41 protein-coding genes and 2 pseudogenes (2 of these 43 running past the window's edge) are annotated in these 57,671 nt (G+C 49.0%); 35 read left to right on the top strand and 8 right to left on the bottom strand.

From position 1 onward, the window contains the following. Positions 1 to 286, top strand: partial view of an alpha/beta hydrolase gene (locus KP806_RS12520; protein WP_224724005.1) — the final stretch only. 641 nt of this gene lie to the left of the window's left edge; only the last 286 of its 927 coding nucleotides appear in the window; its start codon lies beyond the left edge, outside the window; it ends in the stop codon at positions 284 to 286. Between the two features lie 1,339 nt (positions 287 to 1,625). Here KP806_RS12520 and KP806_RS12515 read toward each other — a convergent pair. Beyond that, positions 1,626 to 3,059, bottom strand: coding sequence for an alpha-L-fucosidase (locus tag KP806_RS12515; RefSeq protein WP_224724004.1), 1,434 nt, complete (start codon positions 3,057 to 3,059; stop codon positions 1,626 to 1,628). Between the two features lie 25 nt (positions 3,060 to 3,084). Then, positions 3,085 to 5,100 (bottom strand): beta-galactosidase, encoded by a 2,016-nt coding sequence (locus KP806_RS12510; protein ID WP_224724003.1) that lies wholly within the window; start codon positions 5,098 to 5,100, stop codon positions 3,085 to 3,087. 215 nt (positions 5,101 to 5,315) lie between these two features. Here KP806_RS12510 and KP806_RS12505 point away from each other — a divergent pair, with 215 nt between their 5' ends. Genes KP806_RS12505 through KP806_RS12485 form a run of 5 tightly spaced genes read left to right on the top strand, consistent with a single transcriptional unit; the run spans position 5,316 to position 12,102 of the window. Further along, positions 5,316 to 6,950, top strand: a complete 1,635-nt coding sequence (locus KP806_RS12505; protein ID WP_224724002.1) for an extracellular solute-binding protein — start codon at positions 5,316 to 5,318, stop codon at positions 6,948 to 6,950. Positions 6,951 to 6,957: 7 nt separating this feature from the next. Beyond that, on the top strand, positions 6,958 to 7,869 hold the full coding sequence (locus tag KP806_RS12500; RefSeq protein WP_224724001.1) for an ABC transporter permease: 912 nt from the start codon (positions 6,958 to 6,960) through the stop codon (positions 7,867 to 7,869). 18 nt (positions 7,870 to 7,887) lie between these two features. Next, positions 7,888 to 8,757 carry a carbohydrate ABC transporter permease gene (locus KP806_RS12495; RefSeq protein WP_224724000.1) on the top strand — a complete coding sequence of 290 codons (870 nt, stop codon included), beginning with the start codon at positions 7,888 to 7,890 and terminating at the stop codon, positions 8,755 to 8,757. A gap of 29 nt (positions 8,758 to 8,786) precedes the next feature. Further along, positions 8,787 to 10,541, top strand: coding sequence for a sensor histidine kinase (locus KP806_RS12490; protein WP_224723999.1), 1,755 nt, complete (start codon positions 8,787 to 8,789; stop codon positions 10,539 to 10,541). Then, complete coding sequence (locus tag KP806_RS12485) at positions 10,519 to 12,102, top strand: response regulator (protein WP_224723998.1); 1,584 nt, start codon at positions 10,519 to 10,521, stop codon at positions 12,100 to 12,102. The genes KP806_RS12490 and KP806_RS12485 overlap by 23 nt, the downstream gene beginning before the upstream one ends. Here the strand turns inward: KP806_RS12485 and KP806_RS12480 are convergent. Next, positions 12,099 to 12,914, bottom strand: coding sequence for an AraC family transcriptional regulator (locus tag KP806_RS12480; RefSeq protein ID WP_224723997.1), 816 nt, complete (start codon positions 12,912 to 12,914; stop codon positions 12,099 to 12,101). The genes KP806_RS12485 and KP806_RS12480 overlap by 4 nt on opposite strands. A gap of 391 nt (positions 12,915 to 13,305) precedes the next feature. On the opposite strand from KP806_RS12480, the gene KP806_RS12475 reads away from it, so the two are divergent. From KP806_RS12475 to KP806_RS12410, 14 genes and pseudogenes are all read left to right on the top strand, one after another. Then, the gene (locus KP806_RS12475) at positions 13,306 to 14,991 is read left to right on the top strand and encodes a type 2 periplasmic-binding domain-containing protein (RefSeq protein ID WP_224723996.1); all 1,686 of its coding nucleotides are present in this window, start codon (positions 13,306 to 13,308) and stop codon (positions 14,989 to 14,991) included. Positions 14,992 to 15,067: 76 nt separating this feature from the next. After that, positions 15,068 to 15,985, top strand: coding sequence for an ABC transporter permease (locus KP806_RS12470; RefSeq protein WP_224723995.1), 918 nt, complete (start codon positions 15,068 to 15,070; stop codon positions 15,983 to 15,985). An 18-nt stretch (positions 15,986 to 16,003) separates the two neighbouring features. Further along, positions 16,004 to 16,912, top strand: coding sequence for a carbohydrate ABC transporter permease (locus KP806_RS12465; RefSeq protein ID WP_224723994.1), 909 nt, complete (start codon positions 16,004 to 16,006; stop codon positions 16,910 to 16,912). A gap of 42 nt (positions 16,913 to 16,954) precedes the next feature. Then, positions 16,955 to 17,320 carry a beta-galactosidase gene (locus tag KP806_RS12460; protein ID WP_224723993.1) on the top strand — a complete coding sequence of 122 codons (366 nt, stop codon included), beginning with the start codon at positions 16,955 to 16,957 and terminating at the stop codon, positions 17,318 to 17,320. A gap of 20 nt (positions 17,321 to 17,340) precedes the next feature. Then, positions 17,341 to 17,616, top strand: a pseudogene (locus KP806_RS27590) (beta-galactosidase trimerization domain-containing protein); the annotation flags it as partial. Then, a complete protein-coding gene (locus tag KP806_RS12450) occupies positions 17,617 to 17,883 on the top strand; it encodes a Beta-galactosidase C-terminal domain (protein WP_318153599.1) in 267 nt (88 codons plus the stop codon). It begins immediately after the preceding pseudogene. 345 nt (positions 17,884 to 18,228) lie between these two features. After that, on the top strand, positions 18,229 to 19,167 hold the full coding sequence (locus KP806_RS12445) for a carbohydrate ABC transporter permease (protein WP_224723992.1): 939 nt from the start codon (positions 18,229 to 18,231) through the stop codon (positions 19,165 to 19,167). Positions 19,168 to 19,212: 45 nt separating this feature from the next. Further along, positions 19,213 to 20,013 (top strand): carbohydrate ABC transporter permease, encoded by an 801-nt coding sequence (locus tag KP806_RS12440; RefSeq protein ID WP_224724034.1) that lies wholly within the window; start codon positions 19,213 to 19,215, stop codon positions 20,011 to 20,013. Positions 20,014 to 20,041: 28 nt separating this feature from the next. After that, a complete protein-coding gene (locus KP806_RS27805) occupies positions 20,042 to 21,781 on the top strand; it encodes a sensor histidine kinase (RefSeq protein ID WP_224723991.1) in 1,740 nt (579 codons plus the stop codon). Between the two features lie 24 nt (positions 21,782 to 21,805). Further along, positions 21,806 to 23,398 carry a response regulator transcription factor gene (locus KP806_RS12430; protein ID WP_224723990.1) on the top strand — a complete coding sequence of 531 codons (1,593 nt, stop codon included), beginning with the start codon at positions 21,806 to 21,808 and terminating at the stop codon, positions 23,396 to 23,398. A gap of 96 nt (positions 23,399 to 23,494) precedes the next feature. Then, complete coding sequence (locus tag KP806_RS12425) at positions 23,495 to 24,796, top strand: ABC transporter substrate-binding protein (protein ID WP_224723989.1); 1,302 nt, start codon at positions 23,495 to 23,497, stop codon at positions 24,794 to 24,796. A 707-nt stretch (positions 24,797 to 25,503) separates the two neighbouring features. After that, the gene (ltrA, locus tag KP806_RS12420) at positions 25,504 to 26,820 is read left to right on the top strand and encodes a group II intron reverse transcriptase/maturase (RefSeq protein WP_224723988.1); all 1,317 of its coding nucleotides are present in this window, start codon (positions 25,504 to 25,506) and stop codon (positions 26,818 to 26,820) included. Positions 26,821 to 27,415: 595 nt separating this feature from the next. Next, a complete protein-coding gene (ltrA, locus tag KP806_RS12415; RefSeq protein ID WP_224723988.1) occupies positions 27,416 to 28,732 on the top strand; it encodes a group II intron reverse transcriptase/maturase in 1,317 nt (438 codons plus the stop codon). Between the two features lie 151 nt (positions 28,733 to 28,883). Next, a pseudogene (locus tag KP806_RS12410) lies at positions 28,884 to 29,694 on the top strand (IS256 family transposase). Positions 29,695 to 29,988: 294 nt separating this feature from the next. Here KP806_RS12410 and KP806_RS12405 read toward each other — a convergent pair. Both KP806_RS12405 and KP806_RS12400 read right to left on the bottom strand, forming a co-directional pair. Continuing rightward, positions 29,989 to 32,847: a glycoside hydrolase family 35 protein gene (locus tag KP806_RS12405; protein ID WP_224723987.1), complete on the bottom strand. Its 2,859-nt coding sequence runs from the start codon at positions 32,845 to 32,847 to the stop codon at positions 29,989 to 29,991. Positions 32,848 to 32,995: 148 nt separating this feature from the next. Further along, positions 32,996 to 33,832 carry a helix-turn-helix domain-containing protein gene (locus tag KP806_RS12400; protein WP_224723986.1) on the bottom strand — a complete coding sequence of 279 codons (837 nt, stop codon included), beginning with the start codon at positions 33,830 to 33,832 and terminating at the stop codon, positions 32,996 to 32,998. 122 nt (positions 33,833 to 33,954) lie between these two features. Between KP806_RS12400 and KP806_RS12395 the strand changes: the two genes are divergently transcribed. Both KP806_RS12395 and KP806_RS12390 read left to right on the top strand, forming a co-directional pair. Next, positions 33,955 to 35,028 carry a Gfo/Idh/MocA family protein gene (locus KP806_RS12395; RefSeq protein ID WP_224723985.1) on the top strand — a complete coding sequence of 358 codons (1,074 nt, stop codon included), beginning with the start codon at positions 33,955 to 33,957 and terminating at the stop codon, positions 35,026 to 35,028. Positions 35,029 to 35,041: 13 nt separating this feature from the next. Beyond that, positions 35,042 to 36,196: a Gfo/Idh/MocA family protein gene (locus KP806_RS12390; protein WP_224723984.1), complete on the top strand. Its 1,155-nt coding sequence runs from the start codon at positions 35,042 to 35,044 to the stop codon at positions 36,194 to 36,196. 109 nt (positions 36,197 to 36,305) lie between these two features. Here the strand turns inward: KP806_RS12390 and KP806_RS12385 are convergent, their stop codons facing one another. The 3 genes from KP806_RS12385 to KP806_RS12375 form a co-directional block, all read right to left on the bottom strand. Then, positions 36,306 to 37,505, bottom strand: coding sequence for an MFS transporter (locus tag KP806_RS12385; RefSeq protein ID WP_224724033.1), 1,200 nt, complete (start codon positions 37,503 to 37,505; stop codon positions 36,306 to 36,308). Between the two features lie 59 nt (positions 37,506 to 37,564). Then, positions 37,565 to 38,593: an ROK family protein gene (locus KP806_RS12380; RefSeq protein ID WP_224723976.1), complete on the bottom strand. Its 1,029-nt coding sequence runs from the start codon at positions 38,591 to 38,593 to the stop codon at positions 37,565 to 37,567. Between the two features lie 202 nt (positions 38,594 to 38,795). Next, positions 38,796 to 40,853 (bottom strand): PKD domain-containing protein, encoded by a 2,058-nt coding sequence (locus KP806_RS12375; protein WP_224723974.1) that lies wholly within the window; start codon positions 40,851 to 40,853, stop codon positions 38,796 to 38,798. Between the two features lie 272 nt (positions 40,854 to 41,125). On the opposite strand from KP806_RS12375, the gene KP806_RS12370 reads away from it, so the two are divergent. The 13 genes from KP806_RS12370 to ppdK all read left to right on the top strand — a co-directional run. Further along, positions 41,126 to 41,473, top strand: coding sequence for a hypothetical protein (locus tag KP806_RS12370; protein ID WP_224723972.1), 348 nt, complete (start codon positions 41,126 to 41,128; stop codon positions 41,471 to 41,473). 229 nt (positions 41,474 to 41,702) lie between these two features. Continuing rightward, positions 41,703 to 41,915, top strand: coding sequence for a fumarylacetoacetate hydrolase family protein (locus KP806_RS12365; protein WP_318153594.1), 213 nt, complete (start codon positions 41,703 to 41,705; stop codon positions 41,913 to 41,915). 29 nt (positions 41,916 to 41,944) lie between these two features. After that, a complete protein-coding gene (locus KP806_RS12360) occupies positions 41,945 to 42,790 on the top strand; it encodes an SDR family NAD(P)-dependent oxidoreductase (protein ID WP_263575670.1) in 846 nt (281 codons plus the stop codon). A 123-nt stretch (positions 42,791 to 42,913) separates the two neighbouring features. After that, positions 42,914 to 44,221 carry an ABC transporter substrate-binding protein gene (locus KP806_RS12355; protein WP_224723970.1) on the top strand — a complete coding sequence of 436 codons (1,308 nt, stop codon included), beginning with the start codon at positions 42,914 to 42,916 and terminating at the stop codon, positions 44,219 to 44,221. An 85-nt stretch (positions 44,222 to 44,306) separates the two neighbouring features. Further along, positions 44,307 to 45,248, top strand: a complete 942-nt coding sequence (locus tag KP806_RS12350) for a carbohydrate ABC transporter permease (protein ID WP_224723968.1) — start codon at positions 44,307 to 44,309, stop codon at positions 45,246 to 45,248. Then, positions 45,238 to 46,074 carry a carbohydrate ABC transporter permease gene (locus tag KP806_RS12345; RefSeq protein ID WP_224723961.1) on the top strand — a complete coding sequence of 279 codons (837 nt, stop codon included), beginning with the start codon at positions 45,238 to 45,240 and terminating at the stop codon, positions 46,072 to 46,074. Before KP806_RS12350 ends, KP806_RS12345 begins: the two co-directional genes overlap by 11 nt. 78 nt (positions 46,075 to 46,152) lie before the next feature. Further along, a complete protein-coding gene (locus tag KP806_RS12340) occupies positions 46,153 to 47,859 on the top strand; it encodes a sensor histidine kinase (protein WP_224723959.1) in 1,707 nt (568 codons plus the stop codon). Between the two features lie 20 nt (positions 47,860 to 47,879). Continuing rightward, a complete protein-coding gene (locus KP806_RS12335; RefSeq protein ID WP_224723957.1) occupies positions 47,880 to 49,454 on the top strand; it encodes a response regulator transcription factor in 1,575 nt (524 codons plus the stop codon). A gap of 166 nt (positions 49,455 to 49,620) precedes the next feature. Continuing rightward, positions 49,621 to 51,345 (top strand): DUF5060 domain-containing protein, encoded by a 1,725-nt coding sequence (locus KP806_RS12330; RefSeq protein ID WP_224723954.1) that lies wholly within the window; start codon positions 49,621 to 49,623, stop codon positions 51,343 to 51,345. Positions 51,346 to 51,391: 46 nt separating this feature from the next. After that, a complete protein-coding gene (locus tag KP806_RS12325) occupies positions 51,392 to 52,288 on the top strand; it encodes a nucleoside hydrolase (RefSeq protein ID WP_224723953.1) in 897 nt (298 codons plus the stop codon). An 89-nt stretch (positions 52,289 to 52,377) separates the two neighbouring features. Beyond that, positions 52,378 to 53,898 (top strand): DUF5060 domain-containing protein, encoded by a 1,521-nt coding sequence (locus tag KP806_RS12320; protein ID WP_224723951.1) that lies wholly within the window; start codon positions 52,378 to 52,380, stop codon positions 53,896 to 53,898. Between the two features lie 274 nt (positions 53,899 to 54,172). Next, positions 54,173 to 55,225: a type I glyceraldehyde-3-phosphate dehydrogenase gene (gene gap / locus KP806_RS12315; RefSeq protein WP_224723949.1), complete on the top strand. Its 1,053-nt coding sequence runs from the start codon at positions 54,173 to 54,175 to the stop codon at positions 55,223 to 55,225. A 57-nt stretch (positions 55,226 to 55,282) separates the two neighbouring features. Next, positions 55,283 to 57,671, top strand: the 5' portion of a protein-coding gene (gene ppdK / locus KP806_RS12310; RefSeq protein ID WP_224723947.1) for a pyruvate, phosphate dikinase. Its footprint extends 272 nt past the window's final position; only the first 2,389 of its 2,661 coding nucleotides appear in the window; its start codon is at positions 55,283 to 55,285; the stop codon falls past the right edge of the window.

Genomic DNA, 57,671 nt, shown 5'->3' with positions numbered 1-57,671 from the left:
ATGGCGGGCCGGCATTACAAGGAAGCAGTTCCGGGCGGCGAATATCCCGGAGGTGCTCGGAAGGCGCGCCGGCTCGGCCCGGGACGGACGCACCCCGGTGCTGATGATCCATTCGGACGGGGACGACTATATCCCCGCGGCGGATTTGCATCGGCTGAAGGAGCAGCTTCCGGCGAAATCGGTCACGACGCTGTTCGTATCGACGCCCGGACACAGCTCCTCCGAGCGCGATCCGGCCTTTTGGGACCGGGTTCTGCCTTTTTTGGAGAAGACTCTTCGCGTTTAGATAGTAAGACATTTAGTGTTAGTAATGAATGCCGGTTCCATGTATGGGGCCGGTTTTTTTATATTTAAGATTCGAATATGAGAAGAACTTAACATTGGATGATAAATGGGATGCCTTCCTATAGGAGGGCGGGGTTCAGCCGACTGTTATTGGTGGCGCGGGGCATCATAATCAGGATGAAGGGTTAGAATAAATGGATTCTATGAATATAAAATCGACTAATTTCCGAATTTTTTTAGAAATAACTGGAATTTATACACTTATTTCATGGGAAAAAATAAATTCATACCAGAATGGTCGATTTATCGACATCAAATCCAGTTATATTTCAGGAAAATGTTAGTTCCTCGAAAATAAATTCATAAAATCCAGTTAATGGACTTTTAACAAAGTTGGTATTAAAGCAATCGCTTCTCGCCGCTATGGCTTGGACAAAAAAAGGGCCCGCGAAGCAAGCCGCGGGCTAATAAGAGAGAATATATAATAAAGGGGGGTCATGGGACTATTATATAAGCGCAAGATGAAATTTAGCTTAGGGGTTTATTACAGTTTGATTACAAGGATGCAAATGGGTGATCAGGCACACCATCTTCTGGTGAGGGAAAAGAAAGTTCTTTAATCTAGATAGATAAAATTGGGGCTCGGAGAAAATAAAGTTGTTTAATGATTGAATTAGACGTGTTCTCAAAAAACTTTAACTGAATTGGAGGGCCTTTCCTTCATACTGATACACTAGTTTCATTAATGTTATCTGAATATTCGTGATTTACTGTTTTGTCGTAACTTGCGCATAAAAAAATCATTTGCAATAGATAAGTTAGGTAGCCCTGTCCATAATCCATTGAAAGGATCATCGTATGGACAAGCATACTCTATATGTACGAGAACGTTGACAGATTGGGTCTCTTAATCCCAGCAAAATAAGTACACGAAAAAGTTAACGACTTCTGCGTGCCTAAAGCTGTTCCTACACGCGCAACTGCAAGGCAGAAGGACTTTGGCATATCGAAGGGCGATGTGCTCAGCATGGCATTTCAACTGGAGCTTGGACTCACATCGATCTCGGCAATAGGGTGACTCAAATTCCGTTTAGCGTATTTGTTTTATACAGTTTTATCGGAACTGTGCCAAAAGAGCTGGACGAGGCGGGCGTCATTGATGGTTGGAATCAGGTTAGCGCGGATATCGTATTGACGATTCTGCGGGTTGTCATTATTTATTTGCTAGGACAACGTTACGTTATTACGGGTATGACGAACGGATCTGTAAAGGGCTGGGCAGGTAGTGAAAAAAAGTCGGGCAGCGCAAGGATAATATCCTTGGCTGCCCGTTTCGTACATTATCCGATATTCTGAGGACTAAGATACATTTCAAACGCGGAAAGCGTAGGACACCATCTGGATTCTGCGATCGTCAAGCGAACCTGCTTCGCCTTCACCGTAGGGAAGCTGCAAATTCGTTTGTATCCCACAACGGTGCATTCATACAGCTTGTTCCAGGAGCCATCCGCTAAATATTCGATGTACAGTCTCTCGATTCTTTGGCCGGATGCGATATGCTCCTGAAGCACGATTGTGTCGAAGGTGTTTTCTTCCTGAAGCTCGATTTCGATGCTGGCTCGCTCCGTCCCCTCCTTGGGGCACCAATACGTGTTTTTGTCGCCATCCAGGACTCGCTCGGCCTTGTGCTGCCCGTCAAGGGATTCCGAGGCCGATACACGTCCTCCGGAAGCGAGATTATCCTTGAACGTAGCCCTTAGTCTGCTGCCAAGCTCCTCCATTCGCCGGGCATCGTTCTCATGAATCAATCCGCGCTTGTCGGGGGGCAGATTAAGCAGGAATGTCGAGTTGCCGCCAACCGATTTATAGTAAATATCCAGAAGTTTCTCCAGACTTCTTACCTGATCGTCTTCGGAGGCATGATAGAACCATCCGGGACGGATGGACGTGTTGACTTCAGCCGGATACCATATCAGGCTCGGCTTGTCCTTGACCGCTTCCCTGCTGCCCAGGTTTTCGTCGCGGGAGTTCGCTCGTTTGGAGAACTCGCCGTCATCTACGTGCTGGGACGCCTCCTGGATCTTCTCGCAATCCTGCAGCTCCTCGGGAACTACGCTCCATTCGGAATCTCGCGTATGCCCGGCTTCATTGCCGCACCAGCGCACATCCGGGCCGCAGACCGAGATGACGGCGCCGGGTTGAAGCTCGCGTATCACCTCGTAATACCCGTCCCAATCATAGACCTGCTTCATTCCATTAGGACCTTCGCCGCATGCGCCGTCGAACCATACGCAAAAAATATCGCCGTAGCCGGTCAACAGTTCTCGCAGCTGGTCTTTGAAATAATCGTTGTAGAGAGAAGAGCCGTAGCGCTTGTCATGACGATCCCACGGGGACAAATATACGCCGAACGCCAGTCCGCCTTCACGGCAGGCATCCGCCACTTCCTTGACCATGTCTCCGTTGCCGCCTCGCCATGGACTATGTTTAACCGAATGCTCCGTGAAAGAGCTCGGCCATAGACAGAAGCCGTCATGATGCTTGCAGGTCAAAATCAGACCCTTCATGCCGGCGGATTTGCACACCTCCACCCATTGCTTGGCATCGAATTCCGTTGGCTTAAAGATGGAAGGAGATTCGTCGCCAAGGCCCCATTCTTTATCCGTAAAGGTGTTGACGCCAAAGTGGATGAAAGAATAGAACTCCAGTTGTTGCCATGCCAGCTGGCGTGGGGATGGGACTACCTGGGCAAGGTCTTTAATTGATAGGCTCATGGATCATTTCTCCTTTTCATTGGTTCTAGAATTGTACAAGCTCTGCATCATAAGCGTCTAAAATCAGCTCGGATTCGAACGATTGTCCGGACAAGAGGCCTAATCCGGAACGAGGCAGTGACAACGTCTGAGGCTTTCCTGTCGTATTCACATACAGGATATCGCCATTATCCAGTCGCCGTGCGGATACGCCAGGAGGCGTTGAAGGACCTTTGTCAATACCAAGCGCCGGATATAGAGAGTCCAGCACTACCGCCAGAAACTCTGTGTTTGCCGGCAGCGCGACGTAGATGGCTTCGCCTTTGCCGTAGCGATTGCGCGTAACGGCGGGGGAGCACTCCCAAGTATTGGTGAAAACCGCCATAGTCTCGGCCGTGCGAGACTCCAAAATCTCGTAATAGTCGATCTTGGGCTGGAGTTCCCGGGAGTCCATCATGATCGCTGGCTTCTCGCGCTCCAGTCCCAGCTCGGATTTCTCTAGCCCGCCGGCATTCTCCGCAGGAGTATGGCTGCGGGTTCTGACAAATGCTCCGCTTCGGATTCCGAATACATCGTTGAGGCCTCCTGGCTGCGCCGTATCAAATACCTGATTGTGCGTGTTGACCTTCGCCGAATAGGCCGTCATTACGACTATGCCTCCTTGTTCGACAAAGGAACGAACAGTCTCGGCCGACTCGCTGTCCATCACCGCATGCCCGGGGACGATCAGCAGCTTGTAGCTTTTGCGAATGTCGCGCAGATTGACGATGTTGCAGTCCAGATTGGCGAGCTCAAGCGCACCGTAGGCTTGCAAGACCTGCTCGGTATAATCGGCCTTATAGAAGCTTCGGTTTCCGGCCATTACTTTTAGGCTTTCATAGGAATAGGCAACGGCAATCTCTGCATTCGTCTTTCGCGGGAGCCCTCTGTCCTGCAGCAGCTTGAATTCCTCCGCGATTTGTTTAAACTCGTCATACTTCCAGCCGGGAATGCCGTCGTGATCTAGGAGACCGAACACGTACTGCTCCTCGCCGCCAAGCATCGTACGCCATGTCCAGGCGCAAACGGCTTGCGCTCTGTGAATCAGCGAAAGGTAAGCATACATTCGCATGGCATTGCGGGGAGAGGCGTACCCGCCGAAATCGCCTGTCTGGAATTCCAGACACCAGATGGGCTCGTCCAGCTCCCCGATCCGATGATCCATGAAAAAGCAGGCCGCCGACAACGCTCTCCGGTCCTCCGGGTTCGTGCCCGGATAGAAGCCGATGCCGGGCAAATCGATGATCGTTTGATACTGCTTTAAATAATCGAAGCCGTAGCCGGGATTCTCGGACCAGTGGTTGGTCGTTTCCCTGGCGTGCGGCGCCAGTTCCTTGACGATATCGCTTAACCCTTGCATATAGGCCAGTGTCTCATCAGAATAAAAACGAGACATGTCCAACAATCGCTCCGGAGCGCCCTTCACTTGTCCGGAGATCGGCAGCACAACATCGTTGAAGCTGTTCAGCTTTCTGGACCAACGCTGGGAAGTCCAGGCCCGATTGAGTCGCTCGACCGTAATGTATTTGTTGCGAAGCCATGCTTCGAATCGATCCCTGGCTGCGCCGGAATAGGAGGGCGAGCCTGAGCCAAGCTCGTTGCAGAGCCCGAAGGCGTACAGCGCAGGATGATGCCGGTAACGCGTCACCAGCGTTTTGGCAAAGGCGTAAGCGTATTCCTGGAAGGCCGGGTGGCCAATGTCCTCCATATATCGCGTGTGGGCTTCCATTCGGAGGCCATCAGGCGCAGTAAGCGAAATTTCAGGATATTTTCTGTGAAGCCATGTCGGGGCGGGTCGGGTCGCAATATCCAGAACGACTTTAATGCCAGCCTCGGCGAACAGCTCCATCACTTCATCAAACCACTCGAAGGTATAGTTGCCCTCCGAAGGCTCGAAGCTATCCCAGCACAGATGGCCTAATCGCACAATATTAAAAGAAGCTTTGCGCATCAGATCAATATCGTGACGCCATCGCTCACGCGGCCAGTCGTGGGGATGGTAATTTGCGCCTGCAAATAACATGATGATCACCGCCATATAAAAATATTAAAGATAAAAATTATGATAAATGGTGAAATGGAAATAAGAAATATAAAAAAATGATGTGAGTATATAAGAAAATGAACCTTTTTTACAGAGACCAAAATAGTTATATAAATCTCGTGATATTGTTATTTATGTCGCCTTCCTTGCAAGGATATACTGTGCGTATGAATAGAGAAACAGGAGGTCACGACATGTTGAAAAAAATGGCAAAGCAAACGGCAATAACGCTTGCGACAGGCTCATTGCTGTTGTCGGCAATGGGTTGCAGCCAGGAGCCAATCTCGGAGCAAGGTGAAAGTACCAAGCGAGAAGCCGTCATCACCCTTGGGCGCGTAGTAGGATCGGACAATAAATTCAAAAATGGAGAGACGATCGAAGATAATGTTCATACCCGGTGGGCCAAAGAGAAGTTCGGCATCGACTTCAAGGTGGATTGGAGCGTAGGTACCGGGGAGGCGTATGATACAAGGCTCCGTCTCCTGCTCAATTCCAATGACAAGCTTCCGGATGTCTTCACACTGAACAATCCCACCCTCGAGAATCAGGTTGTCGATTCGGGCAAAGTTATGGATATCGGCGAGGCCTTTGAAGAGTATGCTTCGCCGCGGCTCAAAGAGCTGTATGCGCAGTATCCCGAGATCTGGAATACGGTGACGTATGATGGCCTTCATTATGGTTTGCCTACATTTAACGCGGTCAGCTCGTTCAGCGTCCTGTGGATTCGCCAGGACTGGCTGGACCAATTGGGCCTGAAGCCGCCTGCCACGGTCGAAGAGATGGAGACGGTGATGGACGCATTCGTGAATAAGGATCCCGACGGCAACGGGCAAAAAGATACGATCGGTTTGTCCCTTTCTCTTAAAAAAGGAGTAACAGCCGTCAAGGATACGTATATGGTATCCAGCGATTTTCTCTTCGGTCAGGCGGCTATACCGACTTATTGGACAGAGGCGGCCGACGGAACGCTGCAATACGGCTCCATTCAGCCAACGGTCAAGGAAGGGCTGGTCAAGCTGAGCGAATGGATGAGCAAGGGCTATCTGGATAAGGACGCTGGCATTATGGACGAAGCCAAGGCTGCGGAAAGCTTTGTTCAGGGCAAGTCGGGCATGGTATTCGGTCCGACATGGATGGCGACTTATCCTTTCAATCAGGACATGGAGTTTGATTATCGACCGATCCCGGTTCCTGCCGGAGTCGATGGCAAGGTAGGTTTCGGCAGCGAGCCGCAATCGTCTGTCCGATTCTATTTCAACAAGGACTTTAAGCATATGGACGCCTTCTTTGATTATTTGGATGCCATCATGGGTCCCGGCTTCTACGATCCGGATTCCGAATTCGCCAATGGTTGGGCGGAAGGGTACGATTATGTCATGGTAGACGGCGAGCCGGTGTACGAGCAGGACAAGATTCCAGGGGGCTGGATCGACGTTAAGAAGTATTCCATCTATGGCAATGATATTCAAACGCCGAAAAAGGAGCTTGAGGTTATGGCCAAGCTGGGAAGGGGCGAGACGCCGGAGACGCCTTATGAGAAATATTTTTCGGCAAGACCGAAAAAATGGGCGGAGGCGGCCGCCGTTCTGGAAACGTATCTCGACGATGCGGCTGTATTTGACCGTTATACCGGCCCGCCAACGGCCACAATGGTTCAGAAGGGCGAGCTGCTGCGCAGAATGGAAAACGAAATGTTCATGGAAATTATATATGGCCAAACATCGCCGGATGCATTCGATGCCTTTGTGGAGAAGTGGAAGTCTTCAGGCGGCGACGAAATCACCAAAGAAGTGAATGATTGGTATCAAGCAGTGAATGCAAAGGAGTGAGGCTTGAATGACGGAGGGAAGGAAGAGCAGGAGGGGGTTGTTTCGCCACCTCCCTCTTCATTTGATCATATTGCCATCGGTGATCTGCTTGCTGATTTTTAATTATGCGCCAATGGCCGGACTGGTCATGGCATTTCAAGATTACAAACCTCGTTTGGGCCTGCTGAAGTCGGCATGGGTAGGTTTTGAACATTTTCAATACATGTTTACGTATCCCGACAGCTTGCGAGTGATCTATAACACCTTGATTATCGCTGCGTTTAAAATTGTCGCGAATATCGCGGTACCGATCGTTTTTGCCTTGCTGCTTAATGAAGTTGGCAAGCTTGTATTCAAACGATTTGTTCAAACATTGGTGTACCTGCCTCATTTTCTGTCTTGGGTCATTCTCGGCGGCATATTGACGGATATTCTAGGCAATAAAGGCATAATCAATCAATTGATATCTTTTTTGGGGACCGAACCTGTGTTTTTTCTCGGAGACGGAACATGGTTCAGGGTGACGGTCATCGTAAGCGACGTGTGGAAGGAGTTCGGTTTCTCCGCCATCATCTATCTCGCGGCGATGAGCGGCATCAACATGTCGTTGTATGAAGCGGCGGAGATGGATGGCGCGGGACGTTTCAAGCAGACGCTGCATGTCACTCTGCCTGCGATGGTGCCTGTGATTCTGGTAGTGGGCACACTTTCCTTGGGCAACATCCTCAATGCCGGATTCGATCAAATTTTCAATTTATATAATCCATTGGTCTACAAGCAAGGAGACATTATCGATACCTTTGTGTACAGGGTAGGCCTTATGAGCGGGGCATTCAGCTTCGCGACCGCTGTCGGTTTGTTCAAATCGGCAGTCAGCTTCGTACTGATTGTTGCGGCATACCGGCTTGCCTACCGATTTGGAAATTATCGGATTTTTTGACGGGGCAGGTGATAACTGATGCATCAAAAGACGCTCTCATACCGTTGGTTTACGGCGGGCAACACCATGTTTTTGGCAGTATTGGCCATACTATGCATATTGCCGCTGATTCATGTGGCAGCAGTATCCTTTAGCTCCAGCTCCGCGGCTACTGCTAACCAGGTCTACTTTTGGCCGGTCGATTTTACGGCCGAGGCTTACCTGAGAACGCTGACGAATCCTTCTTTTCTGCGTTCCTTGCTCTTTTCGGTGGAAAGGACGGTTGTCGGCACGTTATTTTCCATGTTATTGACGGTAACGGCCGCATATACGCTTTCGCGGTCGTTTGCCGGAAGATCCTTTTATGCCTGGTTCTTCGTATTTACGATGCTCTTTAACGGCGGATTGATTCCCACCTATCTTGTCGTTACCCAGCTGGAGCTGACCAATACGCTCTGGGCGCTTATCCTGCCCTCCGCCGTCAATGTGTTTAATACGATTCTGATGATGCAGTTTTTTCGGGCTATTCCCAAAGAGCTTGACGAGGCGGCGCATATTGACGGAGCGGGGTATATGAGGTCATTGGTTTCCATTTACCTTCCGCTGTCGCTTCCTTCCCTGGCTACGCTGTCGCTGTTCGCAATGGTATGGCACTGGAATTCATGGTTCGACGGTTTGATCTACATGACGGATTACCGGAAGTATCCGCTGGCGACCTTCCTTCAAACCATCATTCAGAGCGGGGACATGCGCAATACCAACATTGATCCCGGTCAGCTGCAGATTTTGTCGGAGCGAACCGTTCGATCGGCACAGATTCTGATTGGCGCCTTGCCTATTTTGATCGTGTATCCCTTCCTGCAGAGGTTTTTCGTGCAAGGTTTGACGATGGGAGCGGTCAAAGAATAAAATAGGCAAAAACTTAGGAGTCGTGGCGGATGAGCAACAAAGAACGTAGTCTCTTTTCCAAACTGGTCGGCTCGCTTGTCTTATTGCTTCTGCCGGTTCTGGTCTTCTCGGTGTACTCCAACCGGATCAATGAAAATGTCATCACCGGCCAGCTGAAGCAGTCGAACATTAGCCGGCTGTCGACACTAAGCACGCAGATGAATTATATCATCATGCAGCTGGAAACTTTTTCGCACATGCTGCTGCGTGATCCGAACGTGATTGAATTTCAAGATTTGTCCGTGCTTTACGCAAGTCATTACGAGCAGATCAGAAAGAAGAAAATTATTCTTGACAAGCTGAATCTGCAAGCCGCCTCTACGAACTGGATCAATGATATCACCGTATATTCGCCGCAGTCGGGGCAATCCTTGTCCACCATGCCCGGCACGTCGTTCAATCCGGAGCGGCTTCGGGAGTTAAGCGAGGAGAATTGGAATTTTATCTTGAACCACAGCGGTGTCGGCGAGCCTGGCAAGGTGATTCATCTGACCTTCGAACAGTACGAAGGAGGCATTGACAATGCGAATGCAATCATCGAGATCGGCTTTGACATGAGCAACGTGATTCGTATGCTGGATGAATTCAAGTCGCAGGGTAACGGAGAGGTGTTGTTCTACAGATCACGGGAAGCTTATTTGTCTGCCAGCTCGATGCCGCCCCTTCTCCTTGAACAAGGGCTGTCGGCATTGCAGCGTATTCCGCTTGCAAGCGAAGGAGACATGACGCTGAAGCTCGACGGCATTTCGTATCTGCTGACCTATTCCGATGTTCAGGCGCTTGACGGTTATGTGGTCCATATTGTGCCACTGGACGAGATCCTTACACCTCTGCGGGCTGTCAATCAATTCAGCTATCTGGTACTGGGGCTGTTGCTAATCGTCGGCATTGTCGTCTCCTGGCTGCTCTACCGCAATGTGCAGGTACCTTTGGGGGCGCTTGTGAAAGGGGTGCAGCAGATTAAAATGGGTCAGTACAAATCAAGAATTCCGCTGCAGGTTAAAAATGAATTCAGGTTGGTGATCACCAGGTTCAACGATATGGCGGAGCAGATTCAGCAATTGATCGAGAATGTGCTGGAGCAGAAGCTGCATGCTCGCGAAGCCGAGCTTAAGCAGCTGCAATCCCAGATCAATCCGCATTTTCTCTACAACAGCTTGACCTATGTGGTCAGTATGACCAAGCTTGGCAACAAGGATGCCGTGATTAACATGGCCTACCATCTCTCCGACTACTATCGTTACACCACTCGTGTCGAGCATCAATTCGTAAAGCTTTCCGAGGAGTTGAAGAACGCCGACGACTACTTGAGCATTCACCGGATGCGGATGAAGCGAATTCGATATTCTATCCGGGTGATGCCGGGGTTGATGGAGGTCCAAGTGCCCCGATTGATTCTGCAGCCGATCATTGAGAATGCGCTGATTCACGGTATAGAGCGGATGGAAGACGACGGTGTCATTACGATAACGGGCAGCCTCTCTGGAAGCGAGTATGTACTGAGCGTGGAGGACAACGGCGGGGCGATGACAGCCGTCAGGGTCCTGGAGCTTCAGCGGCTGCTGAACGGCAGTCCCGAGGATCGCGTGGAGAGCTGCGGCTTGCGGAATGTTCATCGAAGGCTGCAGCTCCGTTACGGAGCGGATTCCGGCCTGAGGCTATCGTGCAATACTGCCGGAGGACTTCGAGTCGAGCTGCGTTGGAGTGAGGGGGCGAGTGACAATGAATCTGCTGATCGTGGATGATGAGGAGCATCTGGTAGATAGCATGATCGCGAGTATTCCGTGGCAGGAGGCTGGGATCACGGCATGTTTTGCGGCGTACTCCGGCAAACAGGCGCTGGATGTTATGCAGACAGAGGTAGTTGACATTGTTATTACCGATGTTCGCATGCCGGGTATAACCGGCATAGAACTGATTAAGACGATCAAGAGCCAGTGGCCGCATACATCCTGCATGCTCTTGACCGGTCATGCGGAGTTCGAATACGCTCAGCAAGGGCTGAAGCATAAAGCGTCTCATTATTTGCTCAAGCCTGTCAAGGACTCGGAGTTGCTATCCGCCGTTAAGGAGGCAGCTGATGCCAGAAGGGATGAGCTTGAGCAAGCAAGAGCTTTTGTCCATTCGCAAGCTATGGTGCATCGCAATCTTCCTGTGCTGCGTGCCAATCTGCTTAATAACCTGATCCGGGGCCAAGCGATTTCTAAGGCCAAATTGGCGGAACAATTGGAACTGTACGATATTCCAATCCGCTCCGATGATGACGTATCACTAATACTCATCCGCATCAAGGATGCGTATATGCGATATCAACCGTCGGATATGCCTGTACTCGGGTTTGCCGTCGCGAATATTGTGGAGGAACTGCTGTCGGAATCCGTCAAAAGCTGGAGCAGCGAAGATCTCTACGGTAATCTGGTGTTTGTCATCCGACGCAATTCCGGGGATTTGACCGAACGTTGCATCGAACAACTGGCTGATGAGATGAGACGGGTCGTCAATCAACTGCTGCATCTTGCCATTACGTTGGTGCTGTCGCCGATCGAAACGCTTGCGAGCGGATTGGAAGACCTTTATCAGCGCTGCATTGCCACGATGCGCTCGCAAGTTGGACATGAGCATGATTTGGTCGTACGACTTGGCGGTGAGCACAAGAGACCATCTTCTCATGTGGTAGGCTCTCTCTACTCCCCCCCCTTATTTCCGCATTTGCTGGAAGCGGGCAATTGGGCGGGAGCGCAGGAGAAGCTGGATGAGATTGTGGGGGAATGGAAATCCAAATACAACGGCTCCAATGAACATTTGTCCGAGATTTATTACTCGCTGAAGTCCGCCTTCTCTTACTTTGTGCACAAAAGTGGCAAGTTGCTGGCCGACTATCGACTGCATGGAGCGAATGAAATGAAAACCATTGAAGAGCTCGCCTATTGGGCTGGGGGCATTCTTGAGCGACTGCAGAATGAATCGAATACCGAGGCATCGGCTACTCGTCACTCGCTGGTTGCTCAAATCCATCAGTTTTTGCAGGAGCATCTATCGGAAGACGTGTCGCTGCAGGCTATCGCGGATTATGTATATATGCATCCTACTCATGTCTCGAAAGTATTCAAGAGGGAGACGGGGGAAACGATCTCTGAATACTTGCTGCGCTTGCGGTTGGATCATGCAGTCGTGTTATTGAAGGAAAGCAGATACAGGATATATGAAATTGCTGCACGTCTGGGCTACAAAAATCCGACGTATTTTATCAAGGTTTTCAAAGAACATTTCGGCGTCACGCCTCAGGAATTCAGGGATAGCTCTTAGTTCAGCTCACGGAATCGCTGGGGGGTCATGTTCTCGAAATTTCGGAAGGTGGACACGAAGTGGCTGGCATCCAGAAAGCCCACCAATGAAGCGATTGATTTGATGGTAAGGGTTTTGTCATTGATCAGAAATTCTTTCGCTTTCTGAATGCGCAGATTAATCAGGTATTGATAGGGGCTCATTCCGGACGTGATCCGGAACAGATAGTTCAACCGCTGCGAGCTCAGGCCTGCGTAATCGGAGAGGTTGGCGAGGCCGATGGACGGGTTGTGGAAGTTTTCTTCCATGAACCGGAACAAAGGCATGAGGCGGAGCGAATGCTGGGAGTGGGAGCGCTGCTTGTCCACTTGCCCATAGCGCTTCAAATCCATAAGGAACCGATAGAGGAAAGCGGAGCCGTCCATGCCGTTGAAATTCAGATAGCTTTGCGCCAGATTGCGGCTTCTCCTGTGAAGCTTGGCCAGTCTGGAATCGGGCTCCCAGGTAATCACCGAGGAGGTGGGGAGGCCAAGCGAAGATACGATCGTCGGCGCCAGATTGCCGTTGAAGGTAACGTACCAGGTAGACCAGGGATGCGATAACGTGACATAACGATGAGGAACATGAGGCGGGAGAAGAATGCCTTGATTGGGGGCTAATGTTACCGTCGTCCCGGAGCATTCGAATTGGCCTTCTCCGCTGGTCGTATGTAGCCAGTGGTAGCAATGATACCCTTCGGGCCGATCGAATTCCTCCTGCCATTCGTTCCAGCCCATAAGCTCAATATAGACTGGCAATGCTCGGTCCAATGCGGTAACCAACATTTGTTTCATGTAATGCTTCAAGGCTTCATCACTACTTTCATTTTATTATATATTGCTTTAATTATACCTGATTTTACTTTGTGTGGCTATCCATTATAATCAAGCTGTGTTAGGAATCAGATGTATAAAACAAATTAGGCGGAGTTTCATAAAGTCCAATATATTCAGAACATTTCTTGAAAGAGTAGCAGTGCGCCACTTCATCAAAGTGCTTACATTTATATGCTCAAGGCGATCTGTTTTATTCGGGATGTGATTGATGGATGGAATCATTAAAGTAGAATAATCTTATATATAAAAAACAGAATATTCAGAAAAAAGGAGGTGGTGCAGTGCCTGCCAAGCTTGGCACAGCAGCGTAATCCGTCGAAAATAAAATGAAACAAGGGGTGCATCGGCAATGAGCGTCACACGAAAAATGGCGATGATGATGGCAGTCATTCTAATTATGGGATTATTGGCAGCCTGTTCACAAAGCGGTATTGGCAATAATGATAACGCTGTCAATCCAGCTGCCTCCGGCACGAACGCAGGGGATTCGCCCGCCGGCGATAAGTCCGTAAAGGTGAATATGTTCGCGGGCACATCCAGTTTTAACGGGAGCCTTGACAGCAACTGGTTCACGGAATATGCGGAAGAGAACTTCAATATGGACATCGAGTGGTCCACTGTGCCGAATACGGATGTTGCCACCAAGCAACCGCTGCTGCTTGCCAGTGGAGATTATCCGTCGATCTTCTGGGCGGGGAGTTTCAACAATGAAGATTTGTTGAAATACGGACAGCAAGGCGTGTTTGTTCCACTCAACGAACTGCTTCAGGAGCATGCGCCTAACGTCTGGAACGCCATTCAGGATACGCCTGCGCTGGAGCAGGGGTTGTTCGCTCCGGACGGCAACATCTACGGGCTGCCGTTCTACAACTATTGTCTTCATTGCTATTACTCCAGCAAGCTCTGGGTCTATAAGCCTCTTCTTGAGGAGCATGGCTTGGGCATTCCGACTACGACGGAGGATTTCGAACAAATGCTGGAGGTTTTCGAGGAGAATGGCATTCTGCCATTAACAGGCTCCACGGACGGCTGGAACTCCGATCCGACCACTTTTCTTATGAATGCTTTTGTCTACAATGATGGCGGCAATCATCTGCAGATCAACAACGGTCAAGTGGAGCTGGCCGCGATTCAGGATGGCTGGAAGAAGGGGCTGGAATACATGAATCGGCTTTATACCAAAGGGCTGATCAGCAGCTCGGCATTCACGCAGACCAATGACGTGCTCAGCAAGCAGGCCGTCAACCATGAGGTTGGAGTCGTTCCTTGGGGCTGCATGAACTGCGTCGTCGGTTCGGAGAACATGAATGACGTCATCAATTGGGTAACCATCCCGCCACTGAAAGGTCCGGATGGCGTGCAATATGCGGCTTTCAGCGGCAATGGGGTTAGCGGCGCCGTATTCGCGATTACGAATAAAGCTTCGGAGGAAGAGAAGATCGCTATCATGAAATTGCTTGATTTCATCTGGACCACGGAAGGCACGACGATTGCCGATTACGGTCCGGAAGGCGAGTATTGGTTCAAAGCCAAGGAGGGGGAGACCGGGCTTGTGGGCACGCCGGCCAAGTTCGAGATCGATATTCAGCCGCCTACTCCTTTTACATGGGGTTGGAACCAGCTCGGACCGATCTATCAGTCGGAAGAATGGCGCAACAGCATCGTCGCGAAATCTCCCTTTACGCCGGATGGATCGGGCTCGGAAGCGCTGCTGCATTACTATACGGAGAAGGACTATAAAGGCAAGCAGCCCGCGGAGGTCGTGCCTGCATCCATGTGGATCGATCCAGAGCAATCTCAGCAATATTCGCTGCTTAAGACAAACATCAACAATTACGTCAAGCAATGGTCTGCCGAATTCATCGTAGGCAACAAATCGGTAAGCAAAGACTGGGATGCTTACGTCTCAGGCGTTCAGAAGCTGGGGCTGGATGAATACTTGAGCATCACCCAATCCGCGATGGTAAGCCCGTTCGATACGAGCAGCTTCAAGCGCGACGATGCCGTCATCAAGAGTCTGGAAGCATTGGAATAATAGCGGCAATACGCATCATCCTCGCCGGACTTTCCGGAGAGGATGATGCAACTTCTTTAAGCGAGGATGGATAGACATGAGACAAAGTTACGGGATAAAACGCAGGATCGTCCGGCACTGGCCGTTATACGCCATTATCGCGCTGCCGACGGCTTTTTTGATCCTGTTCAGTTATTGGCCGATGCTCGGGGTGCAAATTGCATTCCGCAATTTCAGCCCGGTGCTGGGCATTTGGGAAAGCCCTTGGGTCGGCTTTCAGCATTTTGAGCTGTTTCTGTCCTCTCCGTATTTCGGGCCGTTGCTTAAGAACACGCTGAGCATCAGCCTCTATTATCTTGCCGTTTCCATTCCCTGCGCCATCATACTGGCACTCGCTCTGAACGAGGTCAGAAACGGCCGGTTCAAAAAGGCCGTGCAGATGTTAACTTATGCGCCTTATTTTATCTCAACGGTAATTTTAGTAGGCATGGTTCAAATCATGCTGTCTCCGACAAACGGTCCTCTGTCCCTTTTCTCCAGGCTGTTCGGCGAAAATAATCCTCCGAACGTGCTTGCCAGCGCGGATAGCTTCGCCTCCGTCTATGTCTGGTCGGGAATCTGGCAAGAAACGGGATACGGGGCCATTATCTATCTTGCGGCTTTGGCCGGAGTAAACCCTGAGCTGTATGAAGCCGCCAAGATCGACGGCGCGACCCGTTTGCAGAAGATTCGCTATATTGACCTGCCGGGCATTAGCTCGACGATCATTATTCTGATGATCTTGAGCGTTGGCGGGCTGCTCAGCGTCGGTTTCGAGAAGGTGTATCTGCTTCAGAACAATCTGAACCTGAGCTCCTCGGAAATTATATCCACTTACGTTTATAAGGTCGGTCTGGTTAACGCAGATTTCAGCTTTGCTTCGGCAATTGGTTTGTTTAATGCGGTTATTGGTTTGATCTTGATAACGACAGTCAACTACTGCGCTCGAAAAGTCTCGGACAGCAGTCTGTTCTAGGATAGGAGGATATCCGTTATGCGTCACACAACCACGATCCGAGAGTCCAGGGCGGACCGCGTTTTTTTATTTTTCATATATGCAGGCTTGACGTTGGTTCTCCTTCTTGTCCTGTATCCGCTTCTATTTATTGTAAGCTCTTCATTCAGTTCGGGGGCGGCCGTTCAGAGCGGCAAGGTATGGCTGTGGCCGGTGGATCCCACGCTGGACGGATACATTGGGGTATTTAAGTACAATGCGGTATGGACCGGATTCGCCAATTCCCTGCTGTATACCATAGGGGGCACCTTGCTGAGCGTTGCTCTTACAGTGATGATGGCCTATCCGTTGTCGAGGAAAGAGATGGTTGGGCGGAGCGTCTGGATTTGGGCTATTTTGTTTGCCATGCTGTTTAACGGAGGCCTGATTCCTTTTTACCTCGTGGTCAAGCAACTGGGCATGCTGAACACGCCTTGGGCGATCATCGTGCCGTCGGCGCTGAATATCTTCTCTATTATCATTGCCAAGACCTTCTTCCAGTCCTCATTGCCCAAGGAGCTTTACGAAGCGGCCCAACTGGACGGCTGCGGAGATTTTCGGTTCTTGACGCGCATCGCGCTGCCGTTATCCAAGCCGATCCTGGCCGTTTTGATCCTGTGGTCGGCGGTCGGACTGTGGAACTCGTACTTCAACGCGCTGATCTTTTTGAATTCCCAGTCTCTGTACCCGTTGCAGCTCGTGCTGCGCCAGATCCTGGTCGAGAATAAAATCGACTATACTAGCATGTCGGCGACGCTCGATACCCAGAGGCTAACGCTGATGCAAAATATGGAGACGTTGCTGAAATATTCGTTGATTGTTATTACGACGATTCCGATTCTGCTTATCTATCCCTTTGTGCAGAAGTACTTCGTCAAAGGCGTTATGGTGGGATCCGTAAAGGAATAGAAGAACGTACAACATGGTTTGAAAAGACGGAGGTCTTGAACGATGACAAGAATGGGCATGGTGTATTATCCTGAGCAATGGAACCGCTCGATGTGGGACGAGGATGCGGAGATGATGCGCCGAACCGGAGTCAGAATCGTGCGTCTAGCCGAATTCGCCTGGTCTCGTCTGGAACCGAATGAAGGAGAATATCGCTTTGAATGGCTTGACGATGCCATCGAGGTATTCCATCGACGGGGAATACAAGTTGTATTGGGCACTCCGACGTGCACGCCTCCGAACTGGCTAACGCAGCGATATCCCGATGTGCTGCCTGTCGACGCTCAGCAGCAACCTCGTTACCCTGGAGTACGAGGACACCGCTGCCACGGCATCTTGAAGACTGCGTCCGTAACGGGGCCACGCTGATCTTGAACCCCCGGACAGGGGTGAAGAATGACCATAATGTTTGCTGGCTGAAGCCGCTCCCCGGACCGCTTGCCGATGCGGCGGGAGTGCGCGTCTCCGAATACGACCTTATCGGCCTCGATTCGAATTCCATCCGCACCAAACAAGGCCGATCGTATGCATGCAGCCAGTGGTGCGATGTCTTGTCCCCCGAGGGGGCTGAGCCGATTGCCTGGTAAGAGGACGATTTCTTTGCTGGCGAGCCGGCGGCTACCCGCCATAAGCTTGGGCAAGGACAGATCATTTATTTGGGAACGGTGGCCGAGGAGGGTTTCTACACGGAATTGTTCCGCGATGCCGCGGAAGAAGCGGGTGTTGGCTGCTTTGCGGGCCTGCCTGATGGAGTGCAGATTTCGATACGCGAGAAAGGCGATTCCCGTTTTCTGTTCATTACCAATTTGAGCCGCCAGCGGAACACGGTGCCTCTGGGAGGCCCATTCTACGGACTGCTTGCGGAGGCAACGGTCGGACCGGATTTGGATATGGAGCCTTATGGCGTCGAAATCGTAGTTTGGGCGCAATAGCGCAAATCAGTCGAACACATATAAATGAATGGCGGTGCCGGTATGATAGGCATCGCCATTTTTTTATTTTGACTGCCGTTTCCATGAGCAAGCAGAAGTTAATTTCCGGAAGAGTAATGGGCATTGTATTCGGAAGGCGTCATCTTCATGTAGTGCTTGAATCATTTTGAAAAATAACTGACATGCTGAAAGCCGGTTTCAAAGGAGGCTTCCAGTCTCAGCGGCAACACTTTAATTTTTGATGATTTTTAAAAGGAGATTGTTGTTTCCTCTCATTTTGGCATGTTTCTCGGTAACTTATAATGAAATTAAAACATTGACCTGTCAGAAGGGGTGGAATCAATCATGAATTCAGACATTACTAGCAGCAGTACAACCATCGCATTATCGAGAAAGCCTAAGCGGTGGGAGTCTCCTTTAGCAGGGTACCTATTTTTGATGCCATGGATTGTAGGGATCCTTGTTCTTGTTGCTTATCCTATGGTGATGTCATTTTATTATTCGTTAACAAATTATACAATATTGGATACTCCTGAGTGGGTGGGGTTTCAGAATTACAGTGAAATCCTATTTGAAGATGACACGTTCAGACAGTCACTGAAAGTAACCTTGTTATTTGTGCTCTTTGCAGTGCCCTTTAAGCTCCTTTTTGCATTGGTTGTAGCCATGCTCTTGAACAAAGAGATAAGGGGATTGTCCTTCTACCGAACAATGATATATTTTCCATCCTTAATAGGCGGAAGTATAGCTATATCTATTTTATGGAAAAATATATTCGGTAAAGAGGGTTTCATTAACCAACTTATTGGGATATTTGGGTTCGAGGGGAAGTCATGGATCAACTCTCCGGATACGGCTCTGGCTACATTGATATTGCTTGTAGTCTGGCAATTTGGCTCATCCATGGTGATATTTTTGGCAGGTCTGAAGCAAATTCCACTGGATCTTTATGAAGCCGCTTCGGTAGATGGAGCGGATTGGTTTGTAAAATTTAGAAAAATTACATTACCCATGTTGTCACCGATCATTCTATTTAACCTTGTAATGCAAACTATTACAGCGTTTCAAATGTTTACACAAGCCTTCATTATTACGAAAGGCGGGCCCATTAACTCTACGTATGTGTATGTTATGTACTTGTATGAGCTGGGCTTTGCTAGATTCCAGATGGGTTATGCTTCTGCGTTAGCTTGGATTTTGTTATTGATTATTGCCATAGCGACAGCCCTTGTCTTTCTATCCTCCCGGCAATGGGTGTTTTATGAAAATGAAGGAGGCAAATAAGACGTGAATAAGACAATCAATCCTCTATCCAGGCAAATTTTCATTATGGCATTTAGTCTGTTAATGGTGTATCCGGTGCTTTGGTGGCTGGGGGCTTCGTTGAAATCGAATGCCGAAATGAGTTCTCCCAACATTTTTTCCAAAAACCCCGTTTGGAGTAATTATATTGATGGATGGTTTGCTGTACCCAATTATTCATTCACTCACTTTTATTTAAATACGTTTACGCTTATTGGAGGCGTGTTGTTTACAACGATAATATCCTGCAGTTTAGCGGCGTTTGCTTTTGCGCGACTCGATTTTCCGCTTCGTAAGTTTTGGTTTGCCATCCTTCTTGTCACGTTGATGCTGCCAGGACAGGTACTTACCGTGCCGCAATATGTCTTGTACAATTGGTTTGGATGGATTAATACGTATTTGCCTTTTTATGTGCCGCACGCACTAGGTAGTGGAGCGGGTGGTTCGTTCTTTATCTTTATGCTTGTTCAATTTATGCGAGGCATCCCAAAGGAATTAGATGACTCTGCAAGGATGGATGGTTGTTCATGGTTTCGGATATACTGGTATATTATGATGCCGTTAACAAAACCAGCACTTGTGACAGTGGGGATCTTTTGCTTTCTATGGAATTGGGATGACTTTTTTGGACAGCTGCTATATATCAACAGCGTAGACAAATACACCATCAATTTAGCGCTGAAATTATTTATTGATACTCAATCTGCAATGCCTTGGGGCCAAATGCTAGCTATGTCGCTGTTATCTGTGGTTCCGGCTGTCATCATCTTTTTCTTCGCACAAAAGCATTTTGTAGAAGGTATCTCTGCGGGGGCATTAAAAGGGTAAAAGAAAAGCATCAACGCAGGAGGCGGCTGTGAATCCTTTCAAACGGTTTAAAATTGAAGTGATGTTCTTATGGGGAGTCGTGGGATTCATGACTCTCCTTTTGGCTGTTGTATCGTACATCATCACGAATATAGTTACCAGTGAATTTGTCGAGAACACATCGCATTATCAATCTAAATTATTGACGGAATTAAACCAGAAGGCGATTAACCAGTTCCAGGGGCTGGAGCAGTTATCCTTAAATGCGACGAAGGCGATTGAGAAAAGCTACGTTCAATTCCAGGATGAAGACGGTTCAGTGTATGAAAAAGTAATGGCTCAGGATGAGCTTAATAAAACTCTGAGCCATTTGCTGTATACCACCCCCAAAATTCATTCTGTCGAGCTGTGGACAAACGTAGATATTATAGAGAAAAATGAGTTTGTACGTTTTGATAAGCTGATGAATTACCCTAATGACGCTTGGGCCGAACCGATTTTACTATCGGATTCTGCATGGCTAGGTAAGCATGCCATTACGATTCAAAATCAATCTAATAATGTGATTAGCTTTGCTAGAAAGCTTTATACTAGAACGAATGATTATTATGGATTACTCATTATAAATACCGATGTGAAGTACTGGGAAGAGGTTATATCTGGTAAGAATCATAATTCAATGAGAACACTGCTCGATTCAGGAGGCAGACCGCTCTTGCATCTTAGTCAAGATGATGAAGATCCAGTCATCATTTCCGATTTTACATTAATTCCAGAGCAAGACTCAGGTTACATGAAAACGATCATCAACCAGAAGTCGTATCTCATGGTGTGGTCCAGATCACCGGATTCCAAATGGGGTTTAATTGAATTTACAACATGGGATAAAATGGTAAGCGGTTCAAACAAAATTCGAACGACGATTTGGTGGATTGGATTCGTATCTATGTTCTTTATTCTGTTAATAATAAGGTTATTCGTCCATCAATTTACACGGCCAATTATGCATTTAGTTCGTCTCATGAACAAATACCCGAACCATAAAGATCTAGGCATCATACCGAATGACTATAGAAATGAGTTTGGTCATCTGTTCCAAGGCTACCGGAAACTAGTGGATCGAATTGAGTCGCTCTATAACGATTTAGAGCTCCAGTATACAATGCAAAAGGAAGTTGAAGTTAAGGCGCTGCAGGCTATGATCAATCCACATTTTTTATATAATACACTGGATCAAATCAATTGGGCTGCTATAGAGTCAAATCAAACGAATGTTAGTGAAATGATTTCCTTACTAGGCAGAATGTTAAGAATAACGTTGTCTCATGGCAAAGGTTTAATAACCTTGAAGCAAGAGTTAGAGCTTGTACAGTGTTACCTCGAACTTCAAAAAATACGCTGGAAGGACAGGTTATCCGTAAATATTGATGTGCCAGAACCGTTGTATGATTATGTTATTCCTAAAGTAACGATTCAACCTTTCATAGAAAATGCTTTTCGGCATGGATTTCATGGAAAGGAAAAGGCTGAGCTGACACTTCAAGCATATGAAGAGAAAGGCCAGTTATCCATTGTAATCGAAGACGATGGAAGAGGACTTCGAAAGGGTTGGCAGGAGTCAACGGACAATTCTTTTGGCGGATATGCTTTGAATAATGTTAAGGAAAGAATTCAAACCTATTTTGGAGAGAGGTACGGCTTCGAGCTCAATAATTTGGTGACGGGAGGAGTCCGCGCCGTCATTCATTTGCCCATAGTTCATCAAACGAGTCAAAGCGACAGAAAATAAGCCTTTAAGGAGGAACGGACTTGGATGTGGACAGTTGTTATTATCGATGATGATTTTCAAGTGCTTGAAGCTATGAAAAAAATGATCCCTTGGGACATTTTGGGCGCCACATTGGTAGGTGTTGCTTTGGATGGTGAAGAAGGCATCCAGTTAATTCATGATTTTAGCCCAGACATTGTAATTACGGATATCTATATGCCTGTGAAGGATGGCATGCGGATGATGGAAGAGCTCCGGACCGAGGATTATTGCGGAAAACTAATTATTTTAAGTGGATATAACGATTTCGAAATCGCCCGGAATGCACTGCGTCTGGAAGTTCATGATTACTTGTCAAAGCCGGTAACGATGGAACAAATAAAAAGTGCCCTGTCTAGCGCCATCATCAGTCTTGAAAGAGAACTAGAACAAACTATGCAATATAGTGTGATGAAACAGAAATTGGAGCTTTATGAACCCTTTGTACAAAAACAAGCGCTCCGAGCAATTTTAACCAGCAGGACACCCTTAGAACTAAATACTTCCATGCTGCGGATGGGGAATAGGGACTGGTGGATTGAAAAAGATCATCTCGTGATCATTTTTGAATTACAAAGAACGCAAAGAGTACGTGATATCTCAATTGGAAGTTGGAATTTGTTTCGCTTTGCTGTCTATAATGTCCTAGAAGAAACGGTTAAGGACCTTTGGATCGAGTCGCATTTAGTTGAACTGCATGGTTCTAACTGGGCGCTGCTTCTTCATTTAGACAAAGATATACGTGATATTCGCCAGCTTACTGAAGGGCTTATAGAACGCGTTCAGTCTCATATTTCAATGTATTTAAATCTTGAAATCAAAGCAGGCATTGGACAAGTGAAAAGTGACTATGCTTATATACCTGATTCACTTGAGGAGGCGTTTCAGGATCTATATAACAGTTCTCAGTCTTCTTTAATGGGAAGCGGGATTTACCAAAATTTGTTGATCAAGACGTTTGATTTTTATCAGCAATTGTACCAAGCTTTTTTGAATGATGAGACGGAAATAAATGAACTCGTTCAAAAACATATGGATGCAATAAGAGAGATAAATCCCGACGAACACTTCCTTCAGTATTTTGCATTTGAAATTTTGAACTTATTATTAAATATTTCGAAGAATACGCCACGAATAAATTCAAATCTAAACGAAGTACAATTGAAAGCGGGAATTGCCGAAATTAGAGGTTTCGACCACTTAAATGATTGGGTCTCGAATTTGTTAAGGAACGTCAATGATCGTAAATATTTGCAAATTAATGCTAAGCACAAACAAGTTGTGGATCTAATGGTCGATTATATTCATAAGCATTACGGCGACGAACTCACTTTGGAACGATTAGCAAATGAAATATATCTTACAAAAAATTATTTGAATCAAATATTTAAGAAGGCCATGGGCGATACCTTTAATCAATACTTAACTAAGGTAAGGATGGAGAAAGCCAAGGCCATGCTGCTTGACGGAAAGTATTTAATTTACGAAGTTTCAGAACGAGTAGGGTATAAAAATATTCCTTATTTCAGCACGCTTTTTAAGAAGTATACTGGGATGAACCCAAGTGAATTTGTAAGTGAAAAAATGCTAGATAACTGATGGATATTAAAAGAAAAGTGTGGTTTCCTCCTATTTTCCTGATCTAACTTTCCATATATGATGGTAACGTATTCAATAATAGAGAGGGGAAAAAAAATGAAGTCATGGAGAAGACAAGCTTTCCTTAGTGTAATCATTGTGTTGATCCTTGCATTAGTCGGCTGTGCAACAGGGTCAAACGAATCCGGTAATGAAGGGAATAGGAATGAATCTGCTGATCAGAATGGTGCTGTAACTTTGAGAATTGTATGGTGGGGATCGCAAGCAAGACATGATGCAACCCAAAAAGCAATAGAGCTTTACTCCCAGAAAAACCCTAATGTTAAGTTTGAAGCGGAATTTTCAGGATGGGATGGTTACTGGGATAAGTTAGGCGTTCAATTTAGTGCAGGGAATGCACCTGATATTATCCAAATGGATGCGGCTTATTTGGAGGACTATGCTACAAGGGGATTGTTCTCGGAATTATCTTCCATTAATACTGAACAAGTGTCCTCCGAGTTGCTTGCTTCAGGTAAAGTAAACGATACTTTATATGCAATGCCCCTGGGAAGTAACGCATTTGGTTTAATCTATGACAAATCAGTTGTAGAGAAGTTGGGTATTACTCCTCCATCTAATGGCTGGACTTGGGATGATTATTTTGCATTTGTAGAAGAAGCAAAAGCAAAGCTTGGAGACGGCAAAAGTGTAATTGGTGATGCTGATGGTATTCATAAGTATAATGTATATCAACTAGCTTACGGTAAAGGTGATGTATACGCTAACGGCACATTTAATTTAGATAAAGACCTATATATTGAGTTCCTAACTAAAATGAAAGAATTGCGAGATAAAGGTGCAGTTCCTAGTGCTGAAATAACATCTGCTCATGTAGAATTTGATCCTACTGCCGATATCTTAGTGAATGAAACGATTTTGATGCGCCCTAATTATGCTGCACAAATCGGTTCTCTTGACTCTTTAAAACCAGGTGCTTATGGCGTAGTAACCATGCCTAGAGCATCGGAAAGTGGCGGACATTTAAAGCCCTCCATGTTCTGGAGTATTAATAAGAGCTCTAAACAACAGGAAGAAGCCCAAAAATTTGTGGATTGGTTTGTTAATGACCCTGAAGCTGCTAAAATCTTAGGGACTAGTCGTGGGCTGCCTGTGAATAATAGTAATTTAGAACTGCTTAAATCTGATTTTTCGACGGCAGATAAACTAAGCGCTGAACTCATTTCTGTAACAGCTGATAATAATCCTCAACCATTCACCCCGGAGCCCAAAGGGTGGAGTAATTTTCAAAATGATTATTTGAAAATTTACGAGAAATTTATGTTTGATGTGATTACACCGGAAGAAACCTATGAAGAAGTCATGAAACTAGCTCAGCAATACGAAGAAGCCAATTAGCGTTCTTTTTTACACATTGAAATAATTAACCAGGGAGTATATAGATCGCAGCTTGCGATCTTGGCCAATTTCTCAAAAGTGGTAAGTTCTCCATCATTTCACCTAGGTGAAGTGTGCGAAAATGGCTTTTTTATTAACAAGCTCCGTTTAAACACCCTGCTGTAACGTTGGATAAATTACCGAAGTGAGTCTGTAAAATATTCTGTGTAGTGCGGCCGGGCAAGGTCGCTAATTCTAGTGGGTGAGAGTCCCATCAGGATAAAGCCTAACCAGCCATCCTGTAGCTAGTTCTTGGAGGTTATCCGGTAACGGATAGCTTTAAGCGTAGAACGGCAAAGTAGCGGGCCGAAAGCGTAAGCTGAAGTGATTGAGCCTCGAAATATTAGTCGAGATTGGCCGATGTAGTTACACATACAGAAGGCGAAACCTGTTCAAGCGCAATGGTGAGGTTGAACAGGCGCTCCGGGGTCTAAGAGCTTGGCACGTTATAAATCGAGAATTAGCGGTAACCCGGGAGACCCTATCTTTCCCTAGAATCACTGGGTATGCCGTACAAGCGAAAACCAAGCAAGGAAAGCAAATGAGAGATAGGGAGTCGGATAGCTAAGTAGTATCGATGAAGCTGCGTAATGGCGGTGGAGAAAAGGAAGCTACATCTGAAGACCTTGGCAAAGGACACAATTCCCACACTCAGAGGTGGAAGCGAATTGGAAACAAAACTTGTTAAGATAGCACAATTAGCAAAAGATCGACCCAAAGAACAGTTTACGAGCCTAATCCACCTTCTGGACGAGGAAGCATTGTACATGTGCCACCAAGAACTGAGAGGGGACAAAGCTGTCGGAGTGGATGAAGTTACGAAAGCGCGATACGAGGAGAATCTGTGCATGAATTTAAAGAAACTGCATCACTCCTTGCGCCAAATGGCTTACAAACCTCAACCCGTCAGGCGAGTTTATATCCCTAAGCCTGGAAGCAAGAAGATGAGACCGCTGGGTATCCCAGCTTACGAAGATAAGATTGTTCAGTTGGCAGTAAGTAAAATCCTGTCTGCCCTATACGAACAGGACTTTCTGAATTTTTCTTTTGGATTTCGACCAGGGCTTGGCTGTCACGACGCATTGCGAATGCTAAATACGACGATCATGACGAAGAAAACGAACTGGGTTGTGGATGCGGACATATCTGGTTTCTTTGACCATGTTGATCATAGCTGGATGATCAAATGCCTGGAGGTTCGAATCAAGGACCGTAAACTGTTGCAACTGATACAGCGTATGCTCAAAGCTGGCATGATGGAGGAAGGAATCCTTCGGCAAACCGAACAAGGTACGCCGCAGGGAGGAATCATCTCCCCCGTGCTCGCTAATGTCTACCTACACTACGTACTGGACTTATGGTTTGAAAAACGAATGAAGAAGCAATACAGAGGCCAGACCTACATGGTTCGTTACGCGGATGATTTTGTATGCTGTTTCCAATCTGAAGGTGAAGCTCGAAATTTTTATCTGCAACTTAAGGATAGGCTCAAAAAGTTCAACCTGGAGATAGCGCCAGAAAAGAGCAAGATTATGGAATTTGGCCAATTTGCTGCACAAAACAAGGGGAACAGAGGAGAGGGCAGGCCGGAGACATTCGATTTCCTAGGATTTACCCACTATTGTGGGAAAAGTCGAAACGGAAAATTTAGAGTGAAGCGACAAACGAGCAGGAAGAAATTTCAAGCCGCCCTCAATCGAATGAAGGTATGGATAAAGGCCAATCGAACCCTACCGGTCAAATCACTCATGGATCAGCTCAAAGCAAAACTCACTGGACACTACAGGTATTACGGCATCACAGACAATGGTCCAATGCTGTCGAGGTACTGGTACGGTACAATGAGGTTGCTATTTAAATGGTTGAACCGGAGAAGCCAACGGAATAGCTATACCTGGGACAAGTTTTTATTGCTAATGGAAGCCAATCCACTACCCAAACCAAGAATATATTCGAGTATGTTTGGCGGAAAGGCCCTCGTGTGAAGCTTCCGATGAGGAGCCGTGTGCGTAAATAGCGCAAGCACGGTTCTGCGAGGGGGGAGCGTACAATCCTGCAAGGAAAGGCGCTCTTCTACTCTACGTGCGGCCGGGCAAGGTCGCTAATTCTAGTGGGTGAGAGTCCCATCAGGATAAAGCCTAACCAGCCATCCTGTAGCTAGTTCTTGGAGGTTATCCGGTAACGGATAGCTTTAAGCGTAGAACGGCAAAGTAGCGGGCCGAAAGCGTAAGCTGAAGTGATTGAGCCTCGAAATATTAGTCGAGATTGGCCGATGTAGTTACACATACAGAAGGCGAAACCTGTTCAAGCGCAATGGTGAGGTTGAACAGGCGCTCCGGGGTCTAAGAGCTTGGCACGTTATAAATCGAGAATTAGCGGTAACCCGGGAGACCCTATCTTTCCCTAGAATCACTGGGTATGCCGTACAAGCGAAAACCAAGCAAGGAAAGCAAATGAGAGATAGGGAGTCGGATAGCTAAGTAGTATCGATGAAGCTGCGTAATGGCGGTGGAGAAAAGGAAGCTACATCTGAAGACCTTGGCAAAGGACACAATTCCCACACTCAGAGGTGGAAGCGAATTGGAAACAAAACTTGTTAAGATAGCACAATTAGCAAAAGATCGACCCAAAGAACAGTTTACGAGCCTAATCCACCTTCTGGACGAGGAAGCATTGTACATGTGCCACCAAGAACTGAGAGGGGACAAAGCTGTCGGAGTGGATGAAGTTACGAAAGCGCGATACGAGGAGAATCTGTGCATGAATTTAAAGAAACTGCATCACTCCTTGCGCCAAATGGCTTACAAACCTCAACCCGTCAGGCGAGTTTATATCCCTAAGCCTGGAAGCAAGAAGATGAGACCGCTGGGTATCCCAGCTTACGAAGATAAGATTGTTCAGTTGGCAGTAAGTAAAATCCTGTCTGCCCTATACGAACAGGACTTTCTGAATTTTTCTTTTGGATTTCGACCAGGGCTTGGCTGTCACGACGCATTGCGAATGCTAAATACGACGATCATGACGAAGAAAACGAACTGGGTTGTGGATGCGGACATATCTGGTTTCTTTGACCATGTTGATCATAGCTGGATGATCAAATGCCTGGAGGTTCGAATCAAGGACCGTAAACTGTTGCAACTGATACAGCGTATGCTCAAAGCTGGCATGATGGAGGAAGGAATCCTTCGGCAAACCGAACAAGGTACGCCGCAGGGAGGAATCATCTCCCCCGTGCTCGCTAATGTCTACCTACACTACGTACTGGACTTATGGTTTGAAAAACGAATGAAGAAGCAATACAGAGGCCAGACCTACATGGTTCGTTACGCGGATGATTTTGTATGCTGTTTCCAATCTGAAGGTGAAGCTCGAAATTTTTATCTGCAACTTAAGGATAGGCTCAAAAAGTTCAACCTGGAGATAGCGCCAGAAAAGAGCAAGATTATGGAATTTGGCCAATTTGCTGCACAAAACAAGGGGAACAGAGGAGAGGGCAGGCCGGAGACATTCGATTTCCTAGGATTTACCCACTATTGTGGGAAAAGTCGAAACGGAAAATTTAGAGTGAAGCGACAAACGAGCAGGAAGAAATTTCAAGCCGCCCTCAATCGAATGAAGGTATGGATAAAGGCCAATCGAACCCTACCGGTCAAATCACTCATGGATCAGCTCAAAGCAAAACTCACTGGACACTACAGGTATTACGGCATCACAGACAATGGTCCAATGCTGTCGAGGTACTGGTACGGTACAATGAGGTTGCTATTTAAATGGTTGAACCGGAGAAGCCAACGGAATAGCTATACCTGGGACAAGTTTTTATTGCTAATGGAAGCCAATCCACTACCCAAACCAAGAATATATTCGAGTATGTTTGGCGGAAAGGCCCTCGTGTGAAGCTTCCGATGAGGAGCCGTGTGCGTAAATAGCGCAAGCACGGTTCTGCGAGGGGGGAGCGTACAATCCTGCAAGGAAAGGCGCTCTTCTACTCTACAACTCTCAAACCATATTGCAATAAGAGAAAGGTTGGTTTGAGAGGATGGCACACATGGCGAGATTCAATAAAGAACAAGTGAAGGCGTTTGTGAAGGACAACAACCTCAAGACGATGGAGGATGTGCAGTCGGCGTTGAAAGAGCTGTTCGCAGAGACGCTGCAGTCCATGCTGGAGGCGGAACTCGACACCGAGTTAGGTTATGAAAAGCACGATGTAAAGAGCAAGGTGACGACTAACAGCCGTAACGGCAATCGGGGAGAATGAGTCCTCGAAGTTCTGGCTCAGCGTATTGAACGACCTGCGTAACCGCGGGGTTCAGGACATTCTCATCACCTGTGTGGACAATCTGACGGGATTCTCTCAGGCTATTTCCGCCTGTTATCCGAACACCGAGATTCAAAAGTGCATGATCCATCAAATTCGCAATTCAACACGCTACGTCTCTTACAAGGACCTGAAGAAAGTAACAGCTGACCTGAAGCCTATCTACAAGGCTGCAACAGAGGAAGCAGCGTTATTGGAGCTGGATCGATTTGAAGATGTCTGGGGCAACAAATATCCGCTTATCGTCCGTTCGTGGCGCAACAACTGGGCGGAGCTATCCACCTTCTTCAAATACCCACCAGAGATTCGTAAACTGATTTATACAACCAATATGATCGAGAGCTACCACCGTCAGCTTCGAAAGGTAACCAAAGGGAAGAGCATTTTCCCTTCTGATGAATCGCTGCTTAAGATGCTCTACCTGGCAACCATGGATGTGACTCGTAAGTGGACGGGACGCGTACAGAACTGGGGCCAAAAAATGCTCCTCCAGCTCTCTGTCTTCTTCCCTGATAGGATTGGCAAGTACCTACGTTAATTTTTGTTACAAGAGGGTTTACACAAAATACTGGACAGACCCACCGAAGTTATACTAAGCTAACTCGTAACTAAGTAGCTTTGTCCTGATATTGAGAACATGTAAAAGTGCTTAACTTTGCTTATGCAAAGTTGAGCACTTTTTGGTGTTCTAATAGCTAGATCTCTGAAATTGCATTAAACAACTTTATTTTTCCTCACCAAGCGCGCAAAGCCAATTCATCACCCCCATCGACATAGTCATGATTCAATCTCGCTATATCATCTGAGGGGTAATGAACGTCTAGAACGAACATTATGGAGCTGCAACGCTTCCGCCACGAGCTTTACTATATACGCCATAAGGAGTCAGTGCAATTCGGCCAAGTCCTCCGTCTTCTGTCCCTTCTCCCCAGACAGCAATGGAAATATCATTCACGCCGTTCGTATGGAGAATTTCTTTTGGGACGTAAAACGTGCTTTGCGGGCCGACATGATTCATATACATTCCCATATTCCAGCCGTTAATGAACAGGCGAGCGCGTATCTTTTTGTTGTCCGGTTTGTCAAAATGAATGCCTATCGGAGCATCAACATCATCCGGGACGTTCAAAGTGAATTGCGTCTTATACCAGCTGACGCCTTCGCCGGGAGCAGACGCTTCAGACCAATCGTGCGGCAGCGTAACATCATGCCAAGACGATGTGTTGAACCTGGGCAAATGCCAGCCTTTCCGTTCTCCGTAAAGACCGCTCGTATTAAATATGCCGCGGGTTTTATCGACGATATTTTCACCGCCCGGTGCGCCTTGAATTTTCCAGTTCGTTGGCGATGTTGCTCCAGAAATAGCTGCGGTTATTAAGCCTCTTGGTTCGCGCCATGCTTCATCGGATTCAAAATCTTGATTATGGCCCATATTGACCGCTAAAACGCCGATCACATTATCTTGACCGGCTTTCACGATTCCTGCAGGGAACTTGAAGGTTTCAGGAGAGTCGCTTCCTCCAATAAAGGTGCCGTTCAACCATACATGATAACGACCGTAATCACCCGGATTAGCATGCAGCGTAATATTCGTTTCCTGGCCATTTCCTTTGAAATGTCCTCGATACCAGACATAGCCGTAGTGATATCCGTAAGCATCCATCCTTAAGTTATCGGCTTTGGCAGTCGTCCAGCCGGAGTCATCAAAGTTGATTTCCTTCTCAGGCGCTTCCGTTTTAAATTTCCAGCCTGTCAGCTCCGGCAGTTGAATTTCCGGCGGGCCGCCTAATACAGACAGCATGGATCCGTCTTGAGCGGCTGCGAGCGGGAGTTTGCCTCCATTCCAAGTAACGCTGCTTATTCCATTCGCTAAAATTTCGATCTCTGTACTGCGATCCGTATCGCCCATTAAAGCCAAATCATTTCCGGAGACCGAGGCCGTACGTACGAGGTAAGGTCCTCTAACCAGCACGGGGCCTCGTTCTGTCTCATTCATCCACACTCTGTCAGCTTCCTCATCCGTACCAAGCCATAGGATCAAATTCCGGTCAGCGCCGCCTCCGGATATTTTGACTTTCGTCATGCCGGAGTGGGTGTAGTTCAAGCGAAGATCTCCTGTTTTGTTATCATAGGCATGTGTCACGGTACCGGTGAGCACTTCCACTGACGGTTCCGCGGCATAGCGTAAAACGGTTTCTCCATCTTCACCGTTACGTCCGTACAACACAGCGATGTCTTGATTGTTGATCGTTTTATGTGTCATCAACTCGGACGTGGAATACACCAATCTCTGAGCGCCGAAGGAATAGCCGGACACAAACGTTTTGCTGTCTCTGCCGTTCAATCGGATGGATGTATCCGGTTTCTGAGGTATCGTATAGGAGCCGTCCTTCCCCGTAATCTTCAGCTTTGTCGTCTCATCGGACGCTGAATTGGAAACGGCATGCATAAGCGTCCAAAATGTTGTTCCATGATCGGGATTTCTCCTTGCATTCACTGTCAGCGCAGGGTTCGTTACGGCTGTGCCCTTTACCTCAACATGTTCCGTTTTTGTTGCTGAATTTACCGTCTGCAGCATGTAACCGATTTTTTTCATGGCATACGCTTTGGGTGTCAATCGGATCGCTTCATCGATAGATGCGCCGTAATCGTAGGAGGTATAGTAGGTTGCCCCCGGCAGCCAGCCCCAGTTCGTGCCGCCGTAGCCCATATAGGCATTTACCAGCGTGGCGCCTTGACTAAGAACTCCTTTATAGAACACATTTATGAAATCGGGGCCTGTCTTCTCACGGCACTTCGCATACCCGCTTCCTCCCCATTTGTCGAATGACCCACCCTGATATTCCGCTATGAAAATAGGACTGGTTGGCGATGCCGCGCGCACGCCTTTCTCAATGCCGACGGGCACTTTTCCCCATTCAGCCGGTTTACTGCAATCGAAACCAAGCGGATAGGAATCGAAGGCATACAGATCCGGGGCTCCTTTGCCCGAAGCCCATAAGCCGCCGAGATTGACGTCATTATGGAACGTAGGCACATCGATGCCACCCGCTTTGGCTTTATCAATAAGATCTTGCATATAATTTGCATCTCGGTCAGGGCCGAAATATTCGTTTTCTACTTGATACAAAATGACGTTGCCGCCGCGGGTGATTTGATGCCGGGCTAAGATCGGATTAACCTGTGACAGCCACTCTCGATAGGCCGCGGTGTAATCGGGAGCCGAAGTTCTTGCTTTGCCCGTCGTGTTTTGAAGCCAGCCGGGAAATCCGCCCGAATCCGTCTCGGCATTGATATAGGGGCCTGGCCGCACGATCACGTAAAGTCCCGCTTGCTTAGTCATATCAAGAAGCGCATCGATGTCTCTAATTCCTGTAAAGTCATAAACCCCTTGCTTCGGCGAATGATAGGCCCAGTCGAAATAAATGCTGACGGCGTTAAAGCCGGAGGCTTTTATTTTTTGCATCGCGTCCATCCACATCGTCCGGCTTGGCAATCGCCAATAATGAAATTCAGCCGACCATATCGGGAGACGCTGGCCATCAATCAGGAGCGAATACTTGTCCCAGGTTACGGTATGAGATTTGCCTTGCAGTTCAGCCGCTTCCAATGTTTGATCCATATCAACGCTGAATAGATAGGCAGTAGTGAATAGTAGTGCAAGAAATATTCTGACGAAATTGATCATCATCTTAAAAACCCCCGCAGCAAAAATGTAAGAAGTGTTTTTAATTTCTTCTTCTTACAATATAATCCTCAGTTCGTTTTTGCTTTATACAGGGCGAATGACGGATCAGCAGGGCTGGGACGTATCATTAGAATAGCTCCTCCGGTCTTTGTTATTTGACCAGATGCTGCCTATATTTCAAGGGAGTTACGCCCATAATCTGGCTGAAAAGTTTACTGAAATACGACGGATTGGGAATGCCTACACGGTAGCCGATTTCCGATAATGGCAAGGCTGACTTGCGCAGCAAGGAGCAGGCATGCCGGATCCGGGTCGCCTGGGTATAGGCAACAATACTCGTGCCGGTCGATTCCTTAAACAGATGGGCCACATGATAAGGCGACAGATGAAGCTCGCTAGCCAGCACCTCCAGACGGAACGGTTCCATATAATGTTTCTCAATCCACCCGATGATATCTTCTACGTGATGATTATGTTTTTTCAGAAAAGCCGATTCATCGTCAGGACTTTGCTTAAGCTGATACACAAGGCTGAGCAGAAAGACGCCCATATTCTCCTCGAAATCCGCCTCTCTCATGCTGCCCATCGTTGAACCGAATTGCTTAAGCAGAGCCACCAACGGCTCGGTCTCCGCCATGGCGTTTACCGGATGAACATTCGCCTGCTGCAGCGTCAACCGCTGGAAGAACCCCTTCAAGCTAGGAAAATCGTTCAAATAGTCATGCAGCACAGCCGGCTCAAATGTCAGTACACTCCGTATAAAAGGCTCCTGCTCCGTCACCTGGATCTGAATCCGGTGCATCTGGAATGGCGGGAGTACAAGCAGCGTGCTTGGTTCAATCGAATACGATTTCCCGTCGATAATGAGGAGCCCCCTGCCCTCATGCACATAAGTAAGCTCCATTTGGGAATGGGCATGAAAGACTTCATGGAAATACTCCTTTGACGTTCTGCGATACACGTAATGAAATAAATTAGCATGAACCACCGGTTCTCCCGCCCTTTCAACATAACCGCAAGATATAAACATTTTACCGCAAAATCGAGGGACAATGAATGTCTTTTTCCATATATCCTAGAAACAATTCCACTAAAGGAGATGTAATTCACTTGAGCAGATCAGATGGCATGAATTATGCGCCGCAAGGCAAACCAAATCCGGTTGTGGCGCCCGGGGAGTTCCAATTTGCAGCCATCGCGCTGGATCACGGGCATGTCTATGGCATGTGCAACGGACTGATTGAAGCAGGCGGGGAGCTTGTTTATGTGTACGATTCCGATCCGGAGAAGGTCGACCGGTTCCTGCAGCGTTACCCTCATGTAAAAGCGGCCAATTCTGAAGAGGAGATATTTGCGGATCCCCGTATTCAGCTGGTCGCTTCTGCCGCGATTACCTCCGAACGCTGCGCGCTTGGCCTTAGGGTGATGAGGGCAGGCAAGGATTATTTTACGGATAAAGCGCCGCTTACGACCATACAGCAGCTGGAAGACGCCAAGCGGGCTGCTGCAGAAACCGGACGCAAATACATGGTTTATTACAGCGAAAGACTCCATTGCGAAGGCGCATTATTTGCCGGTCAATTGATCGAGCAAGGAGCGATCGGCCGGGTTGTGCAGGTCATGGGCTGGGGCCCTCACCGGCTCAATGCGAAGTCCAGACCGGAGTGGTTTTTCGAACGGGAAAAGTACGGAGGTATTATCTGCGATATCGGCAGCCATCAGATCGAGCAGTTTCTGTCTTATACAGGGGCCAAGGATGCAAAGGTAGTCCAGTCCCGAATCGCCAACTACCATAACAAGCAATTTCCGGAGCTGGAGGATTACGGAGACGTTATGCTGACGGGCGACAACGGTGCGGCCGCCTACTTCCGCGTGGACTGGCTGACACCGGACGGACTGAGCTCGTGGGGAGACGGCCGGACGCTTATTCTTGGAACGGATGGATATATCGAAGTCCGTAAAAATCTCGATCTTGCGCTCAATCCCGAGGGTGACCAGGTGTATATGGCCAACCAAGAGGGAGAATACCGTTTTTCCGTAAAAGGCCAGGTTGGATATCCGTTCTTCGGGCAGCTGATTCTTGATTGCATCCACCGTACGGAAAATGCGATGACACAGGAGCATGCTTTCAAGGCTGCCGAGCTTAGCGTATTAGCCCAAAATCTTGCGGTCCGCATGGAATAGGAGATGATGCTGCATGTTGAAAATTGCTATTATTGGATCCGGAGCAATCAGCACAGCCCATATTGAAGCGTATTTGAAATTCCCTGAAAGATGCCGGATTGTTGCCGTCTCGGATATTTATAAGGACAAGGCCGTGAATCGAATTGCCCAACTTCAGCTTACGGAAGCGAAGGCATACAGCGATTATAAGGAGCTGCTTAGCCAGGACATCGATCTGGTCTCGGTATGCACGCCTCCTTACACGCATGCCGAGATTGCTGTCGACTTCTTGAGGGCAGGTAAACATGTCCTGGTCGAAAAGCCAATGGCCTCTTCATTGGAAGAATGTGATGCGATGAATAAAGCGGCGGAGGAAAGCGGCAAGCTTCTGTCGATTGTCGCCCAGAACCGCTTCCGCACACCAATGATGAAGCTGAAGGCTGTGCTTGACAGCGGACTAATTGGTCCTGTAGTCCACTCGCAGGTAGATTCCTTCTGGTGGCGCGGTCATTGCTACTATGATCTGTGGTGGCGTGGAACCTGGGAGAAGGAAGGCGGCGGCTGTACGCTGAACCATGCCGTCCATCACATCGATGCGCTGCTGTGGATGATGGGCCGGCCAACCGAGCTGCAGGCCTTCATGAGCAATACCTCGCATGATAATGCGGAGGTTGAGGATCTGTCGATTGCGATGCTGAGGTTCGCCGGCGGCAGCCTTGGCCAAATTACGAGCTCCGTTGTTCATCACGGCGAGGAGCAGCAGCTTATTTTCCAAGGCAAGGGAGCCCGGATCTCCGCTCCTTGGAAGCTGGTTGCTTCCAGCTCGATGGGCAACGGCTTCCCCGCTCCGAACCCAACGCTCTCCGCCGAGATTCAAGCCTATTACGACAGCTTGCCTGAGGTTGCCTATGAAGGGCATGCCGGTCAAATTGATAACGTAATGTCGGCTATTGAGCTCGGGGAATCCTTGTTAATTGATGGACATAGCGGACGCGCAACGCTTGAGCTGATTCTCGGCATTTACAAATCGGCGAGCACGGGGGAAAAGGTGAAATTCCCGCTCGAAGCCGATGATCCGTTCTATACCCGGCAAGGCATTCAGGACACTGTTCCGCATTTCTACGAGAAAAGCGCATCGGTCGAAAATTTTCAGGACATCAAGATTACGACGGGCAGCAATCTGAAGTAAGTTTACGTAAAGGGTCGGATAAAGTTGAGCTATGAAGTAGTCGTTACTGAATAAAAAAAGATGCCAACGCAGATTTATGCGTTGGCATTTTTTTTGGCGACTTGATGATTCAAATGATCTCTTTTCTCTTATACAAATATACATATAAAATAAGTCCGGTTATTGAGCATAAGGCAGCACATAATCCAATGAAGCCATAGCCGGCTTGAAGTCCTCGAAGCAGGCTTGTAGGCGAATCCTCACCAACCATGTGTTTGACGAGCTCTGTGACTCCCCCGATGAGATAATTGCCGATCACACTGCCTAATCCCATCAGCGTTACCGTGAATGTGATCGCCGTATCACTGCCCTTTGGATATCTCTTCGCGATAAAAGCCATTACTGTCGGATAAATCATCGCAATGCCTACACCGGAAGCGGCAAACAGGAACGCGACACTTTCACCGCCTAATATGGCAACCAAGGTACATAATGCCGAAAACCCTGAGAAAATAATGAGGGATAATACAAACCCGATCCGGTCTGTTAGCGGACCAAGCAATAGCCGGGCCAGGGCGAAGCATAAGAAGAAGACAGACAACATGCCGGAAGCACTAACGGTATCCCAGCTATAAGCTTTCTCCAGGAAGTTAACGAGCCAGCCGCCGACGGCCAATTCAGATACGACTCCAAACGTAAGCACCAGCACCATCAACCATAATACCCGGTCTTTCAGCAAAGCTTTAAATGGAACGCGGTCTTCGTGTGAGATGTCATCTCCCGGAAACTTACTAAACAAAGCAATTACAATCGGAATGACGGACAATAGCAGCATCGCCAGGTACATCCCGCGCCAATCCAGCGTGTGACCGGCAATCGTCACCTTCATCAGTCCGGTTGCAAGAAGCGGGGCAACCGTTGAGCTTAAGCCGTAAAAGCCATGCGTCATATTCATCATCATTCCCGTGTTTTTCACGAAAATCCGGGCGCTTAGAATAGCAAGGCCAATCTCCAGCATCCCGTTGCCGATATACATCAGGAAATACGATGCCGAGAACATCGGGTAATAATGGGAGAAATAAAGGAGGATGCCGGATAACGCCATGGAGGCAAACGCGGCAACGGTGACCCATTTGATCCCCCATATTTTAGTCAAATAAGCGGTAAAGGAACAGGCGATCAAATACCCCAGGGCATTCAAAGATAATAACGTGCCAAGCTGGGATTCATTTAACATAAAGTCGAATTGGATGCGCGGTATTGCCGGACCTTTAATATTTTCCGAGAACCCGAAGATGACGAATCCAATAAATATGGTTGCCAGCTGCATGGCGTAAATTTTATTGAACTTGCTTACACTTTTCTCCACTATTTGTTACTCCCGACTTGTTATCTTTTCTGAGTGACCTGCAACCGGTAAGTGAGACTTTCCAGCGTAGCTGTGACAAGGCCCGTCATGTATTCCCGATGAGTGTTGTTCCGAATAATAAGCTGCGGCATATGCTCCTCCGGAATATCCTTTAAGCAGCCCGTATATAAGGCTTGAAGCTGTGACTCGCGAGGCAGCTCTCCTGTAATCGCAATGGTTACCGGGTTAATAATGGCGATGATGGAAGAGAGTGTCTTAACGGCCAGCCGGATAAAGCCTTCCTCTGTATGCAGCTCCCGCAGCTGCTCCTCGCGCGAAATGCCAAACGGCAAGAAGGATACCTCCCCGCCAAATGTGGTATTACCCGATAAGATCCGTCCGTCTACAATAAAACCGGCACCGGGAAAATGGTTCCTCGGAAACGTCACAACAGCAAACGTATTCTCTTCTTCGAAATTTTGTAGATGGTAGAAGCCGTATACCGTCATGTTCATGTCGTTCTCGATCGTAATCGGGATTTCAAATTTTTGTTCCAGATAAGGTCCTAACGGCTGCCCGGCCAGATCCGGAACATCACAAACGCCAATTACTCCAAGGTGAACGACGCCCGGGATTCCGATTCCGATCGCTTGAACATTTTCGTTGTCACTAATTAATCCCTCAATGAATCGGTCCATAACATCCATGTCAATATGAGGCAGCTCTAACGTTGTCTCGCTAATGGTCTCGCCAAGCAAATTCACGATGCTGTTGCTGATGGAATGAATGCCGCCTTCCGTCCGGACAAGAAGACAGATTATACATCCAAAGTTTGCATTGTACTTATATTGCTTGGCTGGTCTCCCGCCAGTTGGCCCGTCCGGTTCCAATTCGATGACTTCACCTATCGCAAGCAGCTCGTTAAGTATCGATCCGCAGGTGGCAACACTCAGCTTGGTCAGCGCTGCAATGGATGCTTTTGTTGCTATCCCCTGAGCTTTCAAGGCATTTTTAACCAGCTCGATATTCATCTTCTTAACCTGAATCGTATTATGCGTGTGAGACGACATGTTCTCACCCCTTATTTAAATACTTTTTAAAACTGTTTTAATAATGAGAGTATAAAGTTCAATGATGATTAAGTCAATTAGAATTAGATAAATGAATTGATAAAGAGTATAAAATGCAAAAGAAACCCAAAGTCTGATGAAAGACTTTGGGTTTCTCGTCACCTAAGCCGGTGGACAACCACCGGCCGTCTTGCTGCGAGGATTACTGAACTACGACACGAACCCGGTCGAGATTCGGAACCTTCGCGAAAGGCGTGCCGGCATCGCCCTCGCGCTGGGCGGTTGCCCGAAGTGAAGGGAAGTAAGTGCCGGGCTTGTCGTAAGTGAAGGTCATCGACACGTTCACCGTCTGTTTTGGACTTCCGAATTTTGCTGTCGTGAAGTTTCCGTTGCCTAGGAAGTCCCATTCGGTGCCCACGACCTTGCCGGCTCCCGGCGGTACCTGGATTTTGGCCTTGAAAGTGACAGTTTGGCCGGCTTTGATGTCGATCCGGTCAGATCCTTTGACCGTCAGATCGACGACGGGCTGAATGCCTTGGCGCACCGCGGCGTTAGCCGGAACGCTGATCTGATTGTCGATCATATCGTAACGGGTCGATTTTGCCGGTGCTACGCCTTTCTCAGCCCAAGCGCTTATGTCCCGCAGCGCTTGCTCGAGAATGCCCCAATAGTCTACGAGAAAGGCGTTGTGCGGAACGACATGATCCGCGTAGTCGTTATACCAGATCCGGAAGTTGTCGTTGTAGCTCTTGCCGAGGGCTGCCTTCACGCGTTGGCTGTACCAGTCGCCGTCCCAAGGGTAAGCGTCGACATCGAGCAGGTTGGTGACCACGATGACTTTGCCGTTGACCGCGCCGGTGTAGGTGCCGCCGCCGGTTACGCCGCGTGCGATGGACGGGCCTGCCTCCACGGAACGCTGCGGGTAAAGCGGCGTTCCGTCATCTGCTCTGAACTGGTCCCATGCGGAGAAGCCGGACTGCTTCGGAACCTGATGGCGATGGTAGGAGAGCAGAGCGAGGGACCACTTGTTGTCCATCCCAAGCTTGGCACCGGTGTCGATGGCATTCAGCACGTTGTCCGAGTTTGCTCCGGCGAGGGTGAATACCAACGTTGCCGGGTCCAGCGAACCGTTTAGTGCTCCGATCTTTGAGCCGTCGGCTGCGTACAGGGTAAAGTCGGGATTTGGATATTTCAGATTAGCCGGGACTTCATCGACTGACAGGCTGGTCGGTTCGTTCGCTGCATTGCGGGTGATCTGGGTAATGCTGACCTTTTGATCGACTCTGGCCGCGCGGAACAGATCGCCGAGAGCGGAATGCTCCGTGCCGAGATAGCCCGGCTTGCTCCAGAAGTCGTCGGCATAGGACGGATCGAAGGATTTAATCGCACTTCCGAAGCCCAAGAGGCCGGCAGGATCGCCCAGACCGAGGATATACCTTTTGTCCATCCAGCCCCGCAGCGGTACGCCGAGCTTCGTCACTTCCTTCAGCACAGCCCGTTCGACCTCATTGAGTCCGGCATAGGGGTCGCCGCTGCCGCCGGGACTGACCGCATCTGCGATCTGAGGTGCCTTGTCCGCAAGCACAAAGCGCGCGAAGCCCCGGATAAAAAAGTTATGCGGGATGGAGGTCGGCGTTCCCGGGATAAACGGCACGGCACCGTCCCATACGCCGGAAGCGTTCTCAATGGCGCCGATGGTCATGTAAGAGCCGCCGCTGCCTCCCCAAATGTAGCCATAGATCTTCTTCGAAGAACCGTAGTATTTCGCCGCGACCGTCTTGGAGAACTTGGCCGCCGCCGCTTCGACCCGGTAGCCGCTGCCGCCGTTTGTCTGCACCGTGTACGCTCCGCTGTCCGCGCCGAAGCTGATGATATTGTCTTCGGCGTTTTCATTGATAAGCGGGTAAACATAATGATAGAAGCGGCCCTGCCACTGGCTTTTCGGCGGGAAATAGAAGTTGAACTTCTTATCTGTCCCCTCGAAGTGGCCCGATACCTTGTGAACCGGTACCGGGTCGGTCAGAACGGTTTCACTGTCGATCACCGGTTTGTTGTACAGCGGGTCGACACAGTCGGCCGTAATCCACATCGGACCTCCGGTAACTTTTGAAGCGCATAACGGAGGCGGCGACTCCGCTGAAGCGCCCAAGCCAGGCACCAATAACGTGCTGAGCATGGCCGTAACAACAGCCAGCTTTCCGACCAACTTCGTTCGTTGGCCAACGGCCGCTGCGATGTTCGATTTCTTAAAGAACCCCATTTTCTGCCTCCCATATGTCATTTTGAGTGCGTTTTCATTATAGGTGAACAGGACAGCCGCTGATATTTAAAAAACTACAAAAACTTTAGCTTTTTTATCCTCCTAGTCCGTTCATTGTCCAATTGGGTCTTTAGCGAAAAAGAATTAGAACTAACCAAAGAAAAACAAAAGAAATTGTAGATTTTTCGAGTATATCTGGAAGCCTGGTATCTATATATTGGACATCTAGGTTCTTATAAGGAAAATGGGCTGATGAAGGAGAAGGGGATGCAATGATACAACCTGAACCGTGCAAGCTGAGTGGAGCTTATTGGATGAAACCGCCAAGGGAAGCTTACGAGCTGAAAGGGATTACACCGGATGCCAAAGAAAATCGGTTCTTCTTTTACCGGCTAGCCGTTCTTCTGGATGAGCCTGCTGCATTGCAGCTTCTATTAGTGCAAATACCCGATATCGGCTGTGGATTAATGGAGAGCCGATCGGATCCGGGCCGCTCAAGGGAGATCGATGGAGACATTATTACGAGACGATGGATGTCAGCTCCAGCCTGCGTACTGGAGTTAATGTCTTTGCCGTTCAAGTATGGTCGCTCAATACCTATCTGGTCAACGATCCGATGAAATCGGATCAGCCGCATTATTCCATGACATCTCTGCCAATCGGTCCGAGGCTGGCCGTTAGCGGAACAGGCCTGAACGCGTACGGCGAGCCATTGGCAGATTTCGCGACTGGTACGGCTGATTGGCGCGTAATGGTAGACGATGCGGTGACGTTCTATTCCGACGAAACCTATACGATTTTTATGGGCGCGATTGCCGAACGCGTGAAAGCGAATGATATCCCGGAAGGATGGAAGCTTTCGGACGAGCCGGGCGGGACATGGTTTGCGGCGGATCCCAAACCATTACGATTCAACCAGGGGATATCATTAGCACGGGTACGCCTCCGGGCGTGGGAATGGGGAAGAAGCCTCAGGTTTGGCTTAAGCCGGGCGACATTACCGAGGCGACGGTAGAGGGCATCGGCACGCTGCGAAACACTTTTGTAGGCGATCGCCATTAAATTCGTTGAAAGACATCGAGGTGTTAAGGATGAGTTGGGGAAGTAAGGTCGTTATCGTGACAGGCGCTGGCGGAGGAATTGGACGGGCGGTGGCGCGACGATTTGCCGAAGCGGGGGCGCAAGTTATCGTCGTAGGTCGTACTTCGGGTAAGGTAGAGGATGTCGCGGGCGAAATAAGAAGCAGCGGCTACCGTGCGGTTGCTATGGCTGCGGATGTCTCATCTGAAGCCGATGTCACGAGGGTCATTCAAGAAACGATTACGAGCTATGGCCGAATTGACGTCATGGTCAACAATGCTGCAGTATGTCCTCAGGTCCGGCTAACGGATATGAGTTTGGATGAGTGGAACGGCGTGATTACCAATAACCTGACCTCTATATTTCTGTTCTGCAGAGGAGTAATTCCGTTCATGCTGGAGCAAGGCGGAGGCGTTATTGTAAATGTCAGCTCCGTTCATGCCTTGGCTACCCTCGACGGCTATTCCGCTTATGCGGCTTCCAAAGCGGGAATTGTGGGGCTAACCCGAGCGATTGCACTTGATTACGCGAAGCAAAACATCCGTGCCAACACTGTATTGCCGGGCGCGGTTCATACGTCTATGCTTGAAAACAGCGTGAGGAACCTGACAACTCCTAATGGATCAATGGAACTGTTCACAGCCGATCGGCCGCGTAGGGCAGCCGGAAGAAATCGCGGCAGTCGTGATGTTCGCTGCAAGTCCCGAAAATTCGTTTATGACGGGTACGACATTGGTAGCCGATGGCGGTATGACAGCCGAATTATAAGTTTATTTATTCTTCAATTAGCAGGCCCATGTTTCTGTGCATGGGCCTGCTTCATTATTTATATATTCGTAAATAATGACGTAAAATAAAACGTTTCAAAGAAAAACTAAAGTATTTGTAGTTTTACATGATGTATCCGGGAATTGTGCCTATGTATAATTTGTACATGAAAGCGCGCGCATTCAATGAAATAGATTAGGGAGGGGTCATCCATGTTTTTGTCCAGGAAATCAAGTTTGATCTATATTGCGATCCTATGTGTTACGCTACTGGTAAGCGCTTGCGGGGGAGGCAATTCGAACTCCGGCAACGATTCCAGCACGGCTCCAAACGAAGAGGGCAATACAGATACCGCAGCGCCTTTGGGTGAAAAGATTAAGCTGACCTTGATGTTCGCCTGGCCTGGCGATACGAATGCGGAAGAAGAACAAAAGATGATCCAGGAGCGTTTCAAGGATAAATACGATATCACCTTCAAGCCTGTCGATAACAACGTAGAGAAGACGATTAAGACGACAATCTCTGCAGGCGAACCGGTCGATCTCGCTTTCTATTGGCCAGGCGCGATGGAAACGTTCGTCAATGCCGATATGGCGCTGGATTTAACGCCTTATCTGGATGCCGACCCTGAGTGGAAAAATTCCTTCATTGACGGTACGTTGGGTCTGGGGACGTACAACGGCAAAATCTATTCGGTTCCGAATACCCCTGTATACGGGCTCATGATTGCAAACAAGGATTTGCTGGTTAAAGCCGGAGTGACTCTGCCGGATCAACCTACATGGGAAGAGTTTACACAGGCGCTGTCCACCATAAAGGAAAAGCTCGGCATAACGCCTTTCGGGAACGCATGGGTAGGCTGGACACACCGGTTTTTACTTCAGACGATCTGGCCGAACGAGCAGAAGCTGAAGGAGTGGTCTGAGGGTAAAATTCCGTTCACTGACCCGGCAGTCGTGAAAGTCTTCGATGAAGTGAAGAACCTCTATGACAAGGAATTTGTGTATCCGGGTAAGGGCGCTCTGACGGCCACCTCGGATCAAGTGCTGGCAGGCTTCAAGGCGGAAAAGGTCGCGATTATGGCCTATGTGAATTTCCTCGCCGATGGAGCGATTAAAGACGCGGGTATCAAAAATCCGCAGATTCTGTCCTGGCCGCACAATGGAACGGGCTTGAAAGTAGCAGGGGCCGCAAACGGTTATATGATTCCCGCGAACGTGAAGAATCCGGAAGCATCCGTTGAGGTCTTGAAGTATTTGACGAGTTCGGAGGTTCTTCAATACCGGGTCGATCACGGTGCGCCGGTCTCGGTGAAAGACGTGAAACCAGCCGATCCGAATTCGAAGGTGGAGCTGTATGCAAGAGACGCCGGCAATCCTACAATTGCCAAAGAAATCGGCGCTCTGGATCCGAAACTCGACGATTACTACGCAAATAAGATGCCGGCTAACTACATCTTCAAAGGGAAGACTGCCCTCGAAGAGGTCGACAAATTGAGGCAGGATGCAGTCAAACAATAACAGCAGTCCATAAGTTGAACACGATAATGGGCATAAGCATTCCGTCTTATGCCCATTATTGTTCCCGTCAGGAGGAGGGCATACGATGATACGACAAGAGAAGCTTCAGTCTTTGCATACGTCGGTTCCACAACCGAAAGCACGGTCCATTCATTTCAAAACACGGGCACTCGGGATTGCGTTGTTAATCCCGGCCGCAATCTTTATTGCTTTTACGGTTCTCATTCCGGTCGTCTGGAACCTGGTCTTGTCCTTTGCGGAATGGAGTCCGTTAACGAGCATGAAGCTGGTCGGCCTTAACAACTATATTGAACTATTCCACGATCAAACGACCCTTAACGGGTTCAAATATTCCATCTTTATTGCACTTGTTTCCTCTGCGGTTGCCTTGTTGCTGGGGCTGCTGCTGGCCTTGCTGGTGTATCGTACGGGCAATCGGGAAGGGGCCGTGTTTCGGCTTATATTCTTTGCGCCGAATATGATGCCGTTTATCGTCATCGGGTTGATGTTTACCTTTATGCTCGATCCGGCTACCGGGCTTGTCAATCACATTCTCGGGCTCATCGGTCTCAAAAATTTGCAGCACGCCTGGCTGTCCGAGCCTGGTCTTGTTCTGTGGGTATTGGCCGTAGTAAGCGGCTGGAAAGGCTCTGGCGGGGTAATGATGCTGTTTTATACGGCCATTGTAACCATTCCGGCTTCCATGTTCGAGGCTGCCCGGCTGGAGGGGGCAAGCTATTTCCGCCAAATCCGTCTGATTATCCTGCCGCTCATCATGCCGACGATCCGTTTGGTCTCGATGCTGGTGCTCATCGGCTCTTTCAAAACCTATGATGTGGTCATGACGATGACGAAAGGCGGACCCGGCGATTATTCGAAAACAGTGCCGATGCAGATGCTGGATGTCGGCTTCCGATACAACGAGTTCGGATACGCCGCAGCGATCGGCGTGCTGTTCACAATCCTCGTAGGCATCGTGATGTTCATTGCGATGAAACTTGCAAGAGGTGACGTATATGAATATTAGAAGATTGGATTCGACGCTGTTCATACGCCTTGCCCTCCTTGTGATGGCGGTCGTGACGCTATATCCGGTTTTATTTATCGTCTTTACTTCTCTGAAGACATCGGAAGAGTTTTATGGGAATTTGTGGTCAATTCCGAATCAATTTCGTTTTGATAACTTTGTGGAGGCTTTTAAGACAGCCCGTCTGGGCGATTATTTGGGGAACAGCGTCGTGATTGCGATTCTCTCGTTATTCTCCAGCAGTGTGCTGGCCACTTTCGCGGCTTACTCACTGGCCAGACTGCGTGTCCCTTTTGCCGGCGCGATCGTCGGCGGCTTGTTCCTGCTGCAGATTTTGCCGGGCGAGTCCATGATTATTCCGCTGTACGTGATGATGTCGAAATTAGAGCTGTTCAAGCTCGTTTATGTTCCGATCGTCATTCCCTATCTGGGCTGGATGCTGCCGGGAACCATTGTTATTCTGTGGAATTTCTTCCGCTCGATTCCCGACGAGCTGCTCGAAGCAGCTAGAATTGACGGCAGCAGTGAATTAAATACGATGTTCAGAATTGTCTTCCCGCTCGCGGGCGGTGCCGTCGCTACCTGCACGGTGTTCAATTTCGCTTTCGTGTGGGGAGAATTGATGTGGGCGCAAATTGCTACACTGACGACGGAGAAAGGGATCCCGATTTCTGTCGGCCTCATTAATTTTCAAGGGCAATATACGACGAACTGGACCTTAATGAGCGCAGGCATGTGTATGGTTCTGATCCCGCTGATCCTGCTCTTTATTTTCCTGCAAAAGTATTTTGTCCAAGGCCTGACCGCCGGTGGTGTAAAAGGGTAGCTTGTGTAACGGAACCGATCTTGTTAATCTGATTAGGAGTCTTACTAATAAGGTTCCCGGAGCGAGGTCACCATTATCGTGAAGTTCAAAGACATGCCGGTCATCGCAAAATTGTATATTTGCATCGCGTTTTTTATTATTTTGCCCTTGATCCTGGTCGGCTTCTACTTAAATATCCGGTTTGCCGAACTGACCTTAAGCAAGGCTAGCGAAAGCGCGCTTCAAACGCTGAAGCAAACGAAACAGAATTTCGAAACGTTGGCCGCGGATACGAACGATATTTCGCTCCGTATCCTGTCCAATCAAGGGGTTCAGCAATTTATTCAAGGCGGATACTTGAGCACATCGGAATTTGAACAAGCCTATCTGGATGTCGATGCGTGGATGGATGATATCATCGGATCCAAGCCATATTACGATGCCATCCATCTGTACTCCGAGAAGGAGCTCCGCTATCAACGAGGAATCGACGTGCCGGAGATGAGCGAGACGAACAAGAGCTATGCCTCGGAGCTGCAAGGGAAAGGCTTCTGGGTCACTGCTCCGCACGAGCTCTCCTTTTATCGGGCGATTATGGACTTTGGCAAGCTGGGGAGAACGATCGGGTACGAGAAATTTACGATCAATGAAGAATTGTTATACGACTTTTACAAAAACATCAATTCGGTTGCCGGTTCCCAAATCTTCCTGATCGATCAGACCGGGTTGGTCCTGTCATCGTCAGTAAGGGACCTGATCGGCGACCGGATCGGAGTGGTTGAACCGATTCAACGGGCGCTTCGGCTGAAAGAGGATTTTTTTAAGATTGAAATTGAAGGCGAGAAGCTTATTATTCTTTTCTATACGATTAAGGACATGAACTTGACGCTTGTACAGTCGATCCCGGAGAGCTCGTTCTCGACGTTAAAAACGACCGTCAATACCGTCTTGCTCGTTGTCTTTTCGTTATGCATCCTGTTCGGCATTCTGTTCTCTCTCGTTCAGTACAAGTACTTGCTTAAGCCCTTGCAGAAGCTTCGGAAGGAGATGGCGAAGCTCAAGACAGGCAATTTCAATATTTCGCTGGACATTGACTCCAGGGATGAAATCGGCGAAATCGGTAACGGCTTTCTTCGGATGACCGAGCAATTGAAGGACACGATTAATGATGTCTATATAGGCAAAATCAAGCAAAGGGAAGCGGAAATCACTGCGCTGCAGTCTCAAATCAATCCCCATTTTTTATACAATACGCTGGATTCCATTCATTGGCTGGCCGTGAAAAGGAAAAACTATGACGTAAGCGAGCAGATCGAAGCGCTGGCGGAAATTTTCAGACATGTTCTCAATAATGGCGAGCCGCTCGTGACCGTTCGCCAGGAGCTCGATTTTCTGGAAAGTTACATGTTCCTCCAGCAACGTAAGTATGGCGATCGCATCAAGCTTCATATGGAGGCGGACCCGGATCTGATGAGCTGCCGAATGCCGAAGCTGGTGCTGCAGCCTTTGGTCGAAAATGCGATCCTTCACGGATTGGAGCAAATCGTGGAGGGCGGCCATATCGAGGTGGAAATAGCCAAGGCTGCGGAAGGGATCCGGTTTATGGTATCCGATAACGGAGCGGGCACGGACGAAATGATCATTCGTCAAATGATGGAGAGCGACCATGAAGCGAAACACGTATTCGCGCTCAAAAACATCGATGACCGGATCAAATTGAGCTACGGACAAGGATTCGGCCTCACTTTCAGAAGCAAGATCGGGATCGGTACCAGAGTGGAGGTACTCATCCCTCAAATCGATTAACGAATGGCAGGTGAACAGGGATGAAGCTGTTGATTGCCGACGACGATGAACAGATCCGGTCGGGAATGGAGGAGGGAATTGATTGGGCCGCTTTGGATATTAAACAAGTGGTTACGGCCTCTAACGGACTGGAGGCGCTGCAGCGGTTTACCGAACTTATGCCGGAAATCGTGGTGACAGATGTACGAATGCCCGGCATGGATGGTCTGGAGCTGCTTAAGCGTATAAAGGAGATCAGACCGGAGACGCGGGTTGTCATCCTGAGCGGCTATAACGATTTCGAGTACCTGAAGAAGGCCATCCAACTGGACGCCGTGGATTATGAGATGAAGCCCATTCGGGTACGCAATTTGATCGCCTTGATCCAGCAGATCAAGGAAGATATTATACGCGAACGGGCAACGGAGCAGGAATTTCATAAATATCTGGCGTCGTACAAAGCGAATTTTGCAGATGAGATGCTTACGGGCAGCCTCACTGACCGGTTGGTTATTCTGGAAGGCTTGCAGCAATATTTCGGTTTCGATGCTTCAGAGTCACTGATCTGCATAACAGTCGAATTGGATGGGAATTGGAAATCCGACTCGGCTTTAACGAAATCGGCCACGGATGCCGTTCTTCGCCTCTTTCAATCCGGCGATCTGGCGGAACGCGGGATCTGCCTGAGCTCCAAAGGCGGGAAGATGGTTTTCCTCGTACAAGCGAAAACCAATTCTTTTCTGTACTATACCCAATTTGCCAATGAAGTGGCGGGCCTGCTTCGGGATTGGAACCGGGAGACAAAGTCCGTGTGCCGGAGCTCCTTCTCTGCCGGCATCAGCAGCCCCGGCAGTGCGGCGGAATTTGAAAGGCTGCATCGCGAGGCGAACCTGGCGCTTTCGAGAAGAGTATATGCAGGATTGAGCTCGGTTCACATTTACGATTCTTCCACTACGATCCATGACAAAGCTATTGTCGGATTGCTGGACAATTCGGGGTTCTTTTCCCAGCTTTCAAGGGGGGAATTGGCTGCGGCCGCATTGACGGTGAGCCACGAATTCGACCGCATCAAGCAAGAACACATGTATGCCAGAAAGAGCTTATCCTCCTACTCCTGCAGTTTGCTGCAAATGCTGAAGGTAACGGCGCGAAATATCCCCTCCGATGTGATCGAACGGATCCAGGAGAGGATCGAATTCATCGAAGTGCACGAAGAATTTCTGCTGTTCGACGAATTCAGAGAGAGCGTGGTCTCCGTTTTCGAAGAGACTGCCGCCCGGTTATCGAAGGGTCTTAGTCCGCTCATGATCCGTGCGGACGAGTTTATCCGCAAAAGCTTTACGAGCGAGCTCACGGTCGAAACGCTCGCAGAGTATGTGGGCAAGACGCCCAATTACTTCAGTCACCTTTTTAAGCGCGAATTCGGCATCTCCTTTAAGGAATATATCAATCGCTTGCGGATCGCCAAAGCGAAGGAGCTCATTCTGAGCACCAATGACCTCATTTATGAAATTAGTGAACAGGTCGGGTTTTCGGACTATACGTATTTTACGCAAGTGTTCAAAAAGCTTGAAGGTTACTCGCCGGCGGTGCTTAGAAAACAACGTCAGGATTAGACAGAGACTCGATCAGGATGAGGATGATCGGGTCTTTTTGTGTTGACTCCAGGGATTAAAAAACTAAAGTTTTTGTAGTTTTCTCAATATATTCTCCAAGTACGTAAACGTATAATTCTGATTAATAACACGGTCAAGTTAAGAAGCAGAGCTGGAGGGCTTGATGATGAAAATAACAAAAGACACGAAAATAGGAAACATATGGTCGAATGAACATGGGCGGTCGGTTATCCTCAAGCACACGCGGGAAATCGAAAAGGAGCCTCTTTTCATAATCGTCCAAGCGAGTTCACTGGCTGAATATGCAGCTGATAAGCTGGTCCATCCGAACCCCGGCAAATGGCTCTCTACCATCCTTAAGGAACTGGAAAGTGTTGATCTTTCGAGGAAATGGGAGAAAGAAATCACTCCCTCCGACGATTACGAAGATTTGTCCGTAGAGATTGGCAGCGCCGCCTTACATGCATCTGTCTCTGCTGAAAAGTGGACGGTTTTCGAGCTTGAGCTTCACGGTCCATGCCATGGGAATCCGTATATCGACGTTGACCTCGGAGCTCAATTCACATGCGATGGACAATCCATTAACGTAAGAGGTTTCTATGACGGTGACGGCGTTTATCGGGTTCGGTTTATGCCGAATGCGGAGGGCGAATGGATCTACCGGACAACCAGCAACAGCCGAACGTTGAACGGTTTGGAGGGACGCTTTGCGTGTACGCCTGCACAGGAGGGAAATCATGGGCCTGTCCGGGTTGCCGATACCTTCCATTTCGCTTACGAAGACGGTACCCGTTATTTGCCGGTTGGCACCACCTGCTACGTATGGAATCATCAACCGGAGGAATTGGAAGAGCAAACGTTGGCGACGCTTGCTCAATCGGCTTTCAATAAAATAAGAATGTGTGTATTTCCAAAGTCCTTTATTTTTAACGAAAATGAGCCGCCTCGTTACCCCTTTCCGGGATCGATAGAAGAGGGCTGGGACTTTACCCGTTTTAATCCCGAATTTTTTCATCATCTCGAACGCCGGATCGCCGATTTGGGCCGGCTCGGGATCGAGGCGGATATCATTTTATTCCATCCGTATGATCGATGGGGCTTTTCCACAATGGATTCCACCGTTGATGCGCGTTACCTGAAATATATGACGGCAAGATTGTCGGCCTTCCGTAATGTCTGGTGGTCGCTCGCCAACGAATACGAATTGCTATGGGACAAGCCGGATGAGGATTGGGAGCGTTTCGGTCAGATCGTATCCGAGAACGATCCGTATGGACATCTAATCTCCATTCATAATTTTGTTAACGTCTTTGATCAATCCCGGCCTTGGATTACTCATTGCAGCTTGCAAAAATCGGAAACCGATCGTTCGGCGGAGTGGAGGAAACAATGGAACAAGCCGATCGTCATCGATGAGTGTGCTTACGAGGGCAATATAAGTCCCTTTTGGGGCAACATTACCGGCGAGGACATGGTACGCAGGTTCTGGGAAGCTGCGCTGCGCGGAGGATATGCCGGTCATGGGGAGACTTATCTGGATCCCGGGGATATTCTATGGTGGTCCAAAGGCGGAATATTGCATGGCTCCAGTCCGGAGCGGATCAAATTTTTAAAAGAGGTCATCGAGGAGTCGCCATCAAGCGTGCTTAACCCGCTCATGACCGAGTTTGAGTATATAGCGGGAAACAAGGAAGAATTTTATCTGTATTATTTCAGTTCCAGACAGCCGTGTTACTACGACTTCGCGATGACACCCGGTCTTTCCTATAGAGCGGATATCATTGATACATGGAATATGTCGGTTGAGGAATTAGAGGGAAGCTTTGAAGGGAATTTTCAAATCAAGCTGCCGGGCAGGCCATATATTGCCGTGCGGCTTACGCGGATATAAATTTTTGGGGCACCGAATGTCAGCGGATTAAGGGGGAAATAGAGAAATGAGCTTGTCTTTCCAAGTACCGGATCGGAAGCGGGTACGGTTTTTGATGAACACGGACGCCAAGAATGAGGCGGACGATCAATACGCGATTGTTCATGCGCTGCTTACCCCGCAGTTTATTCACAAGGGAATCATTGCCGCTCATTTCGGTACCGGACGAACTATGGAATCGATGGAAGAAAGCTATGCCGAGGCGAAACATGTGCTTAGCCTGATGGGAGACATGGGGAACGTTCCGGTCTATAAGGGAGCCAGGAAAGCTTTATCGGACGAGCATACGCCCGTTGTATCGGAAGGTGCCGAGGCTATTATCCGCGAGGCGCTCTCGGATGATCCGCATCGTCTCTTCGTCGTGTTTCTTGGACCGTTGACCGATCTTGCTGCCGCTTATCTAATGGAGCCGCGGATTGAGGACCGGCTGACGGCCATTTGGATCGGCGGCGGCTCTTATCCGAACGGAGAAATGGAATTCAATTTGAGCAACGACATCCATGCGGCTAACGTAGTCATGAACTCCCGAATTCCCTTATGGCAAGTTCCGCGAAATGTTTACGGCATGATGAGAGTGAGTCTGGCAGAGCTTGCGTGCAGAGTAAAACCGCACGGTGAGATAGGAAAGTACTTGTTCGAGCAGCTGATCCGGTTTAATGACGAGAACGCGGACGGGTGGCCAAGGGGAGAATCGTGGAGCTTGGGGGACTCTCCGGCGATCAGTCTCATTATGGATGATCATGAGTTCGGCTACGAAATGAAACCGGCACCGCGTATCACCGCGGACATGCATTATGTCCATCATCAGTCGGAGCGGCTGATCCGCGTATACCGCCATGTGGACGCCCGGTATACCTTGGAAGACATGTACGCTAAGCTGGAGTTGTTCGCCCGGAGGCAGTAACTATGCTGAGGATAGACGAAATCCAACTGCGGGGTTTTGTTCAAAGGCCGGCTTTCTAATTTTGTAACTACATTAAGGGGGCGAACCGAATGAAGTTTTCGCAAGTGGTTGAGCAATGGGGAACGTTCGAGATTGAGCTTCATGCGTCGGAGAAGTTTGATAATCCGTTCCGGGACGTTTGGGTGCAAGCCATCTTCAGAATCGGTGATGAATATAAACGCGTCAATGGTTTTTACGATGGAGGATCCGTATGGCGAATCCGATTCATGCCGGAAAAAAAGGGTAACTACCAGTTTATAGTCAGTTCCAGCACGGCTGAGTTAGACGGTCTCGAAGGTTCGTTTAGCTCCACCGCGCCTTCAGAGGGTAATCATGGACCTGTTCGGGTAAGCGGAACACACTTCACGTACGCGGACGGAACACCGTTCTTCGTCATGGGAACAACCGCTTACGCATGGACCTATCGTCCGGAAGAAGTCAGAACGCAAACGCTTGAATCATTTTCCAAATACGGTTTCAACAAAATCAGGATGCTCGTCTTTCCAAAGTATTACGGCGGAATGGTTAATGACGTCAAAATTGACTACGATCCTCCCGTGTTCCCCTTTGCCGGCAAACCAAAGGAATTCGATTTTCAGACGCTGCTACCCGAGTATTTCCGTAATTATGAGGAGCGGGTGAAGGATCTGATGACGCTGGGGATCGAGGCCGACATCATCTTATTTCATCCATATGATGCTTGGGGTATTGATTCGGGCATGCGGCAGGCTGACGATCTTTTTTATGTCAACTACCTCATCGCAAGGCTCGCTGCTTATCGGAACGTATGGTGGTCGCTCGCCAATGAGTTCGATATCTCGAGCACGCAGGAGGGGATGTTTTGTGCAAGGACAGACCGTAAGGACTGGGATCTCATCGGCGCCACAATCAAGGCAAATGATCCGCACGGGCATCCGATCTCCGTCCATAATCTGCCGATGCGGTACATTTATCCGAACCGGGATTGGCTGAGTCACGTCTCTATCCAGCATCCCGATACGTATACGCTCCTCTTGGAGTTGAAGCACCAATATAATAAACCGATCGTGAACGACGAGTACCAATATGAAGGCAATATCAAGGACGAGTGGGGGAACAGCGACGGGGAAACTACCTTATTTCGTCACTGGCTGTCCGCAATGGCCGGGGCGTATGCTTCTCATGGCGAAGTGTTCAAAATTGACGGGAACGAAACCGATCTATTCTGGTCTTATGGCGGAACGCTGATCGGAGAAAGCGCTCCAAGGCTCAAGTTCATGAAGGAGATTCTCGAATCCTGTCCTTACCAAGAGATGCAACGGGACTGGGCAAACACGGACGGTCATCATTACTTTGCCTTGAGCAAGGGAATCGATGAATACCTTTTCTTCTGCAGATATGACCTGTCTGGAAAAGGGTTCTGGTTCGGCTCTTATGACGGCAGCCGAACGGAATACGAGGTTTTCGTCTACGATGCTTGGAACTGCGTAGAAAAGGAAAAGTTGACTGTCAAAGAAATCGAGGGCAACCACCTTCTTCCGATTAAAGCGTGGACGGTGTACCGGCTCAAGAGAAAGGGTAAAGAGTTATAATTCGATCGTAAAAATAGTTAAGTGCCCGACATTGCCGAGACAATGCCGGGCACTTTTTTTCTGTTTGCTATCTGGAGGTTATATAAATCTCATATCGGCATTTCACCTTACCAATACTTTCTTAACTGCAAAATCGATTTTGGGCAGGCGGTTTTTTTATGAAAATAGAACGTCTCAAATAGTTAATAAATACGTCATAATTATTCCATAATTACATATTGAAACCAATAGTACATCATATATATAATAAAAGCGTAATAAATCGAGGAGGTGTGTGGATTTGAAAGTTGGTCTTAGCGGTACTGGCAGGATCGGAAGGTTGTACCTGCGCAGGGCGTTCTCGCAAGAGGGCTCACCGTGCGAAACGGTGGTCATCAACTCCACGTGTCCTTTGCCCACCTTGGCGCATCTGCTTCAGTATGACACCGTTCACGGCAAGTGGGATGCGGAGGTTCAAGCCGAATCGGACGGGCTGCTCATTGACGGCCGGCTGGTGCCCGTTATTTCGGAAAGGGATCCCGAGAAAATCGCGTGGCAGAACTATGGCGTCCAGCTTGTCATCGATGCGACCGGGAAGTTTACCGACCGCGCATCCCTCAGTAAGCACTTGCAGCGGGGCGCTCACAAAGCTTTGCTGACAGCGCCGGGGAAGGAGCTGGATCTCACCGTCGTTATGGGGGTCAATGAGAAGCTTTACGATCCCGCAACGCATCATCTGCTCTCGGCGGCCTCTTGTACGACGAACTGTCTGGCTCCGGTGCTTCAAGTTTTGGACAGTGCCTTTGGGGTGAAGGAAGGGTGGATGACTACCGTGCATGCTTTCACCAATGATCAGAACCACCTCGATAACCCGCATAAGGATTTGCGCCGGGCCCGGGCATGCACGAACTCGATCGTTCCGACGAATTCAGGCGTTTCGAAGGCTTTGGCGGAGGTGCTTCCGCACTTGGCCTCGCACGTAAACGGGCTATCCGTCCGGGTTCCGACACCGGATGTATCGCTGCTGGATCTTCAGGTCGTGCTAGGCCGGAACGTTCAGCCCGCAGAAGTGAAGGAGGCTTTCGAAGCGGCCGTGAAAGGCGGAATGGGGGCCTATCTGGCGTACAATGAGCTGCCGCTCGTTTCCTCCGACTACATCGGTAACGAGAAGTCGGCGGTGGTCGACGGTCTTAGTCTTATGATTCGCGACAATCAGGTTAAATTGCTGGCTTGGTATGACAATGAATGGGCTTATGCCTGCAGAGTATTCGATTTTGCACAATATATTGCGGCAGCCGAGCATCGGCTTAAGCGGCAGGGAGAACCATGGACGACTCAAGCTGTCTGAATGCTCTAACCCGGAATGCGCGGAAACGAAGAGAATGTTCAAGGAGGTAGTAAAGTAATGGGCAATGCCAAGCTGGTATATGCATTCACGGAAGGGCATGCGGGAATGAAAGCTCTGCTTGGAGGGAAAGGGGCCAACCTGGCTGAAATGACAAGGGCCGGTTTGCCCGTGCCTCCGGGCTTCACGATCACTACTGAGGCGTATCACACATTCTTTCGGGCGGGTTATCGGGTTCCGGCGGAGCTGCAGCGTCAGGTTCAGGAAGCGTTGAGAGGTTTGGAGGTAGAGAAGGGCCAGCGTTTTGGAGAACCTTTGAGCCCCCTGCTTGTGTCGGTCCGCTCCGGCTCGGTCACCTCGATGCCGGGGATGATGGATACCATATTGAACCTTGGTCTGAACGACGAGACGGTACGGGGGCTGGCGAGCCTTTCGGGGAACGAGCCGTTTGCCTATGACTGCTATCGCCGGCTGATTCAGATGTTCGGCAATGTCGTGCTCGGCGTGGAGTCCATTCAGTTCGAGCGGCTTCTGCACCGTCTGAAGGCAGGACTTGGGATCGAGCTGGACCGTGATGTTCCGGCGGATGGATGGCGCAGGCTCATCGAGGATTATAAACAATGTGTCCTCCGTTTTGCGAATCGGGAGTTTCCGCAGAATGTGCAGGAGCAGCTCGCGCTTGCTATTGAGGCCGTCTTCAAGTCTTGGAACAACCAGCGGGCCCAAATCTATCGGCAGCTTAACCGGATTCCGGACGATCAAGGGACTGCGGTAAACGTACAGAGCATGGTATTCGGCAACCGGGGCGATAACTGCGGAACCGGCGTTGTGTTCACCCGAAATCCGTCTGACGGTGAGAGTATCCTGTACGGGGAATACCTGATCAATGCTCAAGGCGAGGATGTGGTCGCGGGAGTCCGGACGCCGCAATCGATCGGGGCGTTGCGAGACGAAATGCCCGAGGTTTACAAGCAGCTGAAAAGCGTATGCGAGAAGCTCGAGCGCCATTATAAGGACATGCAGGACATTGAATTTACCGTAGAAAACGGAAAGCTTTACATTCTGCAAACAAGAAACGGCAAAAGAACGGCACAGGCCGCGCTGAAGCTCGCCGCCGATTTTGTGGCGGAGGGCGTGATCAGCCGCGAAGAGGCTCTGATGCGCATTGAGGTTTCCCATCTCGATCAGCTTCTTCATCGCGGACTGGACGAATCCGCCATTCGCGACGTTCTGGCTGTAGGTCTTCCCGCGTCGCCGGGGGCTGCAACCGGGATGGTTGCCTTGGACGCCGACACAGCCGCCGCTTGGCGGAAAGAGGGAAAGCCGGTCATTCTCGTGCGTTCCGAGACGACCCCGGAGGATATTCATGGCGTGCTTGCCTCCGAGGGGGTGCTGACGGCGCGAGGCGGAATGACGAGCCACGCTGCCGTGGTGGCGCGGGGGATGGGCAAGCCGTGCGTCTGCGGCTGCGAAAGCCTTTCAATCGATGAGGAGCAGCGGAAGCTGTCCGCCGGAGGGGGCGCGATAAGCGAAGGAGATTGGATCACCTTGGACGGTGCGAGCGGCCGGGTCATTAGGGGATGTATTCCTTTGAAAGAGGCGCAGGTTACGGAAGAGCTGCTCCGTATTCTCCAGTGGGCGGATGACATTCGCGCCCTTCAAGTCTATGCCAATGCCGACAATCCTGACGATGCTTTAACCGCGCGCCGCTTCGGAGCAGAGGGGATAGGGCTGTGCCGGACGGAGCATATGTTTTTCGCACCAAGCCGTCTGCCGGTTATGCAGAGGATGATTTTGGCAGACACCGGGCAAGAACGTCAGGCTGCACTCGATGAACTGCTGCCGATGCAGCGGGACGATTTTGAGGGGATTTTCCGTGCGATGGAAGGAAGGCCGGTTACGATCCGTCTGCTCGATCCGCCGCTGCACGAGTTCCTTCCCAAGCTGGAGGAGCTTCACGCCAAGTTCGAAGCTGCAGACAACGACATCGAGCGCAGTCAATACAGTCGGCTTATCCGCAAGGTCAAGTCGCTTCACGAGATCAACCCGATGCTTGGCCATCGCGGCTGCCGGCTGGGGATCGTGCATCCCGAGATTTATGATATGCAGATCGAGGCTATTTTTAAAGCGGCTTTGCGGTGTCTGGAAGCGGGGATTCGCGTCAGTCCGGACATCATGATTCCGCTGGTCAGCGATGCGAACGAGCTGAAGCTGCTCAGGGAGCGTGTCGACGAGATTGCAGAGCAGGTGCTGGGCGATGAGAAACGGAAGGAATGCGGCTATAAGGTCGGTACGATGATCGAAGTGCCGCGGGCCGCACTTACTGCCGGGAAAATAGCCGCCTATGCGGATTTCTTCTCGTTCGGCACAAACGACCTGACCCAAATGACCTTCGGCTACAGCCGCGACGATGCGGAAGGGAAGTTCCTGCCTAATTACCTGGAGCAGA

Origin of the sequence: Paenibacillus vietnamensis (assembly GCF_020169515.1) — a bacterium.
In the GTDB taxonomy this organism is placed as follows: domain Bacteria; phylum Bacillota; class Bacilli; order Paenibacillales; family Paenibacillaceae; genus Pristimantibacillus; species Pristimantibacillus vietnamensis.
Note: the sequence above shows the minus strand (reverse complement) of the source record. Positions and strands in the feature narration are given on the sequence as shown.

Coding starts and splice junctions, on each gene's coding strand:
- KP806_RS12515 (WP_224724004.1), bottom strand. CDS start 3,059: ATGAGCCTATCAATTAAAGACCTTGCCCAGGTAGTCCCATCCCCACGC.
- KP806_RS12510 (WP_224724003.1), bottom strand. CDS start 5,100: ATGTTATTTGCAGGCGCAAATTACCATCCCCACGACTGGCCGCGTGAG.
- KP806_RS12505 (WP_224724002.1), top strand. CDS start 5,316: ATGTTGAAAAAAATGGCAAAGCAAACGGCAATAACGCTTGCGACAGGC.
- KP806_RS12500 (WP_224724001.1), top strand. CDS start 6,958: ATGACGGAGGGAAGGAAGAGCAGGAGGGGGTTGTTTCGCCACCTCCCT.
- KP806_RS12495 (WP_224724000.1), top strand. CDS start 7,888: ATGCATCAAAAGACGCTCTCATACCGTTGGTTTACGGCGGGCAACACC.
- KP806_RS12490 (WP_224723999.1), top strand. CDS start 8,787: ATGAGCAACAAAGAACGTAGTCTCTTTTCCAAACTGGTCGGCTCGCTT.
- KP806_RS12485 (WP_224723998.1), top strand. CDS start 10,519: ATGAATCTGCTGATCGTGGATGATGAGGAGCATCTGGTAGATAGCATG.
- KP806_RS12480 (WP_224723997.1), bottom strand. CDS start 12,914: ATGAAACAAATGTTGGTTACCGCATTGGACCGAGCATTGCCAGTCTAT.
- KP806_RS12475 (WP_224723996.1), top strand. CDS start 13,306: ATGAGCGTCACACGAAAAATGGCGATGATGATGGCAGTCATTCTAATT.
- KP806_RS12470 (WP_224723995.1), top strand. CDS start 15,068: ATGAGACAAAGTTACGGGATAAAACGCAGGATCGTCCGGCACTGGCCG.
- KP806_RS12465 (WP_224723994.1), top strand. CDS start 16,004: ATGCGTCACACAACCACGATCCGAGAGTCCAGGGCGGACCGCGTTTTT.
- KP806_RS12460 (WP_224723993.1), top strand. CDS start 16,955: ATGACAAGAATGGGCATGGTGTATTATCCTGAGCAATGGAACCGCTCG.
- KP806_RS12445 (WP_224723992.1), top strand. CDS start 18,229: ATGAATTCAGACATTACTAGCAGCAGTACAACCATCGCATTATCGAGA.
- KP806_RS12440 (WP_224724034.1), top strand. CDS start 19,213: ATGGCATTTAGTCTGTTAATGGTGTATCCGGTGCTTTGGTGGCTGGGG.
- KP806_RS12430 (WP_224723990.1), top strand. CDS start 21,806: ATGTGGACAGTTGTTATTATCGATGATGATTTTCAAGTGCTTGAAGCT.
- KP806_RS12425 (WP_224723989.1), top strand. CDS start 23,495: ATGAAGTCATGGAGAAGACAAGCTTTCCTTAGTGTAATCATTGTGTTG.
- KP806_RS12405 (WP_224723987.1), bottom strand. CDS start 32,847: ATGATGATCAATTTCGTCAGAATATTTCTTGCACTACTATTCACTACT.
- KP806_RS12390 (WP_224723984.1), top strand. CDS start 35,042: ATGTTGAAAATTGCTATTATTGGATCCGGAGCAATCAGCACAGCCCAT.
- KP806_RS12385 (WP_224724033.1), bottom strand. CDS start 37,505: ATGCAGCTGGCAACCATATTTATTGGATTCGTCATCTTCGGGTTCTCG.
- KP806_RS12380 (WP_224723976.1), bottom strand. CDS start 38,593: ATGTCGTCTCACACGCATAATACGATTCAGGTTAAGAAGATGAATATC.
- KP806_RS12375 (WP_224723974.1), bottom strand. CDS start 40,853: ATGGGGTTCTTTAAGAAATCGAACATCGCAGCGGCCGTTGGCCAACGA.
- KP806_RS12370 (WP_224723972.1), top strand. CDS start 41,126: ATGATACAACCTGAACCGTGCAAGCTGAGTGGAGCTTATTGGATGAAA.
- KP806_RS12365 (WP_318153594.1), top strand. CDS start 41,703: ATGGAAGCTTTCGGACGAGCCGGGCGGGACATGGTTTGCGGCGGATCC.
- KP806_RS12360 (WP_263575670.1), top strand. CDS start 41,945: ATGAGTTGGGGAAGTAAGGTCGTTATCGTGACAGGCGCTGGCGGAGGA.
- KP806_RS12355 (WP_224723970.1), top strand. CDS start 42,914: ATGTTTTTGTCCAGGAAATCAAGTTTGATCTATATTGCGATCCTATGT.
- KP806_RS12350 (WP_224723968.1), top strand. CDS start 44,307: ATGATACGACAAGAGAAGCTTCAGTCTTTGCATACGTCGGTTCCACAA.
- KP806_RS12345 (WP_224723961.1), top strand. CDS start 45,238: ATGAATATTAGAAGATTGGATTCGACGCTGTTCATACGCCTTGCCCTC.
- KP806_RS12335 (WP_224723957.1), top strand. CDS start 47,880: ATGAAGCTGTTGATTGCCGACGACGATGAACAGATCCGGTCGGGAATG.
- KP806_RS12330 (WP_224723954.1), top strand. CDS start 49,621: ATGAAAATAACAAAAGACACGAAAATAGGAAACATATGGTCGAATGAA.
- KP806_RS12325 (WP_224723953.1), top strand. CDS start 51,392: ATGAGCTTGTCTTTCCAAGTACCGGATCGGAAGCGGGTACGGTTTTTG.
- KP806_RS12320 (WP_224723951.1), top strand. CDS start 52,378: ATGAAGTTTTCGCAAGTGGTTGAGCAATGGGGAACGTTCGAGATTGAG.